Raw genomic sequence first — 57,165 nt, forward strand, 5'->3', positions numbered from 1 at the left:
CATGTCGATCGAGTAGGTCGGCAGGATGCCGTAAAGGCCGTTGTACGCCACGTCACTGTTGAACAGGCTGAAGCCGCGAATGGTGAACTGCTCGAAACGCCCACCCGCCGGGTTGGTGGCGCGCACCGAGGGGTCGGTGGCGATAAGCTCGCCCAAGGTTCGCGCTTGCTGGTTCTTCACCAACTCGCTGGTGTAGCTGGTGATGCTGAACGGGGTTTCCATGAAGTCGCGAGAGCCAAGCAGCCCTTGGGCGCCCTGGCGCGCCACCTGGCCACCGGCATAAGGCTGAGCTTCGCCGCCCGCCGCCAGGCCGCCGACAATGCTGGTCGGGGCGATTTCCAGCGCCCCATCCGCCTGGGGCTGCGGCGCCAGGGTGAACGCACCATGGCCCACCGGCAGCAACTGCAGGCCGCTGCCACGTAGCAGCTGCAGGAAGCCTTCTTCGACACTGTAGCTACCAGACAGGCCGCTACTCTGCCGGCCCCGGACCAGTGCCGGGTCCAGCGAAAGGCTGACGCCGGCCTGGTCGGCAAACCGGGTGAGTGCGGCGCCCAGGCTGGCGGCCGGCACCTGATAGGCACGCCGCGCCGCCTCATCGGCCCAGGCGGGTGCAGACAACAACAGGCTCATGGCGAACAACGGCCGCACTGCGCGCACCAGTGGGCGCAAGCGGCAAGACATTACTGCAGGCATTGAACAAGGCTCCCCTTTAGTTTCTTCTACCGGTAATGACCGGCGAGTGAAAAAAAGGGGACAGCCTCATGCATGATTTTCTCGCGCAGCCAGGCTCACCCAGTAACGCGTGCGTGCCTGCACCTGCAACGGCAGGCTGGCGGCAAGCAAGGCCAGCACCCGATCAGTATCGTCAAGGCGGAAAGTGCCGGTGACCCTGAGCTGTTCCAGTTCCGGGGACCAGCGCAGCACGCCGGGACGGTACCGTCGCAGTTCATGCAACAGCTCGCCCAAGGGGCGGTCATCCAGGCGCAGCACGCCTTCGCGCCAGCCCAGCAGCCATTCGTCCAGTGCCCTAACCGGGCCGACGCCAGCCACCTGCAAACTGGCCTGCTGCCCGGCCTGCAGCACCCGGGCCGCGCCACGCAGTGGCTGCAGGCTGGCCAGCCCCTTGACCACTGAAACCCGGCAGGCCTCATCGACCAGGCGCAAGCACACTTCACCTGCATTGAAGTCGCCAGCGCTGAGTGCAACCTGCCCGTAAGGCACCTGCACTGCCAGGCGCAGGCTATCGGGTACCCTGAGCGCCACTTCGCCGCGCAACAGTGTCAGCCGGCGCGCACGCAAGTCGATATCCACCGCACTGTCAGTGTTCAGCTGTACAAAGGTGCCATCGCTCAGCAGCACCTGCCGGCGCTCCCCTACCCCTGTGCGCATGTCGGCCGTCCAGGCCTCCAGCGGCAGCTCCCGGCTTGCCAGCCAGGCGGCCGGTAGCAGCGCCGCTACACCCAGGGCTTGCTTGAGCAGCGCGCGGCGGCCGGCGTCCGGGCGGTCGAGGGTGGCCATGGCCAACGCCCCGGGCAACCCGGAAAATCGCTCGCGCAGCAATGATGCCTTCTGCCAGGCGTCTTCATGCAGGCTGCTGCTCGCCCGCCACTGCGCCAGGCGCAACAAGTCGGTCTCACTGGCATCGCCAGAATCCAGCAACGCCAGCCAGCGGGCGGCAGCACGCACCGCTTCGCGGATTTCGGGGGAGTGTGTGGTCATTGCAACTCGGCCAGCAGGCAATGTTCGTAAGCCTGCGCCATGTAGCGTTTGACGGAACGCTCGCAAACGCCCAGCCGCTTGCCGATCTCGGCGTAGCCGAGGCCTTCAAGCTGGCTCCAGAGAAAGGCCTTGCGCACCGGTGCCTTGAGGCCATCGAGCAGCTCGTCCAGGGCTTGCAGGGTTTCCAGTAACAGCCAGCGCTGCTCTGGCGAGGGTACGTGCTGCTCGGGCAGATGCGCCAAGGCATCAAGGTACGCCTGTTCCAGGCTGCGCCGCTGGTGGAAGTTGCTCAGCAACCGCTTGCCCACCGTCAGCAGGTAGGCGCGTGGCTCACGAATGTCTGCCAATGGCTGGGCACTGGCCAGCACCCGCAGAAAAGTTTCCTGGCTAAGGTCAGCAGCATCCCAGGCATTGCCCAGGCGCCGGCGTAACCAGGTTTCAAGCCAGCTGCGATGCTCCCGGTACAGGGCAGGCAGGCTAGGCTCCGGTGGCGGCGCGACGTCGATCATGGGGATGGCCCTGCGGCGGCGTAAATAGGATTAATTCTAATTTACGTTACGCCGCAGCACCAAGCGGTTTGTTACCGGTCAGGCAATCGCCGCATCCACCAGCACCTGCGCTTCCTGTACCAGGCGCTGCAAGTGCGCCTCGTCTATGAAGCTTTCGGCGTAGATCTTGTAGATGTCCTCGGTGCCCGACGGCCGCGCGGCGAACCAGCCGTTGGCAGTCATCACCTTCAGCCCGCCAATCGCCTGGCCATTGCCTGGTGCGTGGCTGAGGATCTGCACGATTGGCTCACCGGCCAGTTCGGTCGATTTCACCTGTTCCGGCGCCAGCTTGCTCAGCAACGCCTTCTGCCGTGCATCGGCCTTGGCCTCGACACGGGTGGCGAACGGCTTGCCCAGCGCCTCGGTCAGGTCAGCGTAGGCCTGGCTCGGGTTGCGCCCGGTGCGGGCGGTCATCTCGGCGGCCAGCAAGGCCGGGATCAGCCCGTCCTTGTCGGTCGCCCAGACCGAACCATCACGGCGCAGGAACGACGCGCCGGCACTCTCTTCGCCGCCAAAGCCGAGCGAGCCGTCGAACAACCCCTGGGCAAAGTACTTGAAACCCACCGGGACTTCGTACAGCTCACGGCCCAGGCGCTGGGTGACGCGGTCGATCAGGCCGCTGGACACCACGGTCTTGCCCACCGCGGCGTCGGTGCGCCATTGCGGGCGGTGACGGAACAGGTAGTCGATGGCGACGGCCAGGTAGTTGTTCGGCTGCAGCAGGCCGTCAGAGGTGACGATGCCGTGGCGGTCGTGGTCCGGGTCGCAGGCAAAGGCCACGTCGAAGCGCTCGCGCAGGCCGATCAGGCCTTGCATGGCGTATGGCGAGGAAGGGTCCATGCGGATCTGGCCGTCCCAGTCGACAGTCATGAAGCGGAAGGTCGGGTCCACCTCGGTGTTCACCACTTCCAGGTCCAGCTTGTAGTGCTCGGCAATGGCCGACCAGTAGCGCACCCCTGCCCCGCCCAACGGGTCGACGCCCAGGCGCAGTTTGGCGCTGCGGATGATGTCGAAGTCGATGACGTTTTCCAGGTCCGCCACATAGCTGCTCACGTAGTCGTGGCGGTGGGTGGTGGGCGCCTGCAGCGCCTGGGCATGGTCCATGCGCTTGACGCCCGCCAGGTTCGCTGCCAGCAACTCGTTGGCCTTGGCCTCGACCCACTTGGTCACGTCGCTGTCGGCAGGGCCGCCATTGGGCGGGTTGTACTTGAAGCCACCGCTTTGCGGCGGGTTGTGCGACGGGGTGATGACGATGCCGTCGGCCAGGCCCTGCTGGCGGCCACGGTTATGGCAGAGGATGGCGTGGGACACGGCCGGCGTGGGCGTGTATTCGTCGTCCTTGGACAGCATCACCTGCACGCCATTGGCCGCCAGCACTTCCAGGGCGCTGGCAGTGGCCGGTGCCGACAGCGCGTGGGTGTCGGCGCCGATGAACAGCGGGCCATCGATGCCCTTTTCCTGGCGGTACAGGCAGATGGCCTGGGTAATGGCCAGCACGTGGTATTCGTTGAAACTCAATTCAAGCGAAGTGCCCCGGTGCCCCGAGGTGCCGAAGGCCACCCGCTGGGCCGCCACGGCAGCGTCGGGGCGGCCGGTGTAGTAGGCGGTGAGCAGTCGGGGAATATCGACCAGCACGCTGGCCGGAGCCGGCTTGCCTGCCAAAGGACTGAGCGTCATGCAAAAACCTCGAGTTCAACGGATGTTGGTGTTTGAGCATGCAGTGTACTGAGAGTTGCAATGCCGTGCGATGGGCGACATCAAAGAAAACCGCAGGCAACGCTCCCACAAAGACCGTGTAAACCAGTACTCCGGCTGCAACCGTCTAGAGTAGTAGCCAACCCCCCAGTAAATGAGGCCCCATGGCTTTCCACCGCCTGACCCGAACCCACCCCCGCCTGAGTTTCGCCGCCGCAGTCGGCCTTGTCGGCGCCTGGCTGATCCCCGCCGATGATACCGTGCAGCACATCCTCGCTGGCTGGAACCTTGGCGTATGGCTGTACCTGCTGCTGGTGCTGTACCTCACCTGGGACGCCAGCCCGGAAAGGGTCCGCAAGGTTGCCCGCGTCGAAGACGAAAACGCAGGCATGGTCTTGTTCACCGTGTGCATCGCGGCCATCGCCAGCCTCGCTGCGGTTACCCTGCAACTGGTGTCCAGCAAAGGCCTGCAGGGCACTGCACTGGCGCTGCACTACCTCTACACCGGCCTGACCGTGGCCGGCTCCTGGCTGCTGATCGGCTGCATCTTCAGCCTGCATTACGCCCGCCTGTTCTATACCGGGCACAACCATGAACCACCGTTGCGTTTCGCCGACGGCGAGCGCAACCCGGACTATTGGGACTTTCACTACTTCTCGTTCACCATCAGCGTGGCCGTGCAAACCTCCGACGTAGGCGTTGCCGGCCGGCAACTGCGGCGGGTGGTGCTGGCACATTCGCTGGTGGGTTTCGTGTTCAACACGGCGATTTTGGGATTCACCATCAACATCGCGGCCGGGCTGCTGGGGTGACCCTGCCGCTCGTCCGAAAAGTGTTTCGTCGATAACCCGGAGGGCTGCCTGATTGAAGCGGATAACCGGCGCTATCGCGTGAAGTAAACGTTTGCCTGAACGCAGCGGGCTTATGGGCATGATCGCCCGGGTGTGACCCAAGTCATGGATTGCTACATTTGTCATGTTTGCAGCCGAGAATCACCCGTAGCAACTGCTATGTTTACATTCCCGGCAGCCACATAGGCGTGGCTGGCTGTTCACCACGTCCAGGCACGGACAAGGAGGCTGGCATGAACAAGATGACGTTCCCAAACGCCTGCCAGGTGATGCGCTGGCACTTTCATCCATTGGGCTTCGAAGCCAACATGGATGCGCCGCGCAGCATGGTCGCGCGGCTGTTCGACCGCGCCACCGGCGAAACCCTCATGGCCATCGCCGGCATCCCGTGTTCAGCCATCATGGCCGCAGCCGATGTGGAGCGCATCATCGAAGCCGTCGAAGCGGAAATGGACGCGTTCATACCCGCCCTCTCCTTGCGCCGCGCTGTTTAGCCTGCAACGCTCTTGTCCTGGCGCAAGGCCTGCAACTTGCCCATGAACTGCTCGGCTGGTACCGGCTGCCCCAGCAGGTATCCTTGCAGCGAATCACAGCCCAGTCGGGTCAGAAAGTCCTGCTGTTTGTCGGTCTCCACCCCTTCGGCAACAATGCGCAGGCCCAGTGCCTGGCCCAATGCGACGATTGCCGAGACAATCGCTGCATCGTCACTGTCCTGCTCCAGGTCTCGCACGAAGCCACGGTCGATCTTCAGCTCGTTGGCCGGCAGGCGCTTGAGGTACATCAGGCTGGAGTAACCGGTGCCAAAATCATCGATGGACAGGTCCACACCCATGGTGGACAGGCGTTGCAGCACCGTCAGGCTGGCATCGGCGTCGTGCATGGCGGTGGTTTCGGTAATTTCCAGGGTCAGGCAATTGGCCGGCAGCCCGTTCTCCTGCAGGGCGCGGGCCACACTCTCGACCAGCCCTGCATGGCAGAACTGGATGGCCGACAGGTTCACCGCCATGCGCCAGCCCGCGTGCCCCTGATCCAGCCAATGCCGCATCTGCCGGCAGGCTTCGTCAAGTACCCACTCACCAATCGGGATAATCAGGCCGGTCTTTTCTGCCAGGCCGATGAAGCGGTCGGGCAGCAACAGACCGTGCTGCGGGTGCTCCCAACGCAATAAAGCCTCGGCACCGATCGGCAGGCAGGCCTGGGCGTCAAACTTGGGCTGGTAATGCAAACGGAACTGGCCTTGCTCCAGCGCCTGGCGCAGGTCCTGCAGCAGTTGCAGTTGCTGGCGTGCGTTGCTGTTCATCGACACATCAAAGAAGCTGTAGCCGTTCTTGCCCGCGCTCTTGGCGTGGTACATGGCGGCATCGGCATTGCGCAGCAACTCGTGCTGGTCGTGGCCGTTGCCGGGGTACAGGACGATGCCCAGGCTCGCCGACAGTTGCAGGTCATGCTCGGCCACGCGGAATGGCCGTGACACCAGGTTCACCTGCTTGACCGCCACGTCCATGGCATCGTCAGGCTCCTGCAGCTCTACCAGCAGCACGAATTCGTCGCCGCCGATACGCGCGAGGGTGTCCTGGCTGTGCAGGTGGCCGCGCAGGCGGGACGCCACTGCCTTGAGCAGCAGGTCACCGATATGATGGCCAAAGGCATCGTTGACTGGCTTGAAGCCGTCCAGGTCGATGAACATCAGGGCAAAACAGCCACCCTGCTCCGCCACCTTGGCGATGGCCTGCTCGATGCGGTCGGCCAGCAGGGTACGGTTGGGCAGGTCGGTGAGGGTGTCGTGCAGGGCCAGCTGGGTCAGTTCCTGGTTGGCCAGTGTCAGCGAACGGGCCAGCTCGGCAGTGCGCGCCTCCAGGCGGGCGTCCAGCACCGAGGTCAGCAAGGCCACCGCCAGCACCGCCAGGGTGGTGATCAGCACCAGATAGACCAGGCCGTCGCCCTGCAGCCCGCCGCCCAGAGCACCGCAGAAGCTGCCCTCGGGGAAATTCGCCGCCGCCATGCCGGTGTAGTGCATGCCAACGATGGCGATGCCCATCACCACCGCCGCCAGGCCACGGATCTGCCGCACATAGGGGGTGTGCCGGCGCAGACGGAAGGCGATCCACAACGCCGCTGCCGAGGCGCCCACGGCGATCAGCAGCGAGGCCCCGAACAGCGCCGGGTCGTAGTCGATGCCCGGCAACATGCGCAGCGCAGCCATGCCGGTGTAGTGCATGCAGGCAATGCCGGCGCCCATGATCAGCGCGCCAAAACCCAGTTGCAGGCACGGCAAGCTCGGCTGGCTCACCAGCCACAGGGCAAAACCCGAGGACAGGACGGCGATCAGCAGCGAGAACGCGGTAAGGGCCAGGTCATAGCCCAGGTCGATGGGCAGGCTGAACGCGAGCATGCCGATGAAGTGCATCGACCACACGCCGATGCCCATGGCCAGCGCGCCGCCTCCCATCCACAAGTACGACGCCCGCCCCTTGGCCGTGGCAATACGGCCGGTCAGGTCAAGGGCGGTGTAGGACGCCAGAATCGCCACGCACAGCGAAATCAACACCAGCGAAGAGGAGTAGCTACCGGTCAGCATTGGGAATTCCAGCGACGGGACATGGGGCCCGGCAAAAGCTGACGATTGTACTCAAGCTTAGGCGAAACGCACGGGGTTTTTGCGAATGGGAATGGATCCAATACGAGCCCTTTCGCTACACAAGGCCGCTCCCACAAAAGCGTGCGTTCACTTCAGTCCTGCTCGGCAAACGCCTGCTCTGCATCCCAGCCGCCACCCAATGCCGCCACCAATTGCACACTGGCCACCAGGCGGCCTTGCAGCAGGTTCAATACGCTGCGCTCGTTGCTCAGCGCCGTGGTCTGTACGTTGACGACATCCAGATAGCCAATCAGCCCCGCGCGGTACTGGTTCTCGGTCAGGCGCAGCGACTCGCGTGCAGCGTCCAGCGCCTCCTGGCGCACCACCGCTTCATCGCCATACACCTTCAACTGCACCAACAGGTTTTCCACTTCCTTGAAGCCATCCAGCACGGTCTGGCGGTACTGCGCCACGGTCTGGTCATAGACCGCCACCGTACGGTCTACCTCGGCGCTGCGCTTGCCGGCGTCGAACAGGGTCAGCGCCAGCTGCGGGCCTACCGACCAGTAGCGGTTGGGCAGTTCGATCCAGTTGCTGAAGCTGCTGCTGGAATAACCACCACTCATGCTCAGGCTGAGATCGGGGAAGTACGCTGCCCGCGACACACCGATATTGGCATTGGCCGCCATCACGTTGCGTTCGGCAGCAGCGATGTCCGGCCGACGCTCCAGCAGCTGCGACGGCAGCGAAACCGGAATTTGCGGCAATGCCGGAATGGCCTTGCTGTCAGCCAGGGCGAAATCGGCCGGGGTCTTGCCCAGCAGCACGGCGATGGCGTTCTCGAACTGCGCACGCTGCCAGATCAGGTCGATCAAATCAGCCTGGGTGCTCTTCAGCTGGGTACGCGCCTGGGCCACGGCATCCGGGCCAGAGACACCAGCGCGGTACTGGTTTTCGGTCATCCGCAACGAGCGCTCATAGGCCGCCACGGTGGCTTCCAGCAAACGCTTCTGCTCATCGATGACCCGCAATTGCAGGTAGTTCTGCACCAGCTCCGATTGCTGGCTCAAGCGGATCGAAGCGAGGTCGGCGAGGCTGGCTTCGGCACTGGCCTCGTTGGCATTCATGGTTTCGCGCAACTTGCCCCACAGGTCGATTTCCCAGCTGACACCGAGTTGGGCGTTGTAGGTATTGCGGATGCCGCTGCTGTTGTTGGACAAGCTGGAACTGGAGCTGCCGGTACCCTGCGCCGAGCGGTTCTTGCTGGCACTCAGGTCCAGGCTGGGGAACAGCGCCGCACGGCTGCTGCGCACCAGCGCCTGGGCCTGGCGGTACTGCGCTTCTGATTGCGCCACGGTCTGGTTGCTGCGGTTAAGCTCCTCGACCAACGCATTGAGCCCGGTATCGCCGTAGATTTCCCACCAGGCGCCGCGGGCGATGGCATCGGATGGCGTGGCCTGGCTCCAGCCTTCGGCGTGTTTGAACTGCGCCGCCGGGCTGTTCAGCTCGGGGCGGTGGTAGTCCGGGCTCAGGGTACAGGCACTGAGCAAGGCCACGCACAACCCGGCGCCGAGCAGGCGCGAGCCACGCCCACGGGTCAGCGCTTGCAGCGCACGGTGAAGTGGGGTCTGGGCAAAAGTCATAGCGGGGTTTCCAGGGCGGCGTCGGTGCGCACGCCGCGCCAACGGTTGAAACGGTGGCGCAGGCGGTCCAGGTACAGGTAGACAACCGGCGTCGTGTAAAGGGTGAGGACCTGGCTGAACACCAGGCCACCGATGATGGTCAGGCCCAGCGGCTGGCGCATTTCCGCGCCCTCGGCATGGCTCAGCAGCAGCGGCAAGGCGCCAAGGATGGCGGCCAGGGTGGTCATCAGGATCGGTCGCAGGCGCAGCAGGCAGGCCCGGCGGATCGACTCTTCCGGCGACATGCCCTGATGGCGCTCCAGCTGCAAGGCCAGGTCGATCATCAAAATGGCGTTCTTCTTCACCACACCGATCAGCAGGAACAACCCCAACAGCGAGATCAAGCTGAATTCGCCACCGGTGACGTACAGCGTCAGCAAGGCACCAACGCCTGCCGAAGGCAGTGTCGAGAGAATGGTCAGCGGGTGGATGTAGCTTTCATAAAGAATGCCCAGCACCAGATACACCAGCAGCAGTGCGCCAAGGATCATGAACGGCTGGCCCTGCTGGGTCTTGGCAAAGGCATCGGCAGTACCGCCGAGCTTGGCAATCACCTCTTCGGGCAAGCCCAGCTTAGCCACCGCCCGCTCCACCGCTGCCATGGCCTGGTCGGGGCTGTAGCCTTCGGCGACGTCGAAGGCGATGTCTTCGGAGGCGAACTGGCCTTCGTGGCTGACCCGGTCGTTGGCCAGGCTGTTCTCGTAACGGGCGATGGTCGACAGCGGCACGCGGGCGCCGTCAGCGGTAATGACCTGTACTTGCTCGAGGGTGCTCGGGTCCCAGGCGTATTTCGGGTTGATTTCCAGCACCACCTGGTACTGGTTGAGGCTGTCGTAGATGGTGGAGATCTGACGCTGGCTGTAGGCGTTGTTCAACACCGAGGTGACCATGTCCATGTCGATGCCCAGGCGCTTGGCCTGGTCACGGTCGACCACCAGCGTCACCTGCTGGGTACCGGAGCCGTCACGGGCGTCGATGGCGGTCAGCTCCGGCAGTGCACGCAGCGCCGCAACCATCTTGGGGAACCACTGGCGCAATGCCGCCAGGTCGCCGCTCTGCAGGGTATACAGGTACTGCGACGAGCTCTGGTCACGCCCGCCGCCACCCAGTTGCAGGTCCTGGTCAGCCATCAGGAACAGCCGACCTCCGGGCACTTTGGGCATTTCCTTACGCAGGCGCTCGATCACCTTCTGCGCATCGATCTTGCGCTCGCTGATCGGCTTCAGGCGCACCAGCACCACGGCATTGTTGGTGCCGCTGTTGCCACCGATGAAACCGGCAACGCTCTGCACTGCCGGGTCGGCCAGCAACGCGCGCCGGTAGATCTCCATTTTCGGCTGCATCACGCTGAACGACAGGCCGTCATCACCGCGGATAAAGCCCATCAGCTGGCCAGTGTCCTGCTGCGGCATCAGCGTCTTGGGCACCACCACGTACAGGGCGATGTTGATAGCAATGGTCGCCAGCAGGCTGAGCAAGGTCAGGCCCTTGTGGCGCAAGACCCAGCCCAGGCTGCGGTCATAGGCGTTGACCATTCGCTGGTGCACCTTGTCGCTCCAGCGCTGCACGCGGGCCTGCTCGGCCTGGTGTGGTTTGAGCCAGCGGGCGCACAGCATCGGCGTGAGTGTCAGCGATACCACCAGCGACACGATGATCGCCGCCGCCAGTGTGATCGAGAACTCCTGGAACAGGTTGCGCACGATGCCGCCCATGAACAGGATGGAGACGAATACAGCCACCAGCGACACGTTCATCGACAGCAAGGTGAAGCCCACTTCCTTGGCCCCCAGGAAGGCCGCCTTCATCGGCGGCTGGCCGTCCTCGATGTGCCGCGAGATGTTCTCCAGCACCACGATGGCGTCGTCCACCACCAGGCCAGTGGCAAGGATCAAGGCCATCAGCGACAGGTTGTTGAGCGAGAAGCCGCACAGGTACATGACTGCGAAAGTCCCCACCAGAGACACTGGCACTGCCAGGCTGGGGATGAGTGAGGCGCGCAGGCTGCCGAGGAACAGGTACACCACCAGGATCACCAGCACCACAGCGATCAACAGGGTGTGTTCGGCCTCCTTCAGGGTGGCCTTGATCACCGGCGAGCGGTCCATTGCCACGTTCAGTTGCACATTGGCCGGCAGCAACGACTGCAGGGCTGGCAACTGCGCCTTGATCTGGTCGACCGTTTCGATGATGTTGGCACCGGTCTGGCGGTTGACCACCAGCAGCACCGCGCTCTGGTCATTGAAGAAACCGCTGTTGTAGCGGTTTTCCACGCCATCGGTAATGGTGGCCACGTCGGACAGGCGCAGGATGGTGCCGTTCTGCTGCCGGATCACCACCGGCTCGTAATCCTTGGCGCTTTCCAGCTGGTCGTTGGCCCTCACCTGCCAGTTACGCTCGGCATCCTCGACAAAACCCATTGGCCGGCGCTGGTTGGCGTTGGACACGGCCGTACGCACATCGTCCAGCGACACGCCGTACTGGTTGAGCAATTGCGGCTCGACGGCAATGCGCACCGCCGGCAGCGAACTGCCGCCGATCTGCACCTCACCTACCCCCGATACCTGGGCCAGGCTCTGCGACAGGATAGTGTCGGCCAGGTCGTACAGCTGGCCTTTCTGCAGCACGTCCGACGTCAGCGACAGCACCATGATCGGTGCTTGCGACGGGTTGATCTTCTTGTAGGTGGGCATGCTGCGCATGCCGCTGGGCAGCAGGTTACGGGTGGCGTTGATCGCTGCCTGCACCTCGCGCGCCGCGCCGTCGATGTCGCGGCCCATCTCGAAGCCGATGATGACCCGCGTGGAGCCTTGGTTGGAGCTGCTGGTCAATGTGGTCACGCCGGCGATGCTGCCCAGCTTGCGCTCCAGTGGCGTGGCCACGGTGGAGGCCATGACCTCCGGGCTGGCGCCGGACAAGTTGGCCGACACCACGATTACGGGGAAGTCCATCTGCGGCAGCGGTGACACAGGCAACAGGCCGAAGCTGACCCCGCCCAGTAGCATGATCGCCAGGCTCAGCAGCATGGTCGCAACAGGGCGACGGATGAAAGGACCGGACAGGTTCATGCCTCGGCCTGCTTCACGTCAGTGGCCGGGCGCCAGCGGCGGGCCAAGCGGTCGAAGTACAGGTAGATGACCGGCGTGGTGAACAGCGTCAGCACCTGGCTGACCAGCAACCCGCCGACCATCACCAGGCCCAGCGGCTGGCGCAGCTCGGCGCCGGAACCGGTCGCGAGCATCAGCGGCACCGCACCGAACAGCGCGGCCAGGGTGGTCATCAGGATCGGCCGAAAGCGCAGCAGCGCCGCCTGGTAAATCGCATCACGCGGGCTCATGCCCTGGTGGCGCTCGGCCTCAAGGGCAAAGTCGATCATCATGATCGCGTTCTTCTTGACGATGCCGATCAGCAAGATGATGCCGATGATGGCAATCATGCCAAGGTCGTTGCCGCTGATGAGCAAGGCCAGCAAGGCACCCACCGCCGCCGAGGGCAGGGTCGAGAGGATGGTCACCGGGTGGATGTAGCTTTCGTACAGCACGCCCAGCACGATGTACATGGTCACCACCGCCGCCAGAATCAGCAGCAAGGTGCTGGACAGCGACGCCTGGAAGGCCTGCGCGGCGCCCTGGAAGCGGGTTTGTACCCCCAGCGGCATGCCGATGTCCTGCTGCACCTGCTCGATCACCTGCACAGCTTCGCCCAACGACGCGCCATGGGCCAGGTTGAACGACAGGGTCACCGCCGGGAACTGGCCGATGTGGGAAATGGCCAGCTGGGCCTGGCGCTGCTCGATGCGCGCCAGCGCCGACAGCCGCACCTGGCCGCCATCGGTAGCCTTGACGTGGATCGACTCCAGCGCCTGCGGGCCGATCACTGAAGCGTCCTTCGACTGCAGCACCACGCGGTACTGGCTGGCCTGGGTGTAGATGGTCGAGATCTGCCGCTGGCCGAAGGCGTCGTACAGGGCGTTGGTGATCTGCGACACGCTGATGCCCAAGCGGCTGGCCATGTCACGGTCGATCACCAGGTACACCTGCAAACCCTTGTCCTGGAGGTCGCTGGCCACGTCGGCCAGTTCTGCGCGTTGCTGCAACGCCTGCACCAGCTTGCCGCTCCACTGCGCCAGCAGGTCGGCGTCCGGCGACGACAGGCTGAACTGGTACTGGGTACGACTGACCCGGTCCTCGATGCTCAAGTCCTGCACCGGCTGCATGAACAGGCGGATACCCACCTGCCGGTCCAGTTGTGGCTGCAGGCGGCTGATGACTTCGCTGGCTGTGACATCGCGCTCGCCGTGAGGCTTGAGGTTGATCAACAGGCGGCCGCTGTTGAGCGTGGCGTTGTCGCCATCGACGCCGATGTAGGACGACAGGCTTTGCACGGCAGGGTCCTGCAGGATCACCTTGCTCAGGGCCTGCTGACGCTCGCTCATGGCGGCGAACGACGTGGACTGCGGTGCTTCGGAAATGCCCTGGATCACCCCGGTGTCCTGCACCGGGAAGAAGCCCTTGGGCACCACCATGTACAGGAACACGGTCAGCACCAGGCTGGCCACGGCCACCAACAGGGTCAGCGGCTGGTGCTTGAGTACCCACTGCAGGGCGTTGCCGTAGTGTTTGATCAGCCAGTCGATCCAGGCGCCGCTGGCGCGGTAGAAGCGGCCTTGTTCTTCTTCCTTGGGCTCGCGTTTGAGCAAGCGGGCGCACATCATCGGCGTCAGGGTCAGCGACACCACCAGGGAGATCAGGATGGCCACTGCAAGGGTGATGGCGAACTCGCGGAACAGGCGGCCGACCACGTCAGCCATGAACAGCAACGGGATCAATACCGCGATCAGCGAGAAGGTTAGCGAAATCAGGGTGAAGCCGATCTGCCGGGCGCCCTTGAGCGCCGCCTGCATGGGCGTCTCGCCCTCTTCGATGTGCCGGGAGATGTTCTCCAGCATGACAATGGCGTCGTCGACCACAAAGCCGGTGGCAATGGTCAGGGCCATCAACGTCAGGTTGTTCACCGAGAAACCGGCCAGGTACATCACGCCGAAGGTGCCGATCAGTGACAGTGGCACGGCAATCGACGGAATGAGGGTGGCGCTGAAACGGCGCAGGAAGACGAAGGTAACCATTACCACCAGGACGATGGCGATCAGCAGTTCATGCTGTACGTCCTTGACTGCGGCGCGAATGGTCTGGGTGCGGTCGGTCAGCACCGATACATCGAGGCCGGCCGGCAGGTTGTCGGTGATCGACGGCAACAGCTCCTTGATGCGGTCGACCACTTCGATGACGTTGGCGCCAGGCTGGCGCTGGATGTTCAGCAGCACCGCGTGGTTTTCGTTGGCCCAGGCGGCCAGGCGCTCGTTTTCTGCGCCATCGACGATTTCGGCCACATCTTTCAGACGCAGCGGTGCACCGTTGGTGTAGGCCAGGATCAGGTTGGCGTATTCCTCGGGGGAACGCAGCTGGTCATTGGCATCGAGCATCGACACCCGGGTGGGGCCATCGAAATTGCCCTTGGGCTGGTTCACGTTCGAGGCGCCGATCAGCGTGCGCACGTCATCCAGGTTCAGGCCGTTGGCCGCCAGGGCGTCGACGTTGACCTTGATGCGTACCGCCTGGCGCTGGCCGCCGGCAATGCTGACCATGCCCACGCCGCTGATCTGCGCGAGCTTTTGCGCCACACGCGTATCGACCAGGTCGTTGAGCTTGGGCAGCGGCATTGTCTTGCTGGAAATGGCCAGGGTCAGCACCGGGGTGTCGGCCGGGTTGACCTTGTTGTAAACCGGCGGCGCTGGCAGGTCGCTGGGCAGCAGGTTGCTGGCAGCGTTGATCGCAGCCTGCACCTGTTGCTCGGCAACGTCCATGTTCATGTCGAGGTTGAAACGCAGGGTCAGCACCGAGGCACCACCGGAACTGGTGGAAGCCATTTGTTCCAGGCCGGGCATCTGGCCGAACTGGCGCTCCAGGGGGGCGGTGACAGCGCTGGTCATGACCTCCGGGCTGGCACCGGGGTACAGCGTCATGACGCGGATGGTCGGGTAATCCACCTGCGGTAAAGCGGAAACCGGCAGCAGCTTGTAGGCGATCAGGCCGGCCAGGACGATGGCCAGCATGCTCAGCGTGGTGGCGACCGGCCGCAGGATGAACAGACGCGAGAAATTCATGCGCCCGCCTTGCCTGCTGCGTTGCCAGGCTGCGCTTCACCTGTGTGCGCCGAACCTTTGGCTTCCTGGCCTTGCAGGTGCTGGCCTGGGGTGGTCGGTACTTGCGAGCTGTCTTCGACCACTTCCACCTTGGTCCCTTCGCGCAGGCGGTCGGTGCCTTCCAGCACCAGGCGGTCACCCGCCTTCAGGCCTTCGAGGATGACGCTGTTCTCGCCATCGCTGGCGCCGACCTTGAGCTTGCGCACGTTCACCGTGTTTTCAGCGTTTACCACATAGGCAAAGGTACCGTCGTTACCAAACTGGATGGCCGCTGCCGGGGCCATGATCACCTGCTTGAGGGTATCGGCCAGCAGGCGCACGTTGACGAACTGGTTGGGGAACAGGGCGAGGTCCTTGTTCTCGAAGTGGCCCTTGAACTTGAGCGTACCGGTCGTAATGTCGATCTGGTTGTCGATGCTGCCCAGCACGCCAGTGGACTGCAGCTTGCTGTCACTGCGGTCCCAGGCCTCGACTGGCAGGATGGCGCCGCTGCGGTAGCGTTCCAGCACGGTGCTCAGCTCGGTTTCCGGCAGGGTGAAGGCGACGTTGATCGGCTCGGTCTGGGTAATCACCACCAGTGCCGTGGTGTCGTTGGCCGCAACGAGGTTGCCCAGGTCGAGCTGGCGCAGGCCCACGCGGCCGTTGATCGGCGCACGGATCTGGGTGAAGTCGAGGTTCAGCCGGGCGTCGTTGACCTGTGCCTGGTTGGTCTTGACCAGCCCCTGGAACTGCGCCACCTGCGCTTCGGCGGTGTCGAGGGTTTGCTTGGCGATACTGTCTTCGGCGTACAGGCCTTTGTAGCGGGCTACATCCACCTGGGCGTTCTTCAGCTGCGCCTGGTTTTGTGCCAGCGTACCTTCGGCCTGCTGCAGGGCGATGCGGTACGAGCGCGGGTCGATTTCGGCGAGCAAGTCGCCGGCTTTGACCTGCTGGCCTTCCTTGAAGTGGATCTTCACCAGCTCGCCAGCCACGCGGCTGCGCACATTGACCGTGTTGGTGGCGGTGACTGTGCCCAGGGCTTTGTAATACAGGGGGAAGTCGCCCACGCGTACCGGTTCGACGCGTACCGGCACCGCTTCGCTGGAGCCGCCGAACCCTGGGCGGCCGCCCATCATGCCCATGCCCTTGCCACCGCGCCCGCCGCCGCCGGCTTCTTTATGCGCAGGCGTTGCTGCAGGCCACAGCCACCAGGCCAGGGCAGCCACCAGCAGCAGGATCAGCAGGCCGACGAGCCAGCGACGGGGGGAACGGGAATTGGACACTTGCATGGGTTGAACGAACCTTGTTCGGAATGGCGGCTTGGGGAGGGTGAACGATAAGCAATGGCATCGTTTTAGCAAAGGGCCTTTACCAGAGGTTTACCTTTGGCTGACGTTGCCAAGACGCTGAACTTTAAATGAAAACGGCCCGGAAAGCGTTCCGGGCCGTTACAGGGTGTTGCTTGGAGTAGTGGCGGGCTGAAAGGTTTCGGTTGCCTGGGCTGGCCCTTTCGCGGGTTCACCCGCGAAGAGGCCACCACAGGACTCAGCCGCCCTGCCCCGCAACCCTTACTTCAGTACTGCCAGCGCTGCATCGTAGTTCGGCTCGTCAGCAATTTCGCCAACCAGTTCACTGTGCAGCACTTTGTCGTTTTCATCCAGCACCACCACGGCGCGGGCAGCCAGGCCGGCCAGCGGGCCGTCGGCGATGGCGACGCCGTAGTTTTCGAGGAACTCGCGGCCACGCAGGGTCGACAGGTTCTTCACGTTTTCCAGGCCTTCGGCACCGCAGAAGCGTGCTTGGGCAAACGGCAGGTCGGCGGAGATGCACAGCACCACGGTGTTGGCCACATCGTTGGCCTGGGCGTTGAACTTGCGCACGGAGGTGGCGCAGGTTGGGGTGTCAACGCTTGGGAAGATGTTCAGCACCTTGCGCTTGCCGGCGTAGTCCTTCAGCGACTTGTCAGCCAGGCCTTCACCGACCAGGGAGAATGCCGGAGCCTGGGCGCCGATTTTCGGCAGTTCGCCGTTGACCTGAACCGGGCCGCCTTTGAGAGTCACTTGAGCCATGACGAAATCCTTATGCTGGGTTTGAAAAGGACACTGAGTTAAGCATGAAGGCGGCCGGGTGCCTATGGGGGCAGGTGAAATTGTTCTATTGCCGGACAATTTTTGTGGACAAAAAAATGCCCAGGTTGCGACAAGCGACCCGGGCATTCTTTATTTCAGGCAGCGAATCAGCCCAGCAGGCCGTACACCACCGAGGTCAACGCAACCAGGCCGACCACTACAACGAACACGTTGGAGGCTGCACCGCTGTACTTGCGCATCGACGGAACACGGTGGATGGCGTACATCGGCATCAGGAACAACAGCACCGCAAGGATCGGGCCGCCGAGCGATTCGATCATGCCGAGGATGCTCGGGTTGAGGGTGGCAACGATCCAGCACACTACCAGCATCAACGCGGCTACCACGCGGTCCAGGGTTTTGGCACCCGGGCGTGCACCGGTCTTGGCGATAATACCCTTCAGGCCTTCACTGGCACCGATGTAATGGCCCAGGAACGACTTGGCGATGGCCACGAAGGCGATCAGCGGCGCAGCGAACGCGATGGTCGGGTTGCTGAAGTGGTTGGCCAGGTACGACAGGATCGACAGGTTCTGTGCCTTGGCTTCGGCCAGTTGGGCGCTGCTCAGGGTGAGCACGCAGCTGAACACGAAGAACAGCACCATCACCACCATCAGCAGGTGGGCACGGCGCAGGATCTGGCCGCTACGCTCGTCGGCATGCTCGCCGTAGCGGCGCTTCTGGTCGACGGCGAAGGCCGAAATGATCGGCGAGTGGTTGAACGAGAACACCATCACCGGAATAGCCAGCCACAGGGTATGCAGGAAGGCCGAGGCCGGCGGCACGTGTGTGGCGCTGTCGAGGATGCCACCAGTCCAGTGTGGCACCAGGTACAGGCCCAGCAGCGCCAGGGCGACGATGAACGGGTACACCAGCAGGCTCATGACCTTGACCGTGGCCTGCTCGCCGCAGCGCACGATGGCCAGCAGGCCGAGGATCAGCACAAACGACAGGATGGCCCGCGGTGGCGGCGCCATGTGCAGCTGGTGCTCCATGAAGCTGGACACGGTGTTGGTCAGCGCCACGCTATAGATAAGCAGGATGGGGAAGATCGCGAAGAAGTACAGCACGGTGATCGCGGCACCGGCGTTGCTGCCGAAGTGCTCTTTGACCACTTCGGTGATGTCGCCACCATTGCGCCCGGAGAGCACGAAGCGGGTCAACCCGCGGTGAGCGAAGTAGGTCATTGGGAAGGCCAGTACAGCCAGGATCAGCAGCGGCCAGAAACCGCCAAGGCCGGCGTTTATTGGCAGGAACAAGGTTCCGGCGCCAATGGCTGTGCCGAACAGGCCCAGCATCCAGGTGGTGTCGTGACGCGCCCAGCTGCCGAGGGTGGCGGGGGTCGATTCTGCAAAGCGTTGTTCAACGCTTGGGGCCTGCTCATTCATTCCGGGTGAAGCTCCACTCGCAAGACTGCAACAGGCTGAGAATGGCGAAACAGTGCGTTCGCCCAACTCAACCGGAAAAGAGGGGCGCGATTGTGCACGGAAAGGTTGCACTTGCGAAGCCCTTTTCCGAGGGGCGGTTGCACTTGTCTTTACAAGCACGCCAGACCGGCAGGCTAAGGCGATGATTGTGGGAGCGCCCCGGCAAGGCCGCTCCCACAGGAAGGGCCGCGCAGGGCCCCTTGAGAAATTACTTCTGAACAGCAGCGAACGCTTCGGCAACCTGTTGCAGGTTGGCCGGGCGCAAGCCGGACATGCACACGCGGCCACTGTCGATCAGGTACACGCCAAACTCGTCGCGCAGGCGGCGCACTTGCTCGACGCTGAAGCCGGTGTAGCTGAACATGCCACGCTGGCGCAGGAAGAACTGGAAGTCCTGGCCTGGCAGCAACACAGCCAGGGCATCGACCAGCGCCTGACGCATGTCGAGGATACGCTTGCGCATCACTTCGACTTCCTCGGCCCACTGGGCATTGAGGACTGCATCGCTGAGCACGCCTGCAACCAGCTGGGCGCCAAAATTGGGCGGGCTGGAGTAGTTGCGGCGCACGGTCGCCTTGAGCTGGCCGAGCACGCTCTGGGCAGTGGCGTCATCGTCGCAGACCACCGACAGGCCCCCTACCCGCTCGCCGTACAGCGAGAAGATCTTCGAGAACGAGTTGCTGACCAGGCACGGCACACCGGCGCGGGCCATTTCGCGGATGGCGTAGGCGTCTTCCACCAGGCCTTCGGCGAAGCCTTGGTAGGCGATGTCGAGGAACGGGATCAGCTGGCGTGCCTTGACCACTTCGACCACTTGTTGCCACTGGTTTTGCGTAAGGTCGGCACCGGTGGGGTTATGGCAGCACGGGTGCAGCAGTACCACGCTGTTGGCCGGCAGCGTCTGCAGGGTGGCCAGCATGCCGTCGAAGTCCACGCCACGGGTGGCCTGGTCAAAATACGGGTACGTGTGCACCTTGAAGCCGGCGCCTTCGAAGATGGCGCGGTGGTTGTCCCAGGTCGGGTTGCTGACCCAGACTTCGGCCTGCGGGAAGTAGCGCTTGAGGAAGTCGGCACCGACTTTCAGGGCGCCGGAGCCACCCACGGTCTGCACAGTGGCCACGCGACCGCCGGTCACCGCCGGGTGATCGGCACCGAACAGCAGCGCCTGAATCGCCTGGCGGTAGCTGGCCAGGCCTTCCATCGGCAGGTAAAGGGACGCTTCGTGGTCCTGGCCGGCAATGCGTTTTTCCACCGCATCCACAGCCGCCAGTTGCGGCACCACGCCGGCCTCATCGTAATACAGGCCGATACTCAGGTTGACCTTGTCGGCGCGCGGGTCGGCCTTGAAGGTTTCCATCAGCGAGAGGATCGGGTCGCCGGCATAGGCATCGACATGTTTGAACACAGCGTGCAGCTCCTTGGATCAGGACAGTTCGAAAAGGCAGACCTGAGCATACCCGGAGTGTGGGCTCAGGAACATCCACTATTGTGCAAGGTTGTCTATGCAACATTGCATGGCTGAAGATTTGTGCTGACAGTGATGCCTTCATCGCCGGCAAGCCAGCTCCCACAGGTACACCACAGGCCTTGAGCTTGGTGATGTACCTGTGGGAGCTGCTTGCCGGCGATTGGCCGGGTCAGGCAAGCAGCTCTTTCAGGCCCTGCAACTCCTGCTCGGTTAGCGCCACCCCCTCCTCCTCGGCCACCTCGCGCTCACGATAGCGCCGCTCACCCGGCATGCGCGTCAGGCCCACCGCCTGCATCTGCTCCACCAGTGCGCGACTGCGCTGGGCAAATTGCTCGCCTTCTGCCTTGCCGGGGTCGATGACGATAATCAGCTGCCCGGTCCAGGGTGTCTTCGCCCCCGGGTGGCGCGACCAGTCGAATTCCCAGGAGAAATTACCCCCGGTCAGCGCCGCCGCCAGCAACTCGACCATCATCGATAACGCCGAACCCTTGTGCCCGCCAAACGGCAGCAAGGCGCCGCCTTCGAGAATGGCCAAGGGGTCGGTGGTCGGTTCGCCGTTGGCGTCCACGCCCATGCCTTCCGGCAGTTGCTGGCCGGCACGCGCGGCAATCTGCACGTCACCGTGGGCCATGGCGCTGGTGGCCATGTCGAAGACGATCGGATCGTGTTCGGCACATGGCGCCGCAAAAGCGATGGGGTTGGTACCAAACAGGGGCTTGCGCGCGCCATGCGGCACCACGCAGGTCATGCTGTTGACCACGCTCAGGGCCACCAGGCCCTCTTCCGCGAACGGTTCAACATCCGGCCACAGCGCGGCGAAGTGGTGCGAGTTATGGATCGCCAGCACGGCAATACCCGCGTTGCGCGCTTTGGCTACCAACAGCTCACGGGCCGCTGCCAACGCCGGCTGGGCAAAGCCGCCCGCTGCATCGACACGTACATAACCGGCCGCTACGTCGCTGACCTTCGGCGTGGCCTGGCCATCGACCCAACCGCTGGCCAACGTCGAGACGTAGCCAGGCATACGGAATACGCCGTGGCTGTGAGCACCATCGCGCTGGGCGCTGGCGCAGTTGTAAGCCAGCACCCGGGCCACGCTCTCGCTGCAGTCATGGCGCTGAAAAATGGCCTGCAACAAACCCTGCAGCTCGGTAAAAGGCATACGCACGACGGTGCTGGTGGAAGGTGCGGACATCTGAAGCTCCTTGTTGGTATTGGAATGGCTACAGCGTTGCAACGACAAAAACTTTCCGGCATGTGACAGCAATCTGTCAAATGTTGACTTGATGACAGAAAACATTCATTTTCTTCCCAAGCCTTACCCTTGGAGCCGCAGCATGAGCCAACCGATCAAGCAACGCCTGGAAAACAGCCTCGAAGGGGCCGCTGCCTCGGGCCGCAAGATCGCCACCTACATGCTCGCCAACCTGCACGAACTGCCGTTCCAGACATCGGCCAGCATTGCCGCCAAGCTGGGCGTCAGCGAATCCAGCGTCGGGCGCTTCTGCCGCTCACTCGGTTATGCCCACCTCAAGGCGCTTAAGCAAGACCTGCAGAACGACCTGGGCGACGGCCCATGGCTGGTGGGCGACCGCCTGCAAGATTACCGCCAGAACCAGGACGCCAGTGACAACGCCGGCAGCCTGGAGCTGGAAATCGCCGCCTTGATGCGTGTGCACGAGTACCGCCAAAGCCCCACCTGGCACAGCGTAGCGCAACGCCTGGCGAGCAAGCCGCGGGTGTTCATCGCCGGTTTCCAGACCGAGCGCGGCATCGCCATGTGCATGAGCCACCTGCTGCAGTACCTGCGCGATGGCGTGCAACTGGTGGACATCAGCGCCGGGCACTTCGGCGAGGTGCTGCTGGGGCGTGCCGAAGACAGCGCCTTGGTGGTGTTCGAGGCGCGCCGTTATTCCCGCCACGCCCTGCTGCTGTGCCAGAAGGCACGCGAGGCGGGCATTGCGGTCACCTTGGTGACCGACACCTTCTGTGACTGGGCCGATGCCAACGCCGACGAGGTATTCCGCATCCCCACCGAGTTCAATCTGTTCTGGGAATCCACCTCGACGATGCTGTCGTGGGTACACCTGATGGTCAACGAGGTCTGCAAGAAACTCGGGCCTGATGTTGAAAAACGCTTGGAAGCGACTGCCGCTCTACATAACGAATTCGTCGGCTACACCTCGTGGCCGACGGGCAAACAACAATAGCAAGAGTGCAATGAGGTGCGAGATGAACAAGACCATGGCCTTGGTGGGTGCGTGTGCCCTGCTGCTGACGGGTGCCGCCAGTGCCGAAACCCTGCGCTTCGCCACCGAGGGTGCCTACCCGCCCTTCAACTATGTAGACGCCGATAACAAGCTGCACGGCTTCGATATCGACATCACCCATGCCCTGTGCGAACAGATGAAAGTCGAGTGCACGCTGGTGGCCCAGGACTGGGAAGGCATCATCCCCGCCCTGATGGCGCGCAAGTACGACGCCGTCGTCGCGTCGATGATCAATACCGAAGAGCGGCGCAAGAAAATCGCCTTCACCGACCACTACTACCGCACCCCGCTGACCGTCGCAGTCGCCAAGGACAGCAAGATCGACAGCGCCCAGACCGACTTCGTCGGCTACACCGTCGGTGCCCAGTCGTCGTCCACCCAGGCTATCTACGCCGAAGACGTGTATGGCAAGGCCGGGGCCGACGTGAAGCTGTACCCGACCATGGATGAAGCCAACGCCGACCTGGCCGCCGGGCGCCTGGACGGGGTAATTGCCGATAAATTCCCGCTGCACGAGTGGATGACCAAGAACGGCGGGGATTGCTGCAAGATCCTCGGCGACGTGGCCGACACCAAGGCCGATGCCGCCATCGCCGTGCGCAAGGACGACGAAGCCCTGCGCCAGCGCCTGAACACCGCGCTGCAACAGATCGTGGCCAACGGTACCTATCAGAAAATCGCCAGCAAGTACTTCGCTTTCGATATCTACAACTGACCTTAGAGCCCGTCTCGCCTGATCCGGCCCTATCGCCGGCAAGCCAGCCCCCACAGAACCGCACAAGGCCTGACAAATGTGCAGTCCCTTGTGGGGGCTGGCTTGCCGGCGATAGGGCCGGTAAGGTCAACACAAGGTGTTCGTCATGCTCGATCAATTGTCCTTGCTGTCCTTCGCCAGCGGAGGCTGGGGCCAGGCGCTGCTGGCCGGCGCCCTGGTGACTGTTTCACTGGCACTGGCCTGCCTGCCCATCGGTCTGCCGCTGGGCCTGCTGGTAGCGCTGGCAGCGCGCTCGCGCAAGCGCCTGCCACGGGCCTGGGCCACCACCTTCTCTACGGTGTTCCGCGGCCTGCCCGAACTGCTGACACTGCTGATCATCTATTACGGCTGCCAGATCGCCGCGCAGAAAATCCTCGCGGCCATGGGCTATCAGGGTGAATTCCTGATCAACACCTTCCTCGCCGCGATGATCGCCTTCAGCCTGGTGTTCGCCGCGTTCTCAAGCGAGATCTGGCTGGCCGCCTTCAAGACCCTGCCCAAGGGCCAGCTGGAGGCCTGCTCGGCGCTGGGCCTGAGCAAGCGCACCGCCTTCTTCAAGGTGCTGCTGCCACAACTGACCCGCATCGCCCTGCCCGGCCTGTCGAACAACTGGCTGTCGCTGCTCAAGGACACTTCGCTGGTGTCGACCATTTCGCTGGTCGACCTGATGCGCCAGACCAATCTGGCCGTCAGCGTGACCAAGGAGCCGATGTTCTTCTATGGCGTCGCCTGCCTGGGTTACCTGCTGTTCGCAGCGCTTTCCGGGCGCGTGTTCGCCTTCATCGAACGGCGCAGTAACCGCCACCTGCTAGGAGCACGGGCATGAGCTTTGAACAACTGCTGGCACTGGTGGTGGACCCCGACCTGCTGGAACGCTACGGCCCGCGCTTCGTCGACGGCCTGCTGGTAACCGCCAAACTGGTGGCCATTTCCTTCACCCTGGGCGCCGTACTCGGCCTGTTGCTAGCCCTGGCGCGCATGTCGCGCAGCCTGCTGCTGCAACGCATGGCCGCCGGCTACGTGTACTTCTTCCGCGGCTCGCCCCTGCTGGCCCAGCTGTTCCTGCTGTATTACGGCCTGGGTTCGCTCAAGGGCTTCTGGCAGGACGTCGGCCTGTGGTGGTTTTTCCGCGAAGCGTGGTTCTGCACCTTGCTGGCCTTCACCCTGAACACCGCTGCCTACCAGGCAGAGATCTTCCGCGGCAGCCTGATGGCCGTTGCGCCGGGGCAGCATGAAGCGGCGCGGGCTTTGAACCTTAAGCGCTCGACCACCTTTTTCAAGGTGATTCTGCCGCAGTCGTTGCTGGTGGCCATCGGCCCGCTGGGCAACGAACTGATCCTGATGATCAAGGCCAGCGCAATTGCCTCGCTGGTGACCATCTACGACCTGATGGGCGTAACCAAACTGGCCTTCTCGCGCAGTTTCGACTTCCAGATCTACCTGTGGGCCGCCGTGCTCTACCTGGTAATCGTCGAACTGGTGCGGCGCCTGCTGAAACACCTGGAAGGCCGCCTGGGCCGCCACCTGAACTGACCGAAGGATACGTTCCATGCATTGCCAGACCCTTGTCCTCGGCGCCGGCATCGTCGGCGTCAGCACCGCCCTGCACTTGCAGGCCCGCGGGCGCCAGGTCGTCCTGATCGACCGTGATGAACCCGGCAGCGGCACCAGCCACGGCAACGCCGGGCTGATCGAGCGCTCCAGCGTCATCCCCTACGCCTTCCCCCGGCAGTTCGGCGCATTGTTGCGCTACGGCCTGAATCGCCAGCCCGACGTGCGCTACAGCCTGGCGCACCTGCCCAAGGCTGCGCCGTGGCTATGGCGCTACTGGCGCCAATCAGCCCCGGGGCGCCTGGCCGGGGCCGCCGCCGACATGCTGCCGCTAGTGCAGCGCTGCGTCGAAGAACACGACGCCTTGATCAAAGCCGCCGGCCTTGAAGCGCTGGTGCAGGCCAAAGGCTGGATCGAAGTGTTCCGTGACCCTGCCCTGTTCGAGCAGGCCAAGGCCGACGCCAAGGGCCTGGGCCGCTATGGGCTGCAATTTGAAATCCTCGAATGCGGGCAGTTGCAGGCTCGCGAGCATCAGCTGGACGCCACCGTGGTGGGCGGCATCCACTGGCTCGACCCCAAGACCGTGAACAACCCCGGCGCCCTCACCCGCGGCTATGCGGCGCTGTTCCTGCAACGCGGTGGGCTGTTCCTGCATGGCGATGCACGCAGCTTGCGCCAGGCCAACGGCCAATGGCGGGTAGAGAGCCGCCGTGGCCCGATTACCGCCGACGAGGTGGTGGCCTGCCTCGGCCCGCAGTCGGCCGACCTGTTCAGCGGCCTGGGCTACCAGATTCCGCTGGCGATCAAGCGCGGCTATCACATGCACTACAGCACCCGTGACGGCGCGGCGCTTGAGCATTCGATCTGCGACACCCAGGGCGGCTACGTGCTGGCGCCGATGGCGCGCGGCGTGCGCCTGACCACCGGCATCGAGTTTGACGCCAGCAGCGCGCCTGGCAACCAGATCCAGCTAGGCCGCTGCGAGGCGCTGGCGCGCAAGCTGTTCCCGGCCTTGGGTGAGCGCCTGGACGACACCCCTTGGCTGGGCCGCCGCCCATGCCTGCCCGACATGCGCCCGGTCATCGGCCCGGCAGCCCGCCACCCGGGGCTGTGGTTCAACTTTGGCCACGCCCACCACGGCCTTACCCTGGGGCCGGTCAGCGGCCGGCTGGTGGCAGAGCTGATCACCGGCGAGCACCCTTTCACCGACCCCGCGCCCTACAGCGCGACCCGTTTCGACTGAACCCACGCGGGAGAACAACAACATGACCGCACCACTGAGCCTTGCAAGCCTTGCCCCCGAGCCCGACCCACGCCCGGTGCTGATCCGCATCGAAGGCCTGAACAAGCACTACGGCGCGTTCCACGTGCTGCACAACATCAACCTGCAGGTACGCGAAGGCGAACGCATCGTGCTGTGCGGGCCGTCCGGCTCGGGCAAGTCGACCCTGATCCGCTGCATCAACCGCCTGGAAGTGGCCCAACAGGGCAACATCCAGGTGGACGGCATCGACCTGGCAGCCACCACCCGTGAAGCGGCGCAGGTGCGCAGCGACATCGGCATGGTGTTCCAGCATTTCAACCTGTTCCCGCACATGAGCGTGCTCGACAACTGCCTGCTGGCACCCACCAGCGTGCGCGGGCTGTCGCGCAAGGACGCCGAAGAACGGGCGCGCATGTACCTGAGCAAGGTGGGTATCGAAAGCCAGGCGCACAAGTACCCCAGCCAGCTGTCAGGCGGCCAGCAGCAGCGCGTGGCGATTGCCCGGGCACTGTGCATGAAGCCGCGCATAATGCTGTTTGACGAGCCTACCTCTGCGCTGGACCCGGAAATGGTCGCCGAGGTGCTGGATGTGCTGGTGCAACTGGCCGGCACGGGCATGACCATGCTCTGCGTCACCCATGAAATGGGCTTTGCCCGGCAAGTGGCCGAGCGGGTGCTGTTCCTGGAGGGTGGGCAGATCATCGAAGACAGCCCGCCGCAGGTGTTCTTCAACCAGCCGCGTACCGAGCGCGCCAAGGCGTTCCTGGCGCAGATACTGCACTGAGCAAAATGTTTGATGCCTGTGCTGCCCCTATCGCCGGCAAGCCAGCTCCCACAGGATATCTGCAGCTTTTAACGGCGGATGCAGTACCTGTGGGAGCTGGCTTGCCGGCGATAGCGCCAGTAGCACAAACTCCAGCCCCCCTTCATTGCACCGCTGCAAAGACCCAACTGCGTCGTTAAATATTATTGACCAACACCCCCGCCAAACCCACGCCGCCACAGGCCCGCATCGGTTTCAGCCCCCAAAAACCGGTGCATTCCCCGCGTTAAAGCCCTCTTCCGTCGTTTGACATATCGAACGGCTCTGGCAAGCTATCTACATGCCCCGACCGGAATCGTCGCCTCTGACGAGCCGGCAGTGCTCGGAGCTTCAGGCTGCACTCAGGGCCCCGCGCCGTGCACCTGCACAACAACGACAGGCTGAACCTGTCCCAAGGTGACATATGTCCAACAGCAACATTGGCAACAAGCAATCTTCCCTGCGCAAACCCGTCGTCCTGATGACCATGGGCAGCCAAGAGCGCAAAGGCCATGACTATCAGGTCATGACCCACAAATACATCACCCCGCTGGTCGAGTTCTCTGATTGCGTCCCGGTTCTGGTGCCCACCTGCTGCGGCACTGAAGACCTCGACACCTATCTGGACATGGCCGACGGCGTGTACCTGACCGGCGCCGGCAGCAACATCGACCCGGCCCTGTACGGCCAAGAGAATGAAACCCCAGGCAAAGGCCAGGACCAGAACCGCGACCTGTTCGACATCCCTCTGGTGAAAGCGGCGATCAAGCGTGGCCTGCCGATTTTCGGCATCTGCCGTGGCATGCAGGAAATCAACGTGGCCCTGGGTGGCGACATCTACCAGAAGGTATACGCCGAGCCTGGTTTCAACGACCACCGGGAAAACCCGGAAGACCCGGTTGAAGTGCAGTACGCCCAGGTACATGGTGTGAAGATCAAGCCAGGCAGCTGGCTGCGTGACACCCTGGGTACCGACGAAATTCGCGTCAACTCGCTGCATGGCCAAGGCCTGCGCACGCTTGGCGCCGGCATCGAAGCCATCGCCCTGGCCGAAGACGGCCTGGTCGAGGCCATTCACGCCCCGAGCATTTCGCCCTTCCTGTTCGCTGTGCAGTGGCACCCGGAGTGGCAAGCTGCGAAGAACCCAGATTCGATCAAGATGTTCCAGGCCTTCGGCGATGCTTGCCGTGCCCAGGTACGCAAGGCGCAAATCAAGCGCCAGCACGCTGCCTGACCTTCAGTTTCCTCTGCTTTGATCGCGGGGCGGCGCAAGGCCGCCCCCGTTTCCCCGGTCACCCTCTGCTGGTCCCAGAACACTTCCCGTGGAATCGGGCGGCGGCCTAGTGCCTGTCTCCGCGATCGTTTTTTCCTCCCCTATCAAGAGATACGATGACTGATTGCAGATAGTCTGACATCGGTGTCTTTTCCTTCCGTTATGGTTCGCCTGCACCGGCCTCTTCGCGGGTAAACCCGCTCCCACACTGATCTGCATAGCTCTCTGGACCGCTGCGCCGTGCCTGTGGGAGCGGGTTCACCCGCGAAGAGGCCAGCACAGGAAACAGATCCTCCTCCCTGCCCACTGCAAAAAATCTCGCAAAAAGGACTAGTCATCGTACAAGTTGTACGATAACTTACCTCCAACGCAAAACAACACCCTTCACCCAAGCGCCACAGGATGCCTACAACAATGAATCCACAAGAACTTAAATCCATCCTCTCTCACGGCCTGCTGTCATTCCCGGTCACCGACTTCAATGCCCAGGGCGATTTCCACCAGGCTGGCTACATCAAACGCCTGGAATGGTTGGCCCCGTATGGCGCCAGCGCCCTGTTCGCCGCCGGTGGCACCGGTGAGTTCTTCTCCCTGGCCGCCAGCGAATACAGCCAGGTGATCAAGACTGCCGTCGACACCTGCGCTACCTCGGTACCTATCCTCGCTGGCGTGGGTGGCTCCACCCGCCAGGCCATCGAATACGCACAGGAAGCCGAGCGCCTGGGTGCCAAGGGCCTGCTGCTGCTGCCGCATTACCTGACCGAAGCCAGCCAGGACGGCGTCGCCGCCCACGTCGAAGCAGTCTGCAAATCGGTGAAGATTGGCGTGGTGGTGTACAACCGCAACGTCTGCCGCCTGAATGCCGACCTGCTGGAAAAACTGGCCGAGCGCTGCCCGAACCTGATCGGCTACAAGGATGGGCTGGGTGATATCGAGCTGATGGTGTCGATCCGTCGCCGCCTGGGCGATCGTTTCAGCTACCTGGGTGGCCTGCCGACCGCCGAAGTGTATGCTGCCGCCTACAAGGCCCTGGGCGTGCCGGTGTACTCCTCCGCCGTGTTCAACTTCGTGCCGAAGACCGCCATGGACTTCTACCACGCCATCGCCCGCGACGATCACGCCGCCGTGGCCAAGCTGATCGACGATTTCTTCCTGCCGTACCTGGACATCCGCAATCGCAAGGCCGGCTACGCCGTAAGCATCGTCAAGGCGGGCGCCAAGATCGCCGGTTACGACGCAGGCCCGGTGCGTACCCCGCTGACCGACCTCACCGCAGAAGAGTACGAGATGCTCGCCGCGCTGATGGACAAGATGGGCCCGCAGTAAGCGTCGCCCGCGGCCTGCCACATGCCGCGCCCGGAGTGGGCCAGCCCCGCTCCGGTTACAATTCGTGAGCCCGCACAAAAATAACTAGTGGGAGTATTGCCAGCATGCAAGCGACTAAGAAGACGCATGTGCGCTACCTGATCCTGTTCATGCTGTTCCTGGTGACCACGATCAACTATGCCGACCGCGCTACCATTGCTATCGCAGGCTCCAGCCTGCAGAAAGACCTCGGCATTGACGCCGTTACCCTCGGTTATATCTTCTCCGCCTTTGGATGGGCTTACGTGGCTGGCCAGATTCCTGGTGGCTGGCTGCTCGATCGCTTCGGTTCCAAGAACGTCTACGCCTTCAGCATCTTCACCTGGTCGCTGTTCACCCTGTTGCAGGGTTTTGTCGGTGGCCTGCCGGTTGCCTGGGCCGTGGTCACCCTCTTTACCCTGCGCTTTCTGGTCGGCTTCGCTGAAGCCCCGTCGTTCCCGGGCAACGCGCGTATCGTCGCCGCCTGGTTCCCGACTCAGGAGCGCGGCACTGCCTCGGCCATCTTCAACTCGGCGCAGTACTTCGCCACTGCGCTGTTCGCCCCGATCATGGGCTGGATCGTGTTCAGCTTCGGCTGGGAGCACGTGTTCGTGGTCATGGGTGTACTGGGCATCATCTTCTCGATGGTGTGGCTGAAAACCATTTACAACCCGCGCCAACACCCACGCATCAGCCCAAGCGAGCTCGAACACATCGAGCAGAACGGCGGCCTGGTGGACATGGACCAGAAGCGCGGCAACACCGGCCCAAAATGGGGCTACATCAAGCAACTGCTGACCAGCCGCATGCTGCTGGGCGTGTACCTGGGCCAGTACTGCATCAACGCCATCACCTACTTCTTCCTCACATGGTTCCCTGTGTACCTGGTGCAGGAACGTGGCATGACCATCCTCAAGGCCGGCTTCATCGCTTCGCTTCCGGCGGTCTGCGGTTTCATTGGTGGCGTGCTGGGTGGCGTGATCTCCGACTGGCTGCTGCGCCGGGGCAACTCGCTGACGTTCTCGCGCAAACTGCCGATCGTGTGCGGCCTGCTGCTGTCGACCACCATGGTGTTCTGCAACTATGTCGATGCCGAGTGGATGGTAGTCGGCTTCATGACCCTGGCATTCTTCGGCAAAGGCATTGGCGCGCTGGGCTGGGCGGTGGTGGCAGACACCTCGCCGAAGCAGATCGCCGGGCTGTCCGGTGGCCTGTTCAACACCTTCGGCAACATCGCCTCGATCACCACGCCTATCGTGATCGGCTACATCATCAGCGCCACCGGCTCGTTCAAGTGGGCACTGGTGTACGTGGGCGCCAACGCCCTGGTAGCGGTGTTCAGCTACCTGGTGATCGTGGGCCCGATCAAGCGGATCGAGCTGCGCGATGATGACCCAAAGCCACAGGCTGAGCCTGCCGCCAACGGCGAACTGGCCAGCTCGCGTCACTGAGTGAACACGCCCGCACCGTGGCAACCGGTGCGGGCGGATGTACAAAAAAGCCTGAGAACCTGACAAGTAGGGCCCAAACATGCAGTTGATCGAACATTCCGACTCGCCCCGCTACGTCCGCCTGCACGACGACGATAACGTCGTGGTGGTAGTCAACGACGGCGGCCTGGGCGAAGGCGCCCGCTTTGCCGACGGCCTGACCCTGGTCGAAGGCGTGCCACAAAGCCACAAGGTCGCCGCCGTGGCCATCGCCAAGGGCGAGCCCGTGCGCCGCTACGGGCAAATCATCGGCTACGCGCTGGAAGACCTGCGCCAAGGCAGCTGGGTGCAGGAAAGCCAGCTGGCCATGCCGGCCGCACCCGAACTGGACAGCCTGCCGCGCTGCGACGCTGTCCCACAACCGCTGCCGCCGCTCGAAGGCTTCACGTTCGAAGGCTACCGCAACGCCGACGGCACCGTCGGCACCCGCAACATCCTTGGTATCACCACCACCGTGCAGTGTGTGACCGGCGTGCTGGAGCATGCGGTCAAGCGCATTCGCAGCGAACTGCTGCCCAAGTATCCCAACGTCGATGACGTGGTGGCCATCACCCACAGTTATGGCTGCGGCGTGGCCATCAACGCCCGCGATGCCTACATTCCGATCCGCACCGTGCGCAACCTGGCGCGCAACCCCAACCTGGGTGGCGAGGCGCTGGTCATCAGCCTCGGCTGTGAAAAGCTGCAAGCCGGCCAGGTGATGCACGACAACGACCCTTCGGTAGACCTGAGCGAGCCGTGGCTGTACCGCCTGCAGGACGCCAGCCTGGGCTTTGTGGAAATGATCGAACAGATCATGGAACTGGCCGAGACCCGCCTGAAGAAGCTCGACCAGCGCCGTCGCGAAACCGTACCGGCCAGCGAATTGATCCTTGGCATGCAATGCGGTGGCAGCGATGCGTTCTCGGGCATCACCGCCAACCCGGCGCTGGGCTACGCCGCCGACTTGCTGGTACGCGCCGGCGCTACCGTGCTGTTCTCGGAAGTGACCGAGGTGCGCGACGCCATCTACATGCTGACCTCACGGGCCGAAAACCAGGACGTTGCCGGCGCCTTGATACGCGAAATGGACTGGTACGACCGCTACCTGCAGCAAGGCGCTGCCGACCGCAGCGCCAACACTACCCCGGGCAACAAGAAAGGCGGCCTGTCCAATATCGTCGAGAAGTCGCTGGGGTCGATCGTCAAGTCCGGTAGCGGCGCTATCCAGGGCGTGCTCGGCCCAGGCGAGCGGGTAACGCGCAAGGGCCTGATCTTCTGCGCCACCCCGGCCAGCGACTTTGTCTGCGGCACCCTGCAATTGGCCGCCGGCATGAACCTGCATGTGTTCACCACTGGCCGCGGCACGCCCTACGGGCTGGCCATGGCGCCAGTGGTCAAGGTGTGCACGCGCAGCGAACTGGCCCAGCGTTGGCCCGACCTGATCGACATCGACGCCGGGCGCATCGCCACAGGCCGTTCGAGCATCGAAGAACTGGGCTGGGAACTGTTCCATTACTACCTGGACGTGGCCAGCGGCCGCAAGCAGCCCTGGGCCGAACAGCACCGGCTGCACAACGACATCACCCTGTTCAACCCGGCACCGATTACCTGATGCCCCAGGGCTTGCTGGTTCATAGAACCCACAGGTCATGCGACACCCCCAGATTGTCTTTCAGCCAACAGGAGCACCCCATGCCTGAAATCCTCGGCCACAACTTCATCGCCGGCCAGCGCAGCGCCGCTGGCCCACAGCGCCTGCAGAGCCTGGACGCCAGCACTGGCGAAGCCCTGCCCTACAGCTTCGCTCAAGCCAGCGAAGCTGAAGTAGACCAGGCCGCCAAGGCCGCCGCTGCCGCCTTCGCTGAGTTCCGCCAACTGGCCCCGGCACGCCGCGCCGAATTCCTCGACGCCATCGCCGCCGAACTGGACGAGCTGGACGACGCCTTCGTCGCCATCGTCTGCCGCGAGACCGCCTTGCCCGCAGCCCGCATTCAAGGCGAGCGTGGCCGCACCAGTGGCCAGATGCGCCTGTTCGCCCAAGTACTGCGCCGTGGTGACTTCCTCGGTGCCCGTATCGATCTGGCCTTGCCCGAGCGCCAGCCGCTGCCGCGCGTGGACCTGCGCCAGATGCGCATTGGCGTCGGCCCGGTCGCCGTGTTCGGCGCCAGCAACTTCCCGCTGGCCTTCTCTACCGCCGGTGGCGACACCGCTGCGGCACTGGCCGCCGGTTGCCCGGTAGTATTCAAGGCGCACAGCGGCCACATGGCCACCGCCGACCTGGTGGGATGCGCCATCGTACGTGCCGCCGAGCGCACCGGCATGCCCAAGGGCGTGTTCAACATGGTGTTCGGTGGTGGTGTGGGCGAGTGGCTGGTCAAGCACCCGGCCATCCAGGCCGTCGGCTTCACCGGCTCGCTCAAGGGCGGCGACGCCCTGTGCCGCATGGCCGCCGAGCGCCCGCAGCCGATTCCAGTGTTCGCCGAGATGTCCAGCATCAACCCGGTCATCATCCTGCCAACCGCCTTGGCCAAACGTGGCGAGGCCATTGCCCGCGAACTGGCAGGCTCGGTGTGCATGGGTGCCGGCCAGTTCTGCACCAACCCGGGGTTGGTGATCGGCCTGCAATCGCCGCAGTACAGCCAGCTACTGGCCGACCTTGGCCAGCACCTGGACCAGCAGGCCGGGCAAACCATGCTCAACGCGGGTGGCCTGCGCAGCTACGTGGGTGGGCTGGAGCACCTGCATGCCCATGCCGGTATCGAGCACCTGGCCGGCCAGGCGCAGGAAGGCAGCCAGGCCCGCGCCCAACTGTTCAAGGCCGATGCCCGCCTGCTGGTCGAGTCTGACCCGCTGCTGCAGGAAGAAGTGTTCGGCCCGACCACTGTGGCCGTGGAAGTGCAGGACGACGAACAGCTGCGCGCAGCCCTGCTCGGCCTGCGTGGTCAGCTGACCGCTACCCTGATCGGCGAAGCAGAAGATTTCGAGGCCTACGCCTGGCTGGTGCCATTGCTGGAGGAGAAAGTCGGACGCATCCTGATCAATGGCTACCCGACCGGTGTTGAAGTGTGTGATGCCATGGTCCACGGCGGGCCTTACCCTGCGACCTCGGACGCGCGCGGTACCTCGGTGGGCACCTTGGCCATCGACCGCTTCCTGCGCCCGGTGTGCTACCAGAACTACCCGCAGGCCCTGCTGCCTGAAGCCCTGCGCAACGCGAACCCATTGGCGCTGCGCCGCCTGGTGAACGGGCAATGGAGTGACCAGGCGATCTGATCGAGCGCCTGAAACAAGAAAGCCCCGCACATGGCGGGGCTTTTCTTTTGGCTGTGCCGGCCTCTTCGCGGGTAAACCCGCTCCCACAGGGTTTGCACAATTTTCAGGCATTGTGGTGATTCTGTGGGAGCGGGCGTGCCCGCGAAGAGGCCGGTATAGGTCACAAATGCTTCAGACCCCTTGCGCCTCAGCCTCTTCATGTACCTGACGCAAGCGCTCCCGGCTATTGCTCAGGTGCATGCGCATGGCCATCTTTGCCCCTTCGCTGTCACGCCGGGCGATTGCTTCATAAATCGCCTCGTGCTCATGCATCAACCGGCTCATGTAATGCGCCTGGTCATCACGGGCCAGCCGCGCCGAATTCACCCGGGTACGCGGGATGATGCTGGTGCCCAAGTGGTTGATGATGTCGGCGAAGTAGTGGTTGCCGCTGGCCTGGGCAATGCGCAGGTGGAACTGGAAGTCCGCTGACACCGCATCATTGGCATGGGCCGCCCCTTCGTTAAGTTCGTCCAGCGCCGCACGCATGCCCGCCAGCTCTTCATCGCTGCGCCGCTGCGCCGCCAAGCCTGCCGATTCAATCTCAAGGGCAATACGCAACTCCAGCACCGCCAGCACTTCACGCAGGGTGACCACAGTCGCCGGGTCGATGCGAAAGCCCCCCGACGCTGGCGCGTCCAGCACGAACGTGCCGATGCCATGGCGGGTCTCGACCTGCCCGGCGGCCTGCAGCCGCGAGATCGCCTCACGCACCACGGTGCGGCTGACGCCCTCTTCGACCATGATCTGCGATTCGGTCGGCAGCTTGTCGCCACGCTTGAGCTGACCACTGCGAATGCGTTCGGTCAGCACTGTGACCAGTTCCTGGGCCAGACTACGCGGCTTGCGCCGGGTCCTTGCCTGTACCTGTTGCTCTGTCATTGCCCTGTATTTCACCTAGAAAGACAGCGCTCATCATAGCGCAAGCAGTTGTACGATCACATACACCCGGTGCGGTATTTCTTGCTCTCCCTCGCAAGCCACACCTATGAAAAAGCCGGCCCAAGTGCTGGCCCAGAAGCCACGCAAGCCTGTACTGTGCGCCTTTGCGCTCACTCATCCATGGAAGGAAAATGCCGCATGAAACCCCTCGACCGCCTATTGCTCGCCAGCGGCCTGCTGATACCCCTCTGGTTGCTGGCAGGTGTTTGGCTCACCGCCCAAGCTTACCCCGGCTATGACCACCTGCAACAGGCCATGAGCCAGCTCGGCGCCGTAGGTGCGCCAACCCACAGCTGGTCGCCACGGGTAAACAACTTCCCACTGGCCGCGCTGTTCGCGCTGTTTGCCTGGGGCCTGGTGCGGCGCTGGCGTGGGTCGAAACTGGCAATGCTGAGTGCAGCCCTGGTCTTACTGCATGGTGTCGGTAGCCTGGGCACCGGCTGGTTCCCCTGTGACCAGGGTTGCACACCGGCGCAGCCTTCCACCTCACAGCAACTGCATAACCTGTCCGGCCTGCTGATGTTCCTCTCGCTGACCCTGGCCAGTGCCCTGTGGGCGTGGCTAGGCAATCGCATTGCCGGCTCGCGGGCCTTTGCGCTGTTTTCCCTGGCCTGTGTGGTACTGGCGATCATTACCGTCGCGCTGATGGGCCAGGCAGCGCAAAACGGCCAGCTATTCGGCCTGTATCAACGCCTGAACTATGGTGTGTCGGTCATCTGGGTTGCCAGCCTGGCCTGGGCGAGCGTGCGCAAGCCAGCCGCCAGCCCGCTGCGCGTGGCCGTGATCTGACGGCAAATTGCTGGCCCCCGGCATCGGAAAGCGAAGGCAAACTCCGTTCTTCTTCAGATGCTTAGGACAGCAACATGCGAGTATTTCTAGCAACGATGGCCGGTTGCTTGCTGGCCACGCTGGCTTTCGGCGCCCAGGCCCGGGCGCTGAGCCAGAATGATCGCCACACCTGCGGCTGGGGTGCACAGATAGCGGCCGAGGCCCAGCAGGCCAAGCTTTCCGGGGTGACCCTGTATGCCACCCGCAAGAAGCTGCAGGTACGCAAATTCCCCAAACCCTGGATGCGCATGACCGCCTTCGGCATTACTGAGCAGACTTACAACAGCCGCTCGCGGTTGAAGCCTGCAGCGATCAAGCAAACTTACTATGAGCAGTGTGTTCAGCATGCGGTAGCCAAACGATAATCTATTATTTATCAGACGGTTATTCGTTTAATCTGCAGAAGAGTATCAAGACCGCCACGGTGCCCCCGCCTTGAAGCGGTCTTCCAGCCGGGCCTTGAAGGCGCCCAGGGCCGCAGTGTTCAGCCGCGCGGTCGGGCGTACCAGGTAAATGCCCGCTGCCACGTCCAGCTGCCACTGCGGCAGCACCCGTACCAGGCGGCCGCTGGCCAGGTCCTCACCCATCAGCCAGTCCCCCCCGGCAAGAATGCCCACGCCACGCCTCGCCGCCTCCAGCAACGCTTCATTGTCGTTGCTGCGCAGGCTGCCGACGACCTTCACGTTCACCTGCCGCTCACCGCTCATCAGGCGCCATTCAGGAAATGAACGTAAGCCACTGAAACATAGACAATTATGCTCAGACAACTGTTCCGGTTGTGCAGGCGTGCCATGCCGAGCAAGGTAATCGGGCGATGCGCAGAGTATGCGCAAGTGATCGCACAATTTCCTGGCCACCAGGCGATTGTCCACCAGCTCACCAATGCGGATGGCGGCATCGAAGCCCTCGCCGATCAGGTCGACGAAACGGTCGGCATACTCGGCCTCCACTGTCACCTGCGGATAGGCCAGCGCGAAGTCGGCCAGCATCCCGCTCAACCAGCGCCGCCCCATGGCCGCCGGCAATGCCAGGCGCAAGCGCCCGCGTACCGTTGCCGCCCCCTCGGCAGCTTCCTGCTCCGCCTCGGCAATCAGACGGTTGGCCTCGCGCACTTTGGCCACCAGCCGCTCGCCCTCATCGGTAAAACGCAGCTGCCGCGTGCTGCGCTCCACCAGGCGAATGCCCAACCGCGCCTCCAGCGCACTCAGGCGCTTCGACAGCACCGTCGGGTGGCGCTCCAGCTGCCGCCCGGCAGCAGCAAACGAGCCCTGCTCGTGCAGGGCCAGCAAGGTGGCAAGTTCATCGGCGCGGCGACTGTCGTAGGCATCCATGGCTAGGCTCGGTGGCAGGGTTCGGGCATCAGGCGGTAAGGACCAGCGCGCCCTCCGACAGCCCTTGCTCCAGGTCCCTGTGGGCCCTGGCCACTTCGGCCAGCGGGTAGCGACGCCAGACCCGAGGCTGGATGATACCCTCGGCGACGGCTGCCAGCACATCGGCGGCGCGCTGCTGGTACTCCTCTACCGTGCGGGTATGTGCCGCCAGTGACGGCCGGGTCAGGTACAGCGAGCCCTTGGCATTGAGCGTGGCCACCTCGATCGCCGCCGGCGCACCGGAAGTGCCCCCGAACGACACCAGCAGGCCGCGCACCCGCAGGCTGTCCAGCGAAGCGTCCAGCGACACCTTGCCGACACAGTCATAGGCCACATCCACGCCCTGCCCCTGGGTCAGCTTGCGCACATCGCTGGCCAGCGTTGCCGCGTCGAACACCAGCACATGGTGGCAACCGGCCGCCTGGGCCCTGGCCACACTTTGCGGGCGTGATACCACGCCAATCACCGTCGCCCCGAGATGCCGCGCCCAAGGCGCCATCAGCTGGCCCAAGGCACCGGCGGCGCCGTACAACAGCACCTGGGTACCCGGGCCCACAGCGTAGGTGGTTTTCAGCAAGTACTGCGCCGTGATGCCTTTGAACAGCACCGCTGCGGCGGCCTCGTCCTCCAGCTGCGGCGGCAGCTTGACCAGCCGTTCGGCCGGGAACAACCGGCCGCTGGCATAGGCACCGACCGGCCCCATGGCATAAGCCACGCGGTCCCCCACCTGCACGTTGTGCACCCCATCACCGACGGCAGTGACCCTGCCTGCGCCTTCCAGCCCCAGGCCAGAGGGCAAAGCCAGCGGCGCACCGCCTTTGCGCTGCAACAGGTCGAGGGGGTTCACACCCATGGCTGTCTGCTCCAGCCAGACCTGGCCGGGCCCTGGGGGTTGTGCCTGTATGTGTTCAGGTTGCATCACATCGGCGCTGCCGGTGCCATTGAGCGTGATACGGGTAGCCATGATCGAATCCTGTTGAATGGTGTTCGGGTCAGGCTAATCAGGTGGGAAAAGTTGAACAATCAGGCGAGGTGCAGATGATTTCTGCACCTCTTGCAGCAATTCACTCGGTGCCTCAGCAGCCTGTCAGCACCGCAGGGCGCCGCTCACCGGCGAAAAACAACGGGCGAAGGCGTACGCCGATCAGGTTGCCCGAATAAGCCGCCACCAGCCACAGCCAGCCGTGCACGCTGCCCGAGGCAATGCCACTGAAGTACGCGCCGATATTGCAGCCATAGGCCAGGCGCGAACCGTAGCCCAACAGCAGGCCGCCGATGACTGCGGCAACCAGCGACGGCAGCGGGATTTTCAGGCTGGGCGCAAAGCGCCCGGCCAGGCCCGCCGCCAGCAGCGCCCCCAGCACGATGCCCAGGTCCATCACCGTGGTGATGTCCTGCCACAGCGGCGAGGCCAACGCCTTGGCGTTGGCCGGCGCCTGCCAGAATACCCAGCTGCCGACATCCACGCCCAGGCCGTTGAGGGTTTTGGCACCCCACAAGGCGAAGGCGGAAGTAATGCCCCACGGCCGCCCCGCCAGCGCCAGGGTCGCGTAGTTGAGAAGCGCCAGGGCGATAGCGCCCCACAGCAACGGCCAGGGGCCCCGCAGGAAGCGACGCATGCCCTGGTGTTCGCTGGCAACTGGCGCTTCCAGCGCGCCGTGTCGGCGCTTTTCCAGCACCACGGTAGCCCAGGCGATCAGCCCGAACACTGCCAGGCTCACCAGCAGCGCCGGCCCCACACCCCAGGCTTGCACGATCGAGGTTGCCGGGAACGACGGCAAGGCAAACCACCAGTCAGCGTGATGGGTGGCGGTTACAGAGCCGATGATGAAGAACAGCAGGGTCACCAGCATGCGCGCATTGCCACCGCCAACGGTGAACAGCGTGCCCGAAGCGCACCCGCCGCCCAGCTGCATGCCAATGCCGAAAATGAACGCACCGAACACGACCGAGACACCCGCCGGGGCCACCAGGCCAGTGACCGGGTAGCCGAACAGGCTGCCAGCTGACAATGCCGGGAAGAACAGCAGCACCGCCAGGGCCAGCATGACCATCTGGGCACGCAAGCCCGCGCCTCGTCGCTCGTTGATGAACACCCGCCACGCCGAGGTGAAGCCAAAGGCGGCATGATACAAAGTCAGGCCGAGCGCTGCACCGATCAGCAGCAGCAATACCTGCTTGAAGCCGGCATTCAGATTGAGGAACCAGGCGCCAGCCAGCAGTAAAGCCATGGCGATCAAAGGGGCGCCCAGGCGACGCGGTTCGGGTGTGGCAGTTGCAGAAAGACCCATCGGAGTACTCGGATAACAGTAAAACGGACGGGGAGTATAACCCCAACGGTCAACGCGAGCCTTGTGGGAGCGGCCTTGCGTCGCGATAGGGCGCGAAGCGGCCCTCAGCTTTTAACCTCCGTAGCAGATATCGTCGGGGCCGCTTTGCGGCCCATCGCGACACAAGGCCGCTCCCCCAACGACTGCGCAAGGCTTGTTAAGCTAATAAACACCGCCGGAATTAACCAAGGCTATTCACCCCATGGATGAACTGCGCAAGATCGACCTCAACCTGCTACTCGCCCTGCATGCCCTGCTCAGCGAAAAGCACGTGACCCGGGCCGCCCTGCGTCTGCACCGCAGCCAACCCGCCGTTAGCCACGCGTTGGCGCAACTGCGCAAGCACTTCGACGACCCCTTGCTGGTACGCCAAGGCGGCGGCATGGCCCTCACCGCCCGTGCCCAGTCGCTGGTAAAACCGCTACAGGATGCCTTGAGCAATCTCAACGGCCTGCTGGCCACCCCACAGTTCGAACCAGCCAAAGCCCAGCGCCGTTTCCGGCTGTCGCTGTCCGACTACTCCTCGCGCATCATCCTGCCGCCCCTGCTGCGCCACCTGCGCCAGGTAGCACCCGGGGTGGACCTGGCCATCAGCCAGGCCAGTCGCGAAACCATGCTGGCGCAACTGCTCGATGGGGAACTGGACCTGGCACTGGGCCTGTTCCCCGAGCTGCCTCAGGACATCACCGCCCAGCCCCTGTTTGCCGACCATTTCATCAGCGTTGCCGATCGCCAGGTGTTGCCCCCCAGCGGTGGCCTTACTTTGGAAGACTGGCTGGCACGCCCGCATGTGTTGATGGCCATGCGCCCGGATGCCTTCGACGAGATCGAGCGCGCGCTGGCCGCCCAAGGGCTACGCCGCCGTATTGCCTTGGCCTTGCCACACTGGAGCGCGGCAGTAGAGGTACTTGCTGGCACCGACCTGATCCTGACAGTAGCCAGCCGCGCAGTGGGCTCCTTGCGCCAGCACAAGACACTGCGCCAGTTCACGCCGCCCCTGGCCATCCCCTCGTTCGACTACCAGCAGGCCTGGCACAGCCGCAAGGACAGCGACCCCGGGCACCGCTGGCTGCGCGAAACCGTGTGGGCCTGCAGTCAGCCGGGGCGCTGATCAGCCCTCTGGCTGCTTCACCGCAGTGATTGCACTGGTCGCTGGCGCCGTCGACCAGGTGCCTTGCACCAACAGTACGCCGCACAGGATCAGCACTACGCCTGCCACCCTGGCAAGGCTCAGCGGCTTGCCGCCCAGCCCCATCACCCCGAAGTGGTCGGCAAGCACCGCTGTTATGATCTGCCCCGCCACCACCAACACCAGGAACCCCGCCGCGCCCAGCTTGGGCGTTAGCGCCGCAGCACCAGCCACATACATTGCCCCCAGCACACCGCCAACCCACAGCCACCAAGGCCCCTGCAGGGCTTTGCCCAGGTCCGGTGCCGGCACCCTGAGAATCAGCAGTGCGGCGACTACCACCAGCGAACTCACCGTCAACGAAGTGAATGCCCCCCACAACCAATGCCCCAGGGCACGGCCAACGGCGGCATTACCCGCAGCCTGGAACGGCAGCACCGCCCCAGCAAGCAACGCCAAAGCAAAGGGAAGCACCAGAAGACACAGCGTTTTACTGAACATGGCAGCCCTCATTACTGAAAATGTTCAGGCAATGATCGAAAATTCTCTCCATTGATGGAAATTGAACGTATGCACGTAGATTATTCGTCCGGCGCATGTTCGCAGCGGTTGCGGTTCGCTCGCGATGAGGATTTTTGCGTGCTCGGGTCGCCTACAGCATCCGCCGTCATGCAAGGCATCACGACGGATTCATGTACGGGCAACCCGTAGCCTGTCTCAGCAAATGCTCAGCGGGAGGTTTCGACGCGCAGCACTTCGGTAAAGATCGCATCGACCGTCTGGCCGACCTTGAGATTCTTCATGCGTGCCTGCAAGTCCGGGTTTTCGACCTTGACCACCTGCAACTTGCCCTCGGGTGGCAGCAGGCTCACTTCATGCTTCTTGAGGTCGATCTTCTTGATCTGCGAGGTGACCCGGACCTGGCGGAATGCCTCGCCGCCTGGGTTGGGGTTCTGCGCTGTGGCGCGAATGGTGCCGGACTCCTCGGTGGCCTTCGGCGCCCCACCCACATCGGTATTGAGCACATAGGCCACGGCGCGGGTAACGAAGATATCGACCTTGTCCCCGACCTTGAGGTTAGGCAGAGCCTTGGCCTGATCCGTGAGCTGGAACGTCACATCCGCTTTGTTATCAGGGCCTTTCACCGTGACCTGGCGGTTGGCCTGGTCGATAGCTGTAACCTGCGTGGTGACATGGCTTTCCAGTGCCTCACTGGCAATCGGAATATCGGCAGCGTACGCCGTAAAGCTGGCAGCGGATGCCAGCGTGGCCAAGGCAACAGCACAAGCGAGAGAGCGAATCGGATTCATAGACCTGCTTCCATGTGATCAACTAAAAAAGGGCGCGAATTGTTCACGCGCCAACAAGCATAGACGTTGCCCGCCACCCTGCCGGTGCCATCACCTCGCCGGCATTTCACGGATGAACCACTCCCATGGGAGCGTGGACTTGGGCCAGACCAATACTCAACGGTTTCGCGTCACCCGCCACACCGTATTGGCCAGGTCATCGGCAATGATCAACGCCCCGCGCGGGTCCACGGTCACCCCCACCGGTCGCCCACGGGTCTTGCCATCCTCACCGCGAAAGCCCGTGGCAAAGTCGATTGGCTCACCTGCCGGCCTGCCATTGCTGAACGGCACGAATATCACTTTGTAGCCAACCGGATCGGGCCGGTTCCAGCTACCGTGCTCGCCCACGAACACTCCGTCGGCAAACTCCTTGCCCATGGCCGGGATCGAGAAGTCGACGCCCAGTGCAGCCACATGCGAGCCCAGGCTGTAGTCCGGCTTGATCGCCGCAGCCACCTTGTCCGGGTTTTGCGGCCGCACCCGATCATCTACATTCTGCCCCCAGTAGCTGTAAGGCCAACCATAGAAGCCACCTTCGCGCACCGAAGTGAGGTAGTCCGGGACCAAGTCGGGGCCCAGTTCATCGCGCTCGTTAACCACCGTCCACAACTGCCCGGTCTGCGGCTGAATGGTCAATGCCGTCGGGTTGCGCAAGCCGGTGGCATAAGGCCGGTGCGCGCCGGTTTCGGCATCGACCTGCCAGACCATGGCCCGATCGATCTCTACCTCCAGGCCGCGCTCGGTGATGTTGCTGTTCGAGCCGATTCCCACGTAGAGGTAGCGACCATCCGGGCTGATCGTCAGCGCCTTGGTCCAGTGGTGGTTGATCTCGGCCGGCAGGTCGGTGACCTTGGAGGGCGGGCCGTCGGCCTGGGTCTGGCCTTCCTTGTAGTCAAAGCGCACCAGCGCATCCTGGTTGGCCACATACAGCTTGCCGTTGGCAAAGGCCAGGCCATAGGGTGCGTTGAGGTTTTCCGCGAACACGGTCTGCACCTCGTAGGTGCCATCGCCGTCGGCATCGCGCAACAGGGTCAGGCGGTTACCCCCCTTGACCTGCGTATTGCCCTTGGCCTTGATCTGGCTGGCGATCACATCCTTGGGCTTGAGCTTGGCCGCGCTGCCACCTCTGCCCTCGGCCACCAGAATATCGCCATTGGGAAGCACCAGGCTCTGCCGCGGAATCTTCAGGTCAGTGGCAATGGCCGTGACGCTGAAACCTTCCGGCACGGCCGGTTTCTGCTCGCCCCACGCAACCGGCTGCGCAATCTTCATGCTCGGCAGCAGCCCGCGCTGCGGATCGGGCAGCTTCGGGTCCGGCCCATGGGCCTGGGTAGGCTCGCCGTCCCCCCCACAGGCACTCAGCAACACCGCCATGCTCAATAAGCTCAATGCATGCAAAGGCTTCATGCTGCACCTCCCGAACGCAGGTTGCTCAAGCCGGTCCAGGCAGCCACCACCGAGAGCACGGTCACGATCACCGACAACACCAGCCCCGACGGCATCACCGCCCAGGCGTCCTTGGCGTGCTCGAACGCATTGATCAAGCCGAGCACCCAGGTCACCAGCAGCAGCACGAAGTACAGTGTGGCGCGCCCGCCCTTGCGTTCGGCGCGGATCAGGTTGGCCAGTGCAAACAACAGGGCTAACCCGCAGAACACCAGGCCGCCGGCGATCAGCCAGGCGGCGAAGTTGCTCCACTGGATCTGGTAGCTGTTGAAGTAGGCGATGTCGCTCAGCAGTGCGCCAAGGAACAACGGGACACTGCCTGCCAGCAACAGGGCGTGCAGCGGGCTGGGGGTACAGCGGTAGAGGGTTTGGTCAGTGGCGGTCACAGTGCCTCCTTTTCATTCAGTGACCCAGGGGGCTGATAGGCTTGCGCCATCAGGTGAGCGCAGGGTGCGCTAAGCAAAGGAGCCCCTTCACGACGCGATAGTTCACCGCTTCGCTACAATGAAATATCCTGCAAGGCATTTGCTGCCAAGCGCAGAAGGGGAACACGTGAGCAGACCAAACGCATCCTGGGCCCTGACCACCCTGCTCGCCCTCAGCCTGGCGCTCACCGCTGGTTGCTCCAGCAAAGGCAGCAAGGCGCGCTACGCCACGCCTGCAGTAGGCTCCAACTGCTTCGCCAAAGCTGTACCCACGACTGGCGAAGGCGGCCTGGCCTGGGGCAATACCCTGAGCATTGCCCGTCAGAAATCAATGAACAATTGCATGCGCTATGCCGGCCGCTCTGGAGGCACACCCCGAACTTGCCAAGTAGTGATGGCCAAGTGCAAGAACTGACACCCACCCGTGAATTCAGCCTCGGCTAATCACCACCTCAAGGTATTCACTGGGCACCACCAACGAGGAAGACCCACCCACGTTGCTTTCATCCAGCAACTGGGTCAGATCCCGCTCCAGCGCACTGGCCGCCTCTGGCTCCAATGAAGCAAACGCTTTGTGTACCGGCCCATACCAAGTGCGGAACACCTCGATGAAATGCGCCGCCGAGCGATAGCGGAAGTTGAACTGCTGACGACTGACTTTCAGTTCGCCAAGCGCCCCTTCAAACATTACGCGCAACTGCTCCTCATCGCCCCAGCGCGAAGGCGGCAAGGCACCGGGGGGTGGAGGCACATGCCGGCCTAGAATTTTGAACATCTGCCCGACAAAGCCTTGCGGGGTCCAGTTGGCCAGGCCGATGCGGCCACCGGGCCGGCACACCCGGGCCAGCTCGCGTGCGGCCTGCGCCTGATCAGGGGCGAACATCACGCCGAAGGTGGAAAGCACGGCATCGAAGGTTCCGTCGGCAAACGGCAACGCTTCGGCATCGGCCGCCTGGAACAGCACATTCAAGTGCTCGGCCCGCGCCCGCTCTTCGCCGCGCTTGAGCAATTCGGGCACATAGTCGGTGGAGGTGACGCGACAGCCGCGCCGGGCAGCGGCCAAGGTGGCGTTGCCGTTGCCGGCAGCAACGTCCAGCACCTGCTCGTCCCAGCGCAAGTCGCAGGCCTCGGCCAGGCGTTCGCCAACCAGTTGCAGGGTGGTGCCGATTACCGCGTAGTCACCGCTGGCCCACGCGGCCTGCTGGCGGGCTTTAAGGGCATTGGTGTCCAAAGGGGTACTCATGGTCTGCGCCTTCTTGTCGTGCGCGCGGCCGAGGTCCTTCTGGCGGTTAACGCGCCATCTATTGGGGGAGAATAATTTACTCGCCTGTCAGGCGAAGCGGAAAGACGCTTTGGGGATAGCGCCAGGATCAAAGTGCTATATGAGGGCTGCTGGCCCAATCGCCGGCAAGCCAGCTCCCACAGGGTGCAGTACCTGTAGGAGCTGGCTTGCCGGCGATGAGGGCGGTACAGCCAGCGCAAACAACGAGTGGGACAGCAGCTATCAGGCGAATTTGGCCCGGGCTGCGTGCAGCTTCTTGTAGCTCTCGATCAGGCGCAGATGGCGATCAAGGCCTTCGAGCTTCATGCTGGTCGGGGTCAGGCCATGGAAACGCACGCTGCCGTCCAGCGAACCCAATACTGCGTCCATGCGCGCATTGCCGAACATGCGGCGGAAGTTGGCTTCGTAATCCTCCATCTCCAGTTCGTCATCCAGCTGCACTTCCAGCACCACGTTCAGCGCCTGGTAGAACAGGCCACGCTCGACGGTGTTGTCGTTGAACTGCAGGAATGCCTCGACCAGCTCCTTGGCCTCCTCAAAACGCTGGACCGCCAGGCAAATCAGCAGTTTCAGCTCGAGAATGGTCAGCTGGCCCCACACGGTGTTCTCGTCGAACTCCACACCAATCAGCGTGGTGATGGTGGTGTAGTCATCCACATCACAGTTGTCCAGGCGCTTGAGCAGCAACTTGAGGGGGCGGCTTTCGAGGCTGTGCAGGTTGAGGATGTCGGCGCGGAACGACAGGGCGCGGTTGGTGTTGTCCCAGATCAGGTCCTCGACCGGGTAGATTTCCGAGTAGCCCGGCACCAGGATGCGGCAGGCAGTGGCGCCAAGGTTGTCGTACACCGCCATGTACACTTCCTTGCCCAGGTCTTCGAGAATGCCGAACAGGGTTGCGGCCTCCTGAACATTGGAGTCCTCGCCATGGCCGGAGAAGTCCCACTCGACGAACTCGAAGTCGGCCTTGGCGCCGAAGAAGCGCCACGACACCACGCCGCTGGAGTCGATGAAGTGCTCGACGAAGTTGTTCGGCTCGGTCAGCGCATGGCTTTCGAAGGTCGGCTGCGGCAGGTCGTTCAGGCCTTCGAAGCTGCGGCCCTGCAGCAGCTCGGTGAGGCTGCGCTCCAGCGCCACTTCAAGGCTCGGGTGGGCACCGAACGAGGCGAACACGCCACCGGTGCGCGGGTTCATCAAGGTCACGCACATGACCGGGAACTCGCCACCCAGCGAGGCATCCTTGACCAGCACCGGGAAGCCCTGCTCTTCCAGGCCCTGAATACCGGCGACAATGGCCGGGTACTTGGCCAACACTTCCTGCGGCACGTCCGGCAGGCACAGCTCGCCTTCGAGGATTTCGCGCTTCACGGCGCGCTCGAAGATTTCCGACAGGCATTGCACCTGTGCCTCGGCCAGGGTATTGCCGGCGCTCATGCCGTTGCTGAGGAACAGGTTTTCGATCAGGTTGGACGGGAAGTACACCACCTGCCCGTCGGACTGGCGCACGAACGGCAGCGAGCAGATGCCCCGGGCGGTGTTGCCAGAGTTGGTGTCGTAAAGGTGCGAACCGCGCAGCTCACCGTCCGGGTTGTAGATTTCCAGGCAATGCTCGTCGAGAATCTCGGCCGGCAGCGCGTCACGCGGGCCAGGCTTGAACCACTGCTCGTTCGGGTAGTGCACGAACGGCGCGTTGGCCAGCTCTTCGCCCCAGAACTGGTCGTTGTAGAAGAAGTTGCAGTTCAGGCGCTCGATGAATTCGCCCAGCGCCGAGGCCAGCGCCGCTTCCTTGGTAGCGCCCTTGCCGTTGGTGAAGCACATCGGCGACTGCGCGTCGCGCACGTGCAGCGACCACACATTGGGCACGATGTTGCGCCACGAAGCGATCTCGATCTTCATCCCCAGCCCGGCGAGGATGCCCGACATGTTGGCGATGGTCTGCTCCAGCGGCAGGTCCTTGCCAGGGATGTAGGTGCTGCTGTCCGCCACCGGCATCAACAGGCCCTGGGCGTCGGCATCGAGGTTTTCGACCACTTCGATCACGAATTCAGGGCCGGTCTGCACGACCTTCTTGACCGTGCAGCGGTCGATGGAGCGCAGGATGCCCTGGCGGTCCTTGTCTGAAATGTCCTCGGGCAGCTCGACCTGGATCTTGAAGATCTGGTTGTAGCGGTTTTCCGGGTCGACAATGTTGTTCTGCGACAGGCGGATGTTCTCGGTGGGGATGTCGCGGGCCTGGCAGTACAGCTTGACGAAGTAAGCCGCGCACAAGGCCGAAGACGCCAGGAAATAGTCGAACGGGCCTGGGGCCGAACCATCGCCTTTGTAGCGGATCGGTTGGTCGGCGATCACCGTGAAGTCGTCGAACTTGGCTTCGAGACGGAGATTGTCGAGAAAATTGACCTTGATTTCCATGCGGGATTACCGTGATTTAAGCGTGCAAAACGAAATTGGCCGGCATTATCCGGGTTTTCACCCAGGAAGTCCTGTTTACCTCGTCGCTTGCGCATTCCCCCGGATTGCTTGCCTGATCCTCTGAACCTGCCCCCGCCACCAGACCAGCGGTCATCCCGCTGTGCTAGCGTTTCTGCTCTGGGGAACAACGTATTCCTCGCACAGAAAAACACAGCGACAGCAACCGATGACTGGCAGGTGAACCATGGAACTACGCATTAACCAGCAGACCTACCAGGTCGAGGCGGACGCCGACACGCCCTTGCTGTGGGTGATCCGCGATGACCTGGGGCTGACTGGCACCAAATATGGCTGCGGCCTGGCCCAGTGCGGCGCCTGTTCGGTGCTGGTTGACGGCAACGTGGTGCGCGCCTGCGTCACCCCGGTGGCCGGTGTGGTCGGGCGTGAGGTCACGACCATCGAGGCCATCGAAACCGATGCCGTCGGCAAACGGGTGGTCGCGGCCTGGGTCGAGCACCAGGTGGCCCAGTGCGGCTACTGTCAGTCCGGCCAGGTAATGGCCGCCACGGCGTTGTTAAAGCACACCCCCCAGCCCAGCGACGCGCAGATCGACGCGGCCATGGTCAACCTGTGCCGCTGCGGCACCTACAACGCCATTCACGCTGCCGTGCATGAGCTGGCACAAGGGGAGCAGGCCTGATGAACACGCCCATAGATACTCCTGCCGAACTGCTCAGGCTGCAACCGGGCGAGACAGTCAACCTGTCGCGCCGGCGCTTTCTTGCCGGCACGGCTGTCGGTGCCCTGGTGCTGGGTTTCGGCCTGCCAATGGGGGCGGGCCGCGTGCAGGCAGCGGCTGCAGCCGCCCCGGAACGCGGTACCCAGGTGCCCGCTTTTCTGGAGATTCGCCCAGATGGCAAGGTCCGCCTGCTCAGCCCCTTCATGGAAGGCGGGCAAGGCCCGTTCACCGCCATGGCGCAAATTGTGGGTGAAGAGCTGGATGTCGACCCCGTCAATTTCGTGGTCGATAGCGCACCACCGGGCGACGCCTACGTGGTGATGGAAAACGGCATGCGCATCACCGGTGGCAGCATGTCGGTGCGCATGAGCTACCCGACCATGCGCCGCCTGGGTGCCCTTGCCCGGGCCATGCTGCTGCAGGCGGGCGCCCAACAACTGGGCGTGCCGGTCGAGGAACTCTCGACCACACCAGGGAACGTAGTACATACCACGACAGGGCGTTCGATACCCTACGATGAACTTGCCGGGCGCGCCATGGACCTGCCGGTACCCGACCCGGCCAGCGTCCAGCTGCGTGACCCCAGCCAGTTCCGCTGGATCGGCAAGCCTGTGCGCCGCCTGGATGCCTACGACAAGTCCACCGGCAAGGCGCAGTACTGCATCGACATAAAGGTCGACGGCATGCTCCACGCCGCCGTGCAGCACGCACCACGCCTGGGCATGACCGTGGGTAGCCTGCGCAACGAAGACCAGGTCAAGGCCATGAAAGGCGTGCATTCAGTGCACCCACTGCCGGGCGCCGTGGCCGTGGTTGCTGAGCGTTGGTGGCACGCAAAGCGTGCGGTGGAGGCGATTCAGGTGGACTGGAAGGAGCCGGCTGCCGACAGCAAGGTGCGGCCAATGCCCGCCGACTTTTCCAGCGATGCCTGGCGTGAACACCTCGCCACGGTCGAGGGCCCGGCCCGTGATGAAGAAAACCAAGGCGATATCGCCGGCGCCCTGAGCAATGCCAAAACCAAGGTCGAGGCCAGCTATCACAACCAGTACCTCAACCATGCCCAGCTCGAGCCACCGTCCGCCCTCGCCCGCTTCAACCCCGACGGCAGCCTGGACGTCTGGCTGCCCAATCAGGCCCCGGACATGTTCCGTGATGACATTGCCAAGCGCACAGGCCTGGAGCCTGCACAAATCAACCTGCACTCGCCGCTGCTGGGCGGCTTCTTTGGCCGGCACTTCCTGTACGACTCGGCCAACCCCTACCCACAGGCCATCGCCCTGGCCAAAGCGGTTGGCCGGCCGGTGAAGCTTATCTGGAGCCGCGAAGAGGAATTTCTGCGCGATGTGCTGCGCCCGGTTGCAGTGGTGAAGTTCCGCGCCGCGCTGGATGCCGACGGCATGCCGGTGGCCCTCGAAGCAGTAAGCGCCACCGAAGGCCCGACCGAGGCCCTTGCTGGCAAACAAGGGGAAAAGATCGACCCGACTGCACTGGAGGGTCTGTCAGGCAAGTCCTACGCCATCGCCAACAAGCGCATCGCCCAGATCTACGTCAAAGGCCCGGCCATGCTCGGCTACTGGCGCTCGGTGGGCAACTCGTTGAACGACTTCTTCTATGAATCATTCCTTGATGAACTGGCTGACAAGGGCGGCAAGGACCCGCTCGAACTGCGTATGCACCTGCTGCGCGACAACCCGCGCCTGACCAACCTGCTGAACGCGGTCGCCGAGCTGTCCGGTGGCTGGAAACGCGGGCCGTTCACCGCCGAGGATGGCAGCAAACGGGCACGCGGCGTGGCCATGGCCTCACCGTTCGGCTCGGAGGCGGCAGTCATCGCCGAGGTATCGATCGAGAACGGCCAGGTCAAGGTGCACGACATCTGGCAAGCCATCGACCCGGGCAGCATCGTCAACCCGGCGATCATCGAACACCAGGTCAACGGCGCGGTTGCCCTTGGCCTGTCGCAGACGCTGGTGGAAGAAGCCGTATACGTGGAGGGTATGCCGCGTGCGCGCAACTACGACCTGTACCCGATCCTGCCCCCCTCGCGCATGGCGCGGGTGCATGTGCGCATTGTCGAAAGTGGGGCGAAGATGGGCGGTATCGGTGAGCCACCGCTACCCGCCGTGGCCCCGGCAGTGGCCAACGCGGTCGCGCAGCTTACCGGTCAGCGCGTACGCAGCTTGCCACTGAGCCGCCATACCTTCAGCTGACTGCACAAGGGACGCCCCATGACCCATCGTTTCGCAAGGACCGCTGGTTGGCTGGCGCTGCCGTGCCTGGTCGCGGCAGGCCTGCTGGCCTGGTATGTCACCCGCGAGCCGGCCTCGCCGTTTGCCGACGCGCAGGCCACTGCCGCTGACCCGGCACTGATCAGCCGCGGCGAGTACGTGGCCCGCCTCAGCGACTGCGTGGCCTGCCACAGCCTGCCAGAAGGCAAACCGTTCGCGGGTGGGCTGGAAATGGCCACCCCGCTGGGGGCCATCCACGCCACCAACATCACCCCTGATCGCGACAGCGGTATCGGCAGTTACAGCCTGGCCGATTTCGACCGCGCCGTACGCCAGGGTGTCGCGCCCGGTGGCCGGCGGCTGTACCCGGCCATGCCCTACCCGTCCTACGCCAAGCTCAGCGATGATGATGTAAGGGCGTTGTATGCGTTCTTCATGCACGGCGTGCAACCCGCCCGGCAGGCTAACCTGGCCAGCGACATCCCCTGGCCGCTGAACCTGCGCTGGCCCATTGCCGTGTGGAATGGCCTGTTCGCCGCCACTACGCCCTACGCCGACAAGCCCGGGCAGGATGCAGTGTGGAACCGGGGTGCCTACATCGTCCAGGGCCCCGGCCACTGCGGAAGCTGCCACACCCCACGCGGCCTGGCTTTCAACGAAAAAGCCCTGGATGAAGGCGGCAAACCGTACCTGGCCGGCGCCCTGCTCGACGGCTGGTACGCACCGAGCCTGCGCGCCGACCACAACACCGGGCTGGGGCGCTGGAGCGAGGCAGAAATCGTGCAGTTCCTGAAAACCGGGCGCAACCGGCATGCCGTGGTATTCGGCTCGATGACCGAGGCGTTCAACAACTCCACGCAGTTCATGCATGACGATGACCTGGCCGCCATTGCCCACTACCTGAAATCACTGCCCGGCGACCCACAGCGTGACGGCGCGCCATGGCAGTACCAGGCCGAATCGGCAGCGGCACGGCTCGACAGCCCGGGGGCGCACACCTATGTGACCCACTGCGCGTCTTGCCACGGTCTGGACGGCAAAGGCCAGGCCGAATGGATGCCGCCATTGGCTGGCGCCACCTCGGCACTGGCCAGGGAAAACGCCTCGGCGATCAATATCACCCTCAATGGTTCGCAGCGGGTGGTGGCTGCCGGTGTGCCGGATGCCTATCGCATGCCGGCTTTCCGCGCGCAGTTGAGTGACCAGGACATTGCCGAGGTGCTGACCTTCGTGCGTACGGCCTGGGGCAACCAGGGGGGGGCGGTGGATGCGCAGGCGGTAGGCAAGCTGCGTGGTCATACCGACCCGGCCAGCAGCAGCCCGATCATCTTGCATATGCGCTGATTTGCCGTGGTTCATGCACCGGCCTCTTCGCGGGCACGCCCGCTCCCACAGGAAACACGCCGCTCAGGAAATTTGTACAGTACCTGTGGGAGCGGGTTTACCCGCGAAGAGGCCAGCACAGCCACCCTTGAACATCAGGTTGAATGGAACCCCATGGAAAGCATTGATCTGTTGGTTTTGCGCACCACCCGAGACTGGCTCGCCGGCGGCCATCGCGCCCTGCTGGCTACGGTCGCCCGCACCTGGGGCTCCTCCCCTCGCCCGGTCGGCTCGATGATGGCCTTGCGCAGCGACGGCCGCGTGGTCGGCAGTGTCTCTGGCGGCTGCATCGAAGACGATCTCATCCACCGTTACACCAGTGCCTACGGCGGCCCCGCCATGCCTACCGGCCAGCCCCAGGTGGTGCGCTATGGCGTCAGCGCCGACGAGGCCCACCGCTTTGGCCTGCCCTGCGGCGGCACCCTGGAACTGGTGCTGGAATCCGCCCCCTCACTGGCGCACCTGGACCAGCTGCTGGCCTGCCTCGACCGCGGAAACCTGGTGCGCCGTGAGCTGAACCTGAGCAACGGTGAAGCCCGCCTCACCGCGACCGACACGCCTGAACTGTTCAGCTTCGATGGCCAGCGCATGCTCAATACCCTTGGCCCGGGCTACCGCCTGCTACTGATAGGTGCCGGTGCCCTGGCCGAGTACCTCGCCACCATGGCCCTGTTCAACGGCTTCAACGTTTCGCTGTGCGACCCGCGCCCGGAGTACACGGCAGGCTGGACCATCGCCGGGGTCAACCTGCTGCCCGGCATGCCGGACGACGTCGTCCGCGCCTTTGCCGCAGATGTTCGCAGCGCCATCGTCGCCGTCAGCCATGACCCCAAGCTGGACGACCTGGCCCTGCTCGAAGCCTTGCACAGCCCTGCGTTCTACATTGGCGCCATCGGCTCGCGGCGCAACAGCCAGCTGCGCCGCGAACGGCTGATGGAGCACTTCGGTGAAAGCGAAGCTTCGCTGCAGCGCCTGCACGGCCCGATTGGCATCTACATTGGTAGCAAGACCCCAGCCGAAATCGCCGTCAGTGTCATGGCCGAAATCCTTGCCGCAAAAAACGACGTCACCCTGCCCCGTGCGGTCAACGTGTCCCAGGCGAAGGAAGCGCAACAACTGGCACGGCCCCTGTAGGGACGTACCAGGGCTGTTACTGCCAGCGCTCCAGGTTCTGCTGCAGCAGTTGCTCAGGCAACGCCCCGCCAACGATTTTCGCCATCTCCCGCGCCAGCGCCTCACGCAGCTGCGGCTTGTTGCAGGGCGATTCATGTGACATCGCCAGGTACAACCCTTCGCTGGACACCGGCGGCTGCAACACCTGCACGGTATCGGTGATCCCCAACGTACGCGCCAGCGCCATCCCGGGGTACTGCTCGTAGACCACGTAGTCACTGCGCTTGTGCATCAGCTTCTCGAACGCCTGCCGGGCGCCGGGCACCGCTTCGAGGGTGAGGTTGGCCTCGGCGTATTCATCAAACTGCTGGCCATGGCTGTTGCTGACCAGGGTGCCGCCCTTGCGGCCCCTGAGGTCGGCCCATTGCTGGTAGGCGAAGGCATTGTCCCGGCGCACCCAGACCACGCTGGGAGTACTCAGGAATGGTGGGGCGATGAAGTCCATCTGTTGCCGGCGGGCCTCGGTCATAAAATACCCGGCCATCAAGTCAATCCGCCCGGTGCGCACTTCTTCCTGCGCACGCGACCACGGCCCAACGTAAACAAACTCGATGTCCAGCCCCAGTTGCTTGCCCAGGTACTTGAGCAGATCGGCGTTGGCACCGATCAGTTGCTGGGGGTTTTGCGGGTCGCGCCACAGGTAAGGGGGGTATTCAGGGTTACCGGTAGCCGTCAGCCGCCGGCATGGCTCGTCGGCTGCGCCTGCCAAGGGCAGCAACAGGCAAGGCAACAGCAGCAAGGCTTTGCGCAGGCAACGCTCGATCATCTACAACCCTCGGCACATGTAACATCCGGCGACCCGGCGTGGCGGCCAAAGGCTGCCACATCTTGTGCTCGACCGCAGCATTCATCTGCGCGTGCTGTAGACAGTCTGGACTAAGAGTTGTTAGTGGCGCCGCCTTTCATCGGCCAGCCAAGAAACAGGCCAACCAAATACCTTGGCCGGTCACGACGCCAGTTATCAACCGGCGCCCGGTTCGAGGTGTCGCGCCTCAGGCCCCTTGCCGACGCATCGCCAGAATCGCCGCGCCAAAGCCGATAAAGGTGGTGCCCACCACGCGGCTCACCCAGCGTGACATCGACGGCCGGGTCAACACACCCTTGGCCCGCGCAGCCAGTGCGGCATACAAGCTCAGCGAAGCAAGCGACAAGCCCACGAAGATCCCGGTCAGGGTCAGGAACTGCGGCAACAGTGCCGCCCCTTGGTCGATGAACTGCGGGAACAGCGCAGTGAAGAACATGGTTGCCTTGGGGTTGGTCACCGCTGTGAGGAAAGCCGATTTGTACAACTTCAGCGGTGTGGGCCGTACCTTGACAGCACCCTCGGCAGCGCCCTGCTCCAGCATCGGGCTCTTTTTCAGCAACTGCCGCGCACCGAGGTAGAACAGATAGCCTGCCCCCAGGATCTTCACGGCGTTGAACAGTACTTCGGAACTGGCCAGCAACGCGCCCAGCCCAAGCATGGCCGCAGCCGACAGGCAGAACAGGCCCGAGCCATTGCCCAGCGACGACCAGACCGCGCTGCGTTGGCCGTGGGCCAGGCTGTTGTTGATGGCCATCAGGGTGGCGGGGCCAGGGCTGGCGATCGCGATGGCGGCGACCAGGGTAAACGCAAACAGCGAGTGAGAATCCATTTCAGGCTCGTCAAGCAGATCAAGGTAGGCCGTGCGCAGGGCACGCAGGTTCAGTCAGCATTCTGCCGCTTGGCTGCCTTCTTGGCGATAGCTTTCATCCGTGTCGCCGCACGCTGCACGGTGGCCATCTTTTCCGGGCGTTTCATGCCCCGCCATTTGCGAATTTCGTCACGGGTGCGGCCACAGCTCACGCATAGCTCGCAGTTGAGCTGGCATAACGAGACGCAGGGGTTATCGATGTCTTTGGCCATGCCACCACTCAGCCGGCCATGTCTGCCCGTGCACGTTCGGCCGCGCTGTGGAACACCTGGCGTACTTCTTCAGCCTTGGCGCTGCTGACCGACCTGGCAGCCAGCAGTTCATCGACCACACGAATGCACTGGCCCAGGGCGGTGTCCAGTTGCTCAGCGTCAGAGGCGTCAGCGATATCACCCAGATAAGGAGCGATGAGGTACACGTAACGGTCCTGCAGCTTGAGCGCTGCCAGCGCATCGAGGGCGTTCTGGAACCGATCGGCGGCGGCAGGGCTCATGCTCAATTTATCGAAATGAATCAGGCTCACACGGTCAGTGGCCATTGACGAATCTCCGTTTCCTGGTGCGGCCTGGCCCACAAGCAGCAACGCTTCTACGGTGCCCGGATGTGCAGGCCAGGGTAATGCCCACAGGGTACCAGAACGCGAGGCAGAAAGGGCCACCGCCCCCAGAACTAAAAGTATTTGGCAGGTCGCGCAATGGACGCCCCAGGACGTTTACGGGACAGGTACAGCCGTTTCAGGCACAGGATAATCGGCCGGCAATCTCCCCGCCGAGGCCGTCATCGAACTCGGTCGCCCATACAACAAGAAGCCTGCGCGTTCAGGTAAACCACAAAGGGGCCTCATCATTCATGGCAAAGGAACACATCATCGAAACACTCGACCTTGGCGTGACAGACCCCTCGAAAACCGCAGAAGCCCGCCAGGACCGGCATTTCGAGGGCAAACTCGACTGGATTGTCTTTGGTTTCACCAGCCTTCTGGCCATCGCGTTCGTCCTCTGGGGCTTTCTCAACCAGGCCAGCCTCGCCACCAGCGCCTCCAGCGCGCAATCCTGGGTCATCCTCAACTTTGGCTGGTTCTTCGTGCTCACCTCGACGCTTTTCGTGGTGTTCGTGCTGTGGCTGGCCGCCAGCCGTTATGGCCGGGTGCCACTAGGCCGTGATGGCGAACAGCCAGAATTCCGCACGGTGTCCTGGGTGGCAATGATGTTCAGCGCCGGCATGGGCATCGGCCTGATGTTTTTCGGCGTTGCCGAGCCGCTGTCCCACTATGTGACGCCGCCACCCGGCTCGGCCACCGCGCAGACGAGCGAAGCGATGCAGGTGGCAATGGCCACCACCCTGTTCCACTGGACCCTGCACCCCTGGGCGATGTACGCCATCGTCGGCCTGGTGATTGCCTACGGCACCTACCGCCGTGGCCGCTCGCAGCTGATATCCGCCGCATTCCGGCCGTTGATCGGCAAGCACGCCAACGGCCCGCTCGGCCGCCTGATCGACATGATGGCAATCTTTGCCACGCTGTTCGGCTCGGCGGCCTCGCTGGGCCTGGGTGCGCTGCAGATTGCCGGCGGGCTGGAATACAACGGCTGGGTCGAAAGCCCCGGCAAGTTGTTTTACATCGCCATCATCACCCTGCTGACCATTGCCTTCGTCACCTCGGCGGTGTCGGGCATCGGCAAGGGCATCCAGTGGCTGTCCAACACCAACATGGTGCTGGCACTGGTGCTGGCGGCGTTCGTGTTCATGGTCGGCCCTACCCTGCTCATGCTCAACCTGCTGCCGACCTCGATCGGTATCTACATCAAGATGCTGCCGGAAATGATGGCCCGCACCAACGCCAGCGGCGGCGATCAGATGAACAGCTGGCTGGCCGGCTGGACCGTGTTCTACTGGGCCTGGTGGATTTCCTGGACACCGTTCGTGGGTATGTTCATCGCCCGCATCAGCCGCGGCCGCACCATTCGCCAGTTTGTCACCGGGGTGCTGCTGGTGCCGAGCCTGGTCAGCCTGGTGTGGTTCACCATTTTCGGCGGTGCATCCATCGATGCCTTGCGCGAAGGCGCCTTCCAGCTGGCCAACGGTGCGGTCAACAGCAACCACGCGCTGTACCAGCTGCTGGACAGCTACCCGCTGGCG

Annotated in this window: 49 protein-coding genes (2 of these 49 running past the window's edge); 22 read left to right on the forward strand and 27 right to left on the reverse strand. The window is 63.6% G+C overall.

The annotated features are described in order from the left end of the window. The 4 genes from SB765_RS03450 to pgm form a co-directional block, all read right to left on the reverse strand. Positions 1 to 693, reverse strand: the 5' end (the start) of a protein-coding gene (locus SB765_RS03450; protein ID WP_341798646.1) for a TonB-dependent receptor. It extends 1,713 nt beyond the left edge of the window; only the first 693 of its 2,406 coding nucleotides appear in the window; the start codon lies at positions 691 to 693; its stop codon lies beyond the left edge, outside the window. A gap of 66 nt (positions 694 to 759) precedes the next feature. Then, a complete protein-coding gene (locus tag SB765_RS03455) occupies positions 760 to 1,719 on the reverse strand; it encodes a FecR domain-containing protein (RefSeq protein WP_410910313.1) in 960 nt (319 codons plus the stop codon). Beyond that, complete coding sequence (locus SB765_RS03460; RefSeq protein ID WP_341798644.1) at positions 1,716 to 2,228, reverse strand: sigma-70 family RNA polymerase sigma factor; 513 nt, start codon at positions 2,226 to 2,228, stop codon at positions 1,716 to 1,718. The genes SB765_RS03455 and SB765_RS03460 overlap by 4 nt, the downstream gene beginning before the upstream one ends. Positions 2,229 to 2,306: 78 nt before the next feature. Beyond that, entirely contained in the window at positions 2,307 to 3,944 is a 1,638-nt protein-coding gene (gene pgm / locus SB765_RS03465) for a phosphoglucomutase (alpha-D-glucose-1,6-bisphosphate-dependent) (protein WP_410930940.1), read from the reverse strand. A gap of 182 nt (positions 3,945 to 4,126) precedes the next feature. Here pgm and SB765_RS03470 point away from each other — a divergent pair, with 182 nt between their 5' ends. Further along, a complete protein-coding gene (locus SB765_RS03470) occupies positions 4,127 to 4,774 on the forward strand; it encodes a DUF1345 domain-containing protein (RefSeq protein ID WP_341798642.1) in 648 nt (215 codons plus the stop codon). Between the two features lie 272 nt (positions 4,775 to 5,046). Beyond that, on the forward strand, positions 5,047 to 5,307 hold the full coding sequence (locus tag SB765_RS03475) for a DUF1652 domain-containing protein (RefSeq protein WP_132843521.1): 261 nt from the start codon (positions 5,047 to 5,049) through the stop codon (positions 5,305 to 5,307). Here the strand turns inward: SB765_RS03475 and SB765_RS03480 are convergent. The 9 genes from SB765_RS03480 to SB765_RS03520 form a co-directional block, all read right to left on the reverse strand. Next, on the reverse strand, positions 5,304 to 7,391 hold the full coding sequence (locus SB765_RS03480; protein ID WP_341798641.1) for a putative bifunctional diguanylate cyclase/phosphodiesterase: 2,088 nt from the start codon (positions 7,389 to 7,391) through the stop codon (positions 5,304 to 5,306). The two genes, SB765_RS03475 and SB765_RS03480, sit on opposite strands and share 4 nt — an antisense overlap. Positions 7,392 to 7,543: 152 nt before the next feature. Beyond that, complete coding sequence (locus tag SB765_RS03485; RefSeq protein ID WP_016499324.1) at positions 7,544 to 9,034, reverse strand: efflux transporter outer membrane subunit; 1,491 nt, start codon at positions 9,032 to 9,034, stop codon at positions 7,544 to 7,546. After that, positions 9,031 to 12,138, reverse strand: a complete 3,108-nt coding sequence (locus SB765_RS03490) for an efflux RND transporter permease subunit (RefSeq protein WP_410930941.1) — start codon at positions 12,136 to 12,138, stop codon at positions 9,031 to 9,033. Before SB765_RS03490 ends, SB765_RS03485 begins: the two co-directional genes overlap by 4 nt. Then, positions 12,135 to 15,233, reverse strand: coding sequence for an MdtB/MuxB family multidrug efflux RND transporter permease subunit (locus SB765_RS03495; protein WP_410930942.1), 3,099 nt, complete (start codon positions 15,231 to 15,233; stop codon positions 12,135 to 12,137). Before SB765_RS03495 ends, SB765_RS03490 begins: the two co-directional genes overlap by 4 nt. Next, entirely contained in the window at positions 15,230 to 16,540 is a 1,311-nt protein-coding gene (locus tag SB765_RS03500; RefSeq protein ID WP_410930943.1) for an MdtA/MuxA family multidrug efflux RND transporter periplasmic adaptor subunit, read from the reverse strand. Before SB765_RS03500 ends, SB765_RS03495 begins: the two co-directional genes overlap by 4 nt. 279 nt (positions 16,541 to 16,819) lie before the next feature. Beyond that, positions 16,820 to 17,320, reverse strand: a complete 501-nt coding sequence (gene tpx, locus SB765_RS03505) for a thiol peroxidase (RefSeq protein WP_016499320.1) — start codon at positions 17,318 to 17,320, stop codon at positions 16,820 to 16,822. Between the two features lie 167 nt (positions 17,321 to 17,487). After that, positions 17,488 to 18,768, reverse strand: coding sequence for a serine/threonine transporter (locus SB765_RS03510; RefSeq protein ID WP_410910310.1), 1,281 nt, complete (start codon positions 18,766 to 18,768; stop codon positions 17,488 to 17,490). 247 nt (positions 18,769 to 19,015) lie between these two features. Next, positions 19,016 to 20,212, reverse strand: coding sequence for an amino acid aminotransferase (locus SB765_RS03515; protein WP_341798636.1), 1,197 nt, complete (start codon positions 20,210 to 20,212; stop codon positions 19,016 to 19,018). A gap of 232 nt (positions 20,213 to 20,444) precedes the next feature. Further along, on the reverse strand, positions 20,445 to 21,470 hold the full coding sequence (locus tag SB765_RS03520) for an Ldh family oxidoreductase (protein WP_341798635.1): 1,026 nt from the start codon (positions 21,468 to 21,470) through the stop codon (positions 20,445 to 20,447). A gap of 142 nt (positions 21,471 to 21,612) precedes the next feature. Between SB765_RS03520 and SB765_RS03525 the strand changes: the two genes are divergently transcribed. The 11 genes from SB765_RS03525 to SB765_RS03575 all read left to right on the forward strand — a co-directional run bounded on the left by SB765_RS03525 (position 21,613) and on the right by SB765_RS03575 (position 34,278). Continuing rightward, positions 21,613 to 22,485 (forward strand): MurR/RpiR family transcriptional regulator, encoded by an 873-nt coding sequence (locus SB765_RS03525; protein ID WP_016499315.1) that lies wholly within the window; start codon positions 21,613 to 21,615, stop codon positions 22,483 to 22,485. A gap of 22 nt (positions 22,486 to 22,507) precedes the next feature. Continuing rightward, on the forward strand, positions 22,508 to 23,260 hold the full coding sequence (locus SB765_RS03530; protein WP_016499314.1) for a transporter substrate-binding domain-containing protein: 753 nt from the start codon (positions 22,508 to 22,510) through the stop codon (positions 23,258 to 23,260). A 145-nt stretch (positions 23,261 to 23,405) separates the two neighbouring features. Further along, on the forward strand, positions 23,406 to 24,125 hold the full coding sequence (locus tag SB765_RS03535) for an ABC transporter permease (protein WP_049275942.1): 720 nt from the start codon (positions 23,406 to 23,408) through the stop codon (positions 24,123 to 24,125). After that, positions 24,122 to 24,832: an ABC transporter permease gene (locus SB765_RS03540; RefSeq protein WP_341798634.1), complete on the forward strand. Its 711-nt coding sequence runs from the start codon at positions 24,122 to 24,124 to the stop codon at positions 24,830 to 24,832. Before SB765_RS03535 ends, SB765_RS03540 begins: the two co-directional genes overlap by 4 nt. Positions 24,833 to 24,848: 16 nt before the next feature. Next, complete coding sequence (locus SB765_RS03545; protein WP_341798633.1) at positions 24,849 to 26,093, forward strand: FAD-binding oxidoreductase; 1,245 nt, start codon at positions 24,849 to 24,851, stop codon at positions 26,091 to 26,093. A gap of 22 nt (positions 26,094 to 26,115) precedes the next feature. After that, positions 26,116 to 26,898, forward strand: a complete 783-nt coding sequence (locus SB765_RS03550; protein ID WP_086974531.1) for an amino acid ABC transporter ATP-binding protein — start codon at positions 26,116 to 26,118, stop codon at positions 26,896 to 26,898. A 442-nt stretch (positions 26,899 to 27,340) separates the two neighbouring features. After that, complete coding sequence (locus SB765_RS03555; RefSeq protein ID WP_410930945.1) at positions 27,341 to 28,150, forward strand: gamma-glutamyl-gamma-aminobutyrate hydrolase family protein; 810 nt, start codon at positions 27,341 to 27,343, stop codon at positions 28,148 to 28,150. Positions 28,151 to 28,603: 453 nt separating this feature from the next. After that, entirely contained in the window at positions 28,604 to 29,515 is a 912-nt protein-coding gene (gene kdgD, locus SB765_RS03560) for a 5-dehydro-4-deoxyglucarate dehydratase (protein WP_028613096.1), read from the forward strand. Between the two features lie 104 nt (positions 29,516 to 29,619). Next, positions 29,620 to 30,984 carry an MFS transporter gene (locus SB765_RS03565; protein ID WP_028613097.1) on the forward strand — a complete coding sequence of 455 codons (1,365 nt, stop codon included), beginning with the start codon at positions 29,620 to 29,622 and terminating at the stop codon, positions 30,982 to 30,984. A 79-nt stretch (positions 30,985 to 31,063) separates the two neighbouring features. Next, positions 31,064 to 32,617 (forward strand): galactarate dehydratase, encoded by a 1,554-nt coding sequence (gene garD, locus SB765_RS03570; protein WP_341798632.1) that lies wholly within the window; start codon positions 31,064 to 31,066, stop codon positions 32,615 to 32,617. Between the two features lie 80 nt (positions 32,618 to 32,697). Further along, a complete protein-coding gene (locus SB765_RS03575; RefSeq protein WP_341798631.1) occupies positions 32,698 to 34,278 on the forward strand; it encodes an aldehyde dehydrogenase (NADP(+)) in 1,581 nt (526 codons plus the stop codon). Positions 34,279 to 34,449: 171 nt separating this feature from the next. Here the strand turns inward: SB765_RS03575 and SB765_RS03580 are convergent, their stop codons facing one another. Continuing rightward, complete coding sequence (locus tag SB765_RS03580; protein WP_016499305.1) at positions 34,450 to 35,199, reverse strand: FadR/GntR family transcriptional regulator; 750 nt, start codon at positions 35,197 to 35,199, stop codon at positions 34,450 to 34,452. 198 nt (positions 35,200 to 35,397) lie between these two features. Between SB765_RS03580 and SB765_RS03585 the strand changes: the two genes are divergently transcribed. Together SB765_RS03585 and SB765_RS03590 are read left to right on the forward strand one after the other, a co-directional pair. Beyond that, on the forward strand, positions 35,398 to 36,048 hold the full coding sequence (locus SB765_RS03585; RefSeq protein WP_341798630.1) for a DUF998 domain-containing protein: 651 nt from the start codon (positions 35,398 to 35,400) through the stop codon (positions 36,046 to 36,048). Between the two features lie 74 nt (positions 36,049 to 36,122). Next, entirely contained in the window at positions 36,123 to 36,452 is a 330-nt protein-coding gene (locus SB765_RS03590) for a hypothetical protein (protein ID WP_016499303.1), read from the forward strand. 45 nt (positions 36,453 to 36,497) lie between these two features. On the opposite strand, the gene SB765_RS03595 is transcribed toward SB765_RS03590, so the two are convergent. From SB765_RS03595 to SB765_RS03605, 3 genes are all read right to left on the reverse strand, one after another. Then, positions 36,498 to 37,418 (reverse strand): LysR family transcriptional regulator, encoded by a 921-nt coding sequence (locus SB765_RS03595; protein ID WP_410930946.1) that lies wholly within the window; start codon positions 37,416 to 37,418, stop codon positions 36,498 to 36,500. 28 nt (positions 37,419 to 37,446) lie between these two features. Beyond that, complete coding sequence (locus tag SB765_RS03600; RefSeq protein WP_341798628.1) at positions 37,447 to 38,421, reverse strand: quinone oxidoreductase family protein; 975 nt, start codon at positions 38,419 to 38,421, stop codon at positions 37,447 to 37,449. 112 nt (positions 38,422 to 38,533) lie between these two features. Further along, entirely contained in the window at positions 38,534 to 39,748 is a 1,215-nt protein-coding gene (locus SB765_RS03605) for a YeeE/YedE family protein (protein ID WP_341798627.1), read from the reverse strand. A gap of 241 nt (positions 39,749 to 39,989) precedes the next feature. Here SB765_RS03605 and SB765_RS03610 point away from each other — a divergent pair, with 241 nt between their 5' ends. Further along, positions 39,990 to 40,898, forward strand: coding sequence for a LysR family transcriptional regulator (locus SB765_RS03610; protein WP_059395399.1), 909 nt, complete (start codon positions 39,990 to 39,992; stop codon positions 40,896 to 40,898). Here the strand turns inward: SB765_RS03610 and SB765_RS03615 are convergent, their stop codons facing one another. From SB765_RS03615 to SB765_RS03630, 4 genes are all read right to left on the reverse strand, one after another. Next, complete coding sequence (locus SB765_RS03615) at positions 40,899 to 41,417, reverse strand: DMT family transporter (protein WP_341798625.1); 519 nt, start codon at positions 41,415 to 41,417, stop codon at positions 40,899 to 40,901. 227 nt (positions 41,418 to 41,644) lie between these two features. Continuing rightward, the gene (locus SB765_RS03620) at positions 41,645 to 42,226 is read right to left on the reverse strand and encodes a hypothetical protein (RefSeq protein ID WP_410910305.1); all 582 of its coding nucleotides are present in this window, start codon (positions 42,224 to 42,226) and stop codon (positions 41,645 to 41,647) included. 156 nt (positions 42,227 to 42,382) lie between these two features. Next, entirely contained in the window at positions 42,383 to 43,675 is a 1,293-nt protein-coding gene (locus tag SB765_RS03625) for a PQQ-dependent sugar dehydrogenase (protein ID WP_341798623.1), read from the reverse strand. Further along, positions 43,672 to 44,100, reverse strand: coding sequence for a DUF2231 domain-containing protein (locus tag SB765_RS03630; RefSeq protein WP_016499295.1), 429 nt, complete (start codon positions 44,098 to 44,100; stop codon positions 43,672 to 43,674). The genes SB765_RS03625 and SB765_RS03630 overlap by 4 nt, the downstream gene beginning before the upstream one ends. 166 nt (positions 44,101 to 44,266) lie before the next feature. Here SB765_RS03630 and SB765_RS03635 point away from each other — a divergent pair, with 166 nt between their 5' ends. Then, positions 44,267 to 44,554 carry a hypothetical protein gene (locus tag SB765_RS03635; RefSeq protein ID WP_341798622.1) on the forward strand — a complete coding sequence of 96 codons (288 nt, stop codon included), beginning with the start codon at positions 44,267 to 44,269 and terminating at the stop codon, positions 44,552 to 44,554. Positions 44,555 to 44,569: 15 nt separating this feature from the next. Here the strand turns inward: SB765_RS03635 and SB765_RS03640 are convergent, their stop codons facing one another. Both SB765_RS03640 and SB765_RS03645 read right to left on the reverse strand, forming a co-directional pair. Continuing rightward, positions 44,570 to 45,382, reverse strand: a complete 813-nt coding sequence (locus tag SB765_RS03640) for a class I SAM-dependent methyltransferase (RefSeq protein ID WP_341798621.1) — start codon at positions 45,380 to 45,382, stop codon at positions 44,570 to 44,572. Between the two features lie 261 nt (positions 45,383 to 45,643). Next, positions 45,644 to 47,830, reverse strand: coding sequence for an OsmC domain/YcaO domain-containing protein (locus SB765_RS03645; protein WP_341798620.1), 2,187 nt, complete (start codon positions 47,828 to 47,830; stop codon positions 45,644 to 45,646). A 244-nt stretch (positions 47,831 to 48,074) separates the two neighbouring features. On the opposite strand from SB765_RS03645, the gene SB765_RS03650 reads away from it, so the two are divergent. The 4 genes from SB765_RS03650 to SB765_RS03665 all read left to right on the forward strand — a co-directional run bounded on the left by SB765_RS03650 (position 48,075) and on the right by SB765_RS03665 (position 53,314). After that, a complete protein-coding gene (locus SB765_RS03650) occupies positions 48,075 to 48,530 on the forward strand; it encodes a (2Fe-2S)-binding protein (protein WP_341798619.1) in 456 nt (151 codons plus the stop codon). Next, on the forward strand, positions 48,530 to 50,779 hold the full coding sequence (locus tag SB765_RS03655; RefSeq protein WP_410930947.1) for a molybdopterin cofactor-binding domain-containing protein: 2,250 nt from the start codon (positions 48,530 to 48,532) through the stop codon (positions 50,777 to 50,779). Before SB765_RS03650 ends, SB765_RS03655 begins: the two co-directional genes overlap by 1 nt. Before the next feature lie 18 nt (positions 50,780 to 50,797). Then, complete coding sequence (locus SB765_RS03660; RefSeq protein ID WP_341798617.1) at positions 50,798 to 52,141, forward strand: c-type cytochrome; 1,344 nt, start codon at positions 50,798 to 50,800, stop codon at positions 52,139 to 52,141. 153 nt (positions 52,142 to 52,294) lie between these two features. Beyond that, a complete protein-coding gene (locus tag SB765_RS03665) occupies positions 52,295 to 53,314 on the forward strand; it encodes an XdhC family protein (protein ID WP_341798616.1) in 1,020 nt (339 codons plus the stop codon). A gap of 16 nt (positions 53,315 to 53,330) precedes the next feature. Here SB765_RS03665 and SB765_RS03670 read toward each other — a convergent pair whose 3' ends face one another. The 4 genes from SB765_RS03670 to SB765_RS03685 all read right to left on the reverse strand — a co-directional run bounded on the left by SB765_RS03670 (position 53,331) and on the right by SB765_RS03685 (position 55,564). Then, a complete protein-coding gene (locus tag SB765_RS03670; RefSeq protein ID WP_410930948.1) occupies positions 53,331 to 54,119 on the reverse strand; it encodes a substrate-binding periplasmic protein in 789 nt (262 codons plus the stop codon). Positions 54,120 to 54,345: 226 nt separating this feature from the next. Then, complete coding sequence (locus tag SB765_RS03675) at positions 54,346 to 54,987, reverse strand: LysE family translocator (RefSeq protein WP_258652161.1); 642 nt, start codon at positions 54,985 to 54,987, stop codon at positions 54,346 to 54,348. 50 nt (positions 54,988 to 55,037) lie between these two features. Next, positions 55,038 to 55,238: a DUF1289 domain-containing protein gene (locus SB765_RS03680; protein WP_410930949.1), complete on the reverse strand. Its 201-nt coding sequence runs from the start codon at positions 55,236 to 55,238 to the stop codon at positions 55,038 to 55,040. 8 nt (positions 55,239 to 55,246) lie between these two features. Beyond that, positions 55,247 to 55,564 carry a hypothetical protein gene (locus SB765_RS03685; RefSeq protein ID WP_341798599.1) on the reverse strand — a complete coding sequence of 106 codons (318 nt, stop codon included), beginning with the start codon at positions 55,562 to 55,564 and terminating at the stop codon, positions 55,247 to 55,249. A 311-nt stretch (positions 55,565 to 55,875) separates the two neighbouring features. Here SB765_RS03685 and SB765_RS03690 point away from each other — a divergent pair, with 311 nt between their 5' ends. After that, a protein-coding gene (locus SB765_RS03690) for a BCCT family transporter (protein WP_410930950.1) crosses the window boundary here: on the forward strand, positions 55,876 to 57,165 show its 5' portion. The gene runs 459 nt beyond the window's last position; 1,290 of the gene's 1,749 nt are visible here — the first part of the coding sequence; the start codon lies at positions 55,876 to 55,878; its stop codon lies beyond the right edge, outside the window.

The sequence above is a fragment of the Pseudomonas sp. SIMBA_067 genome (assembly GCF_046534675.1).
Lineage (GTDB): Bacteria > Pseudomonadota > Gammaproteobacteria > Pseudomonadales > Pseudomonadaceae > Aquipseudomonas > Aquipseudomonas putida.

What these genes read in the sequence shown, in the direction of transcription:
- SB765_RS03620 (WP_410910305.1), bottom strand. Translation starts at nt 42,226, where the DNA reads ATGAATCCGATTCGCTCTCTCGCTTGTGCTGTTGCCTTGGCCACGCTG.
- SB765_RS03675 (WP_258652161.1), bottom strand. Translation starts at nt 54,987, where the DNA reads ATGGATTCTCACTCGCTGTTTGCGTTTACCCTGGTCGCCGCCATCGCG.
- pgm (WP_410930940.1), bottom strand. Translation starts at nt 3,944, where the DNA reads ATGACGCTCAGTCCTTTGGCAGGCAAGCCGGCTCCGGCCAGCGTGCTG.
- SB765_RS03545 (WP_341798633.1), top strand. Translation starts at nt 24,849, where the DNA reads ATGCATTGCCAGACCCTTGTCCTCGGCGCCGGCATCGTCGGCGTCAGC.
- SB765_RS03520 (WP_341798635.1), bottom strand. Translation starts at nt 21,470, where the DNA reads ATGTCCGCACCTTCCACCAGCACCGTCGTGCGTATGCCTTTTACCGAG.
- kdgD (WP_028613096.1), top strand. Translation starts at nt 28,604, where the DNA reads ATGAATCCACAAGAACTTAAATCCATCCTCTCTCACGGCCTGCTGTCA.
- SB765_RS03540 (WP_341798634.1), top strand. Translation starts at nt 24,122, where the DNA reads ATGAGCTTTGAACAACTGCTGGCACTGGTGGTGGACCCCGACCTGCTG.
- SB765_RS03550 (WP_086974531.1), top strand. Translation starts at nt 26,116, where the DNA reads ATGACCGCACCACTGAGCCTTGCAAGCCTTGCCCCCGAGCCCGACCCA.
- SB765_RS03470 (WP_341798642.1), top strand. Translation starts at nt 4,127, where the DNA reads ATGGCTTTCCACCGCCTGACCCGAACCCACCCCCGCCTGAGTTTCGCC.
- SB765_RS03670 (WP_410930948.1), bottom strand. Translation starts at nt 54,119, where the DNA reads ATGATCGAGCGTTGCCTGCGCAAAGCCTTGCTGCTGTTGCCTTGCCTG.
- SB765_RS03595 (WP_410930946.1), bottom strand. Translation starts at nt 37,418, where the DNA reads ATGGATGCCTACGACAGTCGCCGCGCCGATGAACTTGCCACCTTGCTG.
- SB765_RS03605 (WP_341798627.1), bottom strand. Translation starts at nt 39,748, where the DNA reads ATGGGTCTTTCTGCAACTGCCACACCCGAACCGCGTCGCCTGGGCGCC.
- SB765_RS03645 (WP_341798620.1), bottom strand. Translation starts at nt 47,830, where the DNA reads ATGGAAATCAAGGTCAATTTTCTCGACAATCTCCGTCTCGAAGCCAAG.
- SB765_RS03650 (WP_341798619.1), top strand. Translation starts at nt 48,075, where the DNA reads ATGGAACTACGCATTAACCAGCAGACCTACCAGGTCGAGGCGGACGCC.
- SB765_RS03495 (WP_410930942.1), bottom strand. Translation starts at nt 15,233, where the DNA reads ATGAATTTCTCGCGTCTGTTCATCCTGCGGCCGGTCGCCACCACGCTG.
- SB765_RS03565 (WP_028613097.1), top strand. Translation starts at nt 29,620, where the DNA reads ATGCAAGCGACTAAGAAGACGCATGTGCGCTACCTGATCCTGTTCATG.
- SB765_RS03500 (WP_410930943.1), bottom strand. Translation starts at nt 16,540, where the DNA reads ATGCAAGTGTCCAATTCCCGTTCCCCCCGTCGCTGGCTCGTCGGCCTG.
- SB765_RS03685 (WP_341798599.1), bottom strand. Translation starts at nt 55,564, where the DNA reads ATGGCCACTGACCGTGTGAGCCTGATTCATTTCGATAAATTGAGCATG.
- SB765_RS03455 (WP_410910313.1), bottom strand. Translation starts at nt 1,719, where the DNA reads ATGACCACACACTCCCCCGAAATCCGCGAAGCGGTGCGTGCTGCCGCC.
- SB765_RS03580 (WP_016499305.1), bottom strand. Translation starts at nt 35,199, where the DNA reads ATGACAGAGCAACAGGTACAGGCAAGGACCCGGCGCAAGCCGCGTAGT.
- SB765_RS03610 (WP_059395399.1), top strand. Translation starts at nt 39,990, where the DNA reads ATGGATGAACTGCGCAAGATCGACCTCAACCTGCTACTCGCCCTGCAT.
- SB765_RS03585 (WP_341798630.1), top strand. Translation starts at nt 35,398, where the DNA reads ATGAAACCCCTCGACCGCCTATTGCTCGCCAGCGGCCTGCTGATACCC.
- SB765_RS03460 (WP_341798644.1), bottom strand. Translation starts at nt 2,228, where the DNA reads ATGATCGACGTCGCGCCGCCACCGGAGCCTAGCCTGCCTGCCCTGTAC.
- SB765_RS03490 (WP_410930941.1), bottom strand. Translation starts at nt 12,138, where the DNA reads ATGAACCTGTCCGGTCCTTTCATCCGTCGCCCTGTTGCGACCATGCTG.
- SB765_RS03640 (WP_341798621.1), bottom strand. Translation starts at nt 45,382, where the DNA reads ATGAGTACCCCTTTGGACACCAATGCCCTTAAAGCCCGCCAGCAGGCC.
- SB765_RS03660 (WP_341798617.1), top strand. Translation starts at nt 50,798, where the DNA reads ATGACCCATCGTTTCGCAAGGACCGCTGGTTGGCTGGCGCTGCCGTGC.
- SB765_RS03680 (WP_410930949.1), bottom strand. Translation starts at nt 55,238, where the DNA reads ATGGCCAAAGACATCGATAACCCCTGCGTCTCGTTATGCCAGCTCAAC.
- SB765_RS03530 (WP_016499314.1), top strand. Translation starts at nt 22,508, where the DNA reads ATGAACAAGACCATGGCCTTGGTGGGTGCGTGTGCCCTGCTGCTGACG.
- SB765_RS03485 (WP_016499324.1), bottom strand. Translation starts at nt 9,034, where the DNA reads ATGACTTTTGCCCAGACCCCACTTCACCGTGCGCTGCAAGCGCTGACC.
- SB765_RS03590 (WP_016499303.1), top strand. Translation starts at nt 36,123, where the DNA reads ATGCGAGTATTTCTAGCAACGATGGCCGGTTGCTTGCTGGCCACGCTG.
- SB765_RS03525 (WP_016499315.1), top strand. Translation starts at nt 21,613, where the DNA reads ATGAGCCAACCGATCAAGCAACGCCTGGAAAACAGCCTCGAAGGGGCC.
- SB765_RS03600 (WP_341798628.1), bottom strand. Translation starts at nt 38,421, where the DNA reads ATGGCTACCCGTATCACGCTCAATGGCACCGGCAGCGCCGATGTGATG.
- SB765_RS03655 (WP_410930947.1), top strand. Translation starts at nt 48,530, where the DNA reads ATGAACACGCCCATAGATACTCCTGCCGAACTGCTCAGGCTGCAACCG.
- SB765_RS03615 (WP_341798625.1), bottom strand. Translation starts at nt 41,417, where the DNA reads ATGTTCAGTAAAACGCTGTGTCTTCTGGTGCTTCCCTTTGCTTTGGCG.
- SB765_RS03475 (WP_132843521.1), top strand. Translation starts at nt 5,047, where the DNA reads ATGAACAAGATGACGTTCCCAAACGCCTGCCAGGTGATGCGCTGGCAC.
- SB765_RS03535 (WP_049275942.1), top strand. Translation starts at nt 23,406, where the DNA reads ATGCTCGATCAATTGTCCTTGCTGTCCTTCGCCAGCGGAGGCTGGGGC.
- SB765_RS03665 (WP_341798616.1), top strand. Translation starts at nt 52,295, where the DNA reads ATGGAAAGCATTGATCTGTTGGTTTTGCGCACCACCCGAGACTGGCTC.
- SB765_RS03480 (WP_341798641.1), bottom strand. Translation starts at nt 7,391, where the DNA reads ATGCTGACCGGTAGCTACTCCTCTTCGCTGGTGTTGATTTCGCTGTGC.
- SB765_RS03575 (WP_341798631.1), top strand. Translation starts at nt 32,698, where the DNA reads ATGCCTGAAATCCTCGGCCACAACTTCATCGCCGGCCAGCGCAGCGCC.
- tpx (WP_016499320.1), bottom strand. Translation starts at nt 17,320, where the DNA reads ATGGCTCAAGTGACTCTCAAAGGCGGCCCGGTTCAGGTCAACGGCGAA.
- SB765_RS03625 (WP_341798623.1), bottom strand. Translation starts at nt 43,675, where the DNA reads ATGAAGCCTTTGCATGCATTGAGCTTATTGAGCATGGCGGTGTTGCTG.
- SB765_RS03510 (WP_410910310.1), bottom strand. Translation starts at nt 18,768, where the DNA reads ATGAATGAGCAGGCCCCAAGCGTTGAACAACGCTTTGCAGAATCGACC.
- SB765_RS03555 (WP_410930945.1), top strand. Translation starts at nt 27,341, where the DNA reads ATGTCCAACAGCAACATTGGCAACAAGCAATCTTCCCTGCGCAAACCC.
- garD (WP_341798632.1), top strand. Translation starts at nt 31,064, where the DNA reads ATGCAGTTGATCGAACATTCCGACTCGCCCCGCTACGTCCGCCTGCAC.